The organism is Acinetobacter sp. YH12155, assembly GCF_013418255.1.
Lineage (GTDB): Bacteria > Pseudomonadota > Gammaproteobacteria > Pseudomonadales > Moraxellaceae > Acinetobacter > Acinetobacter indicus.
The window spans coordinates 57672-113467 of record NZ_VPCK01000007.1 but is presented as its reverse complement, the minus strand read 5'-3'; the positions used below and the strand labels follow the sequence as shown (position 1 = coordinate 113467).

Here is a 55796-nt window from a genome sequence, read left to right as displayed (position 1 = left end):
GAGAATATGATCTAAGTAACGAGCAGTTTGCTCACCTGGGCGAATACCAGGCACATAAGCTCCGCTGCGTTTCAAGTTCTCTGACACTTCTTTCGGACTAAAAACTAGCGCGGTATAGAAATAACAGAAAAAGATAATTAACGCACCAAAGAGCACCAAATACAATGGCTGTCCAGGCGACAATACGAGTGCCAGATCTTGCAAGCTACGCTTGATAATCCCTGCATCAGGATCCGCACTTCCTACCCATTGACCCAGACTGGCCGGGAACAACAGCAGAGAGCTGGCAAAAATTGCCGGAATCACACCTGCCATATTAATTTTTAATGGCAAATGGGTTTGCTGTGCAGTAAATACACGACGACCTTGCTGTTTTTGAGCATAGTTTACCGGAATACGACGTTGCGCTTTCTCGATAAACACAATGGCTGCCAGTACCGCCAGTGACAACAGACCAAAAATCACCAGACCAATCAGGCTGGTTTGACCATTATCGACTGAAGATAGCGATTGCAAAATCAGATTTGGCAATCCGGCAACGATACCGGCGAAGATGATCATGGAAATACCATTGCCCACCCCACGTTCGGTAATCTGTTCACCCAACCACATCAGGAACATTGTACCCGCCACCAGCGAGGTGACTGCCGGAACGTAAAACGCAAGACCTGACGTTAAGGTAATCCCTTGACTGATCAGACCTGCACACATCCCGATTGCCTGTACTAAGGCAAGGAACAAGGTACCTTGGCGCGTATATTGATTAATCTTACGCTTGCCCTGCTCGCCTTCTTTCTTTAAAGCTTCCAGCGAAGGAACCACGGTTGACATCAGCTGCACGATAATCGACGCAGAGATGTAGGGCATGATCCCGAGAGCAAGAATCGACATTCGCTCTAATGCACCACCCGAAAACATGTTAAACAAACCCAGGATAGTACCTGAGTTTGCATTAAAAAGATTTTCAAGTGCGGCATTATTAATGCCTGGTACTGGAATATGCGCTCCTAGTCGAAATACCAATAACGCACCAATGAGAAACATCATTCGGCGAATAATTTCACGATATTTCACGTGAAATGGTTGGCCTTTCATCATATGTACATGACCTGAAGAACTAGGAGACATAGACACTGGAGATTACTCCTCGACTTTACCGCCAGCAGCTTCAACAGCAGCTTTAGCGCCTTTAGTCAATGCAACACCTTGAACAGTGAAAGCACGAGTAATTTCACCAGAAAGTACGATACGCGCACGGATCATGTCTTTACGCACAACGTTCGCCGCTTTTAAAGTTTCTAGGCTAACGATGTCGCCTTCAACTTTAGCAAGCTCAGATAAACGTACTTCAGCAGTTTTTAAAGCGATTTGGCTAGTGAAACCGAATTTAGGTAAACGACGATATAACGCAGTTTGACCGCCTTCGAAACCTGGACGTACGCCACCGCTCTTACGTGATTTTTGACCTTTGACACCACGGCCACCAGTCTTACCTACGCCAGAACCGATACCACGGCCCAGACGACGGTTTTCACGTTTAGCACCTTCTGCAGGTGCAAGTTCATTTAAACGCAGAGTCATGGCTTATTCCTCTACACTAACCATATAGTAGACTTGGTTGATCATACCACGGTTAGAAGGCGTATCTTGCACTTCTACAGTATGACCAATACGACGCAGACCTAAACCTTTCAGGCAAAGCTTGTGATTTTTCAAGCGGTGCGATGCAGATTTAGTCTGGGTAACTTTAATCGTTTTCATGATTGATTACCCTTGAATTTGTTCTACAGTCAGACCACGTTTCGCAGCGACTTTCTCAGGAGAAGTCATATCACGCAGACCGTTGAAAGTCGCGTTTACTACGTTCGCAGCATTTGTAGAGCCATAACATTTTGTTAATACGTTACGCACGCCAACAGCCTCTAGAACTGCACGCATAGCGCCACCAGCAATTACACCAGTACCTTCAGAAGCAGGTTGCATGTAAACGCGGCTTGCACCGTGACGAGCATGAATAGGATGCTGAACAGTACCGTCAACAAGGTCAACAGTAATCATGTTGCGACGAGCAGCTTCAAGTGCTTTAGAAATAGCAGCTGGAACTTCACGCGCTTTACCACGACCAAAACCTACGCGACCATTACCGTCACCCACAACAGTTAATGCTGTGAAAGAGAAGATACGACCACCCTTAACAACTTTGGCAACACGATCAACGGCTACCAGCTTTTCAACAAGACCTTCGTTTTGTTCAACTTTAGCCATGATTAGAACTCCAAGCCGTTTTCACGAGCAGCATCAGCCAAGGCTTTGATACGACCATGATATTTAAAACCAGAACGGTCAAATGCAACTTTAGTTACACCAGCTGCTTTCGCACGTTCTGCGATTAAAGCACCAACTTTCTTGGCAGCTTCAACGTTACCAGTTGTACCAGCACGTAAAGTAGCATCTAAAGTAGAAGCTTGCGCTAAAACTTTGCCACCATCTGCTGAGATAACTTGAGCATAGATGTGACGCGGAGTGCGGTTTACACACAAACGAGTCGCACCCAATGCACGGATGTGCAAGCGTGTGCTTTTCGCACGACGCAAACGGGATTGTTTCTTTTCGTTCATAAGAACCTCGCGCCTTATTTCTTCTTAGCTTCTTTACGAAGTACAACTTCGTCAGAATAACGAACACCTTTACCTTTATATGGCTCTGGTGGACGGTAACCACGGATCTCAGCTGCTACCTGACCTAATAATTGCTTGTTAGCAGATTTCAGGATGATTTCAGTTGCAGTAGGAGTTTCTGCAGTTACACCTTCAGGAAGGCTGTAATCGATTGGATGAGAGAAACCAAGGTTAAGGTTAACAACAGTACCTTTAACCGCAGCTTTATAACCAACACCGATCAGTTGTAACTTACGTTCGAAACCTTCGTTCACACCTTTTACAAGGTTGTTTAATACAGCGCGAGCAGTACCAGCTTGCATCCAAGCGTCTTTCGACTCTTTTACTGGAGCAACTTGAAGAGTACCATCTTCCTGTTTTAGCTCGACCAGCGCATGCAGGTTGAAAGACAATGTACCTTTGCTGCCTTTCACTTCGACCTGCCGGCCGTTCTGAGTAACTGTTACACCGTTAGGTACAGTTACTGGGGCTTTAGCCACACGAGACATGAGGAATCACCTATTAAGAAACAAAAGCAATAACTTCACCACCAACGCCCGCAGCACGTGCAGCGCGATCAGTCATGATGCCTTTGCTTGTAGAAACAATTGCAATACCTAAACCTTGCTTAACGCTTGGAAGTGCATCTTTACCGCGATACTGACGTAGACCAGGACGGCTTACGCGTTTCACAGTTTCGATAACTGGTTTGCCTTCGAAATACTTTAATGTCAAAGTAAGAGTTGCTTTGCCTTCAACGTCAGCAACTTCTACATTGGCAATGTAACCTTCTTGTTGAAGTACGTTTGCAATCGCAACTTTCAACTTAGAGTTAGGCATAGAAACAGTTTGTTTCTTCGCCATTTGTGCGTTACGAACACGAGTTAACATGTCGGCAACGGTATCTTGCATACTCATTCTAGTCGCTCCTTACCAGCTTGCCTTAACAACGCCAGGTACATCACCTTGCATTACTGTGTCACGTAATTTGTTACGGCTTAAACCGAACTTACGGAAGTAACCATGAGGACGACCAGTTAAACCACAACGGTTACGAAGACGCACTGGAGACGCATTACGTGGTAATGCTTGTAACTTCATCATCGCTTCGAAACGCTCTTCGTCGCTTGCATTTACGTTTGCAATAACAGCTTTTAATTCAGCACGTTTTGCAGCGTATTTAGCAACAGTAGCTTCGCGTTTCAATTCGCGATTAATCATACTTTTCTTAGCCATATCGACCTCTTATTTGAACGGGAAGCCGAATGCACGCATAAGCGCACGGCCTTCGTCATCGGTGCGAGCAGTCGTAGTGATGGTAATATCCATACCACGAATACGATCAATCTTATCGAAATCGATTTCAGGGAAAACGATTTGTTCTTTAAGACCCATAGAGTAGTTACCACGACCATCAAATGATTTCGCAGAGAAACCACGGAAGTCACGGATACGAGGGATCGCGATAGAGATCAAACGGTCTAAGAATTCGTACATGCGTTCGCCGCGTAAAGTAACTTTACAACCAATCGGCCAACCATCACGGATTTTAAAACCTGCGATAGATTTACGAGCTAACGTAAGAACTGGTTTTTGACCAGCGATAGCTTGCATATCAGAAAGAGCACCATCAAGGAGTTTCTTGTCAGCTGCAGCTGCACCAACACCCATGTTGATAGTGATTTTAGTGATGCGAGGGATCTCCATCACATTCTTAATACCCAATTGTTCTTGTAATTGAGCTTTAAGTTCGTCGTTGTAACGTGTTTTAAGTCTGGCCATTGCCTATTTCAACCTATTACTTCGCTACCGCCACTGATTCACCATTTGATTTGTAAACGCGAGTTTTCACGCCGTCAATCGTTTGGTAACCAACACGGTCAGCCTTTTGGGTTGTAGCATTAAAAATTGCCACGTTTGAAATATGAAGCGAAGCTTCCTGAGTTACGATGCCGCCTTCAGCGCCAGTAACACGGTTCGGCTTTTGATGCTTCTTCACCAGGTTAAGGCCTTCAACCTTAACGCGGTCATTAGAAACTGACAAAACAGTACCCTGTTTGCCTTTTTCTTTACCTGCGATCACGATTACTTGATCGCCTTTTTTAATCTTAGCCATGATTGCCTCTTATAGAACTTCAGGAGCCAATGAAATAATTTTCATGAACTGTTCAGTACGAAGTTCACGAGTCACTGGTCCGAAAATACGAGTAGCAATCGGCGCTTTGTTGTTGTTCAAAATAACGGCTGCGTTATCGTCGAAACGAATCACAGAACCATCTGGACGACGGATACCGAATTTTGTACGTACAACTACAGCATTCATCACGTCACCTTTTTTAACACGTGCGCGTGGAATTGCTTCTTTTACAGTAACTTTAATAATGTCGCCAACAGAAGCATAACGACGATGTGAACCACCAAGTACTTTAATACATTGTACGCGGCGAGCACCACTGTTGTCTGCTACGTCGAGCATCGTTTCGGTTTGAATCATTGCCCTACTCCAAAACCGAGCATCACCGGTCACAATTTCGAAAGGCTCAAAGAGTACTCGAAATTGACCGATGATGCAACAAGAACGTTAATTACTCAGCAGCTGCTTCAACAACTTCAACTAGAGTCCAAGACTTAGTTTTAGACATTGGGCGGCTTTCTTTAATGGTTACAACATCACCAGCTTTCGCTGTGTTGTTCTCATCATGAGCATGTAATTTTGTTGAACGGCGGATTAATTTGCCATACAACGGGTGTTGAACTTGGCGTTCAATAAGCACAACAATAGACTTGTCCATTTTGTCGCTTACAACTTTGCCAGTTAACGTGCGGACTGTTTTATCACTCATTGTCCGTTCCCCTGTTTTTCGGTAAGGAGGGTCTTAATACGAGCAATAGTTTTACGAGCGACTTGCACTTCGTGCGATTTGCCCAATTGACCAGTTGCTTTCGCCATACGAAGACGGAATTGGTTAAGCTGTTGCTCATCAAGCAAAGCTTTCAACTCTTCTACCGACTTTTCACGTAGATCTTTAGTTTTCATTACATTACCGTCCGAGTCACGATAGTGGTTTTAAACGGAAGTTTAGCAGCAGCAAGCTTGAATGCTTCAGTTGCTAATTCATCGTTCACACCTTCCATTTCGTACAGGATCTTACCTGGTTTGATTTCGCAAACCCAGTATTCCACGTTACCTTTACCGTTACCCATACGAACTTCTAATGGTTTTTCAGTAATTGGTTTGTCCGGGAATACACGGATAAAGATCTTACCACCACGTTTAACACGACGGCTGATTGTACGACGCGCAGCTTCGATCTGACGCGCAGTCATACGACCACGTTCAGTCGCTTTAAGTGCGATAGAACCGAAAGATACAGTACTACCACGGTGCGCTAGACCAGTGTTACGGCCTTTTTGAACCTTACGGAACTTAGTACGTTTAGGTTGCAACATGGATTATTCTCCTTTTTCAGCAGAACGATCATTGCGACGACCACGACGCTCTTGACCTTCACCACGACCGCGACCGCGTTTAGCTGGACGTTCTTCAGCTGGAGCTGGGTTCATGACTTGTTTCATGCCGCCCAAGATCTCACCACGGAAGATCCAAACTTTAACACCAATCGTACCGTAAGTCGTTTCAGCACGCATAGTCGCGTAGTCGATGTCCGCACGAAGTGTATGTAGAGGTACACGACCTTCACGATACCATTCTGTACGAGCGATCTCAGCACCGCCTAAACGGCCAGAAACTTCAACTTTGATACCTTTGGCACCAGCACGCATAGTGTTTTGAACCGCACGCTTCATAGCACGACGGAACATTACACGCTTTTCTAATTGAGAAGCGATTGCTTCAGCAACCAGACGTGCGTCTAAGTCTGGACGATCGATTTCGTTGATGCTTACTTGCGCTGGAACACCCATAATGTTGGTAAGTTCGCGCTGTAATTTCTCAATGTCTTCGCCTTTTTTACCGATAACGATACCAGGACGAGCAGTGCTAATAGTTACTTTAGCAGCGCCTGTCGGACGTTCGATAAGAATATTGCTTACCATTGCGTTCTTAAGTTTTTTAGTTAAAAACTCACGAACTTGAAGGTCTTTAAGCAAGTATTCAGCGTATTGTTTCGGATTCGCATACCAGTTAGCGTTATGACGTTTCACAACACCTAGGCGGATACCGATTGGATGAACCTTCTGACCCATATCAAACCCCTACCTTAACGGTGATGTGACAAGTACGCTTAGTAATACGATCTGCACGGCCTTTAGCACGTGGCATAATACGTTTCAGGCTCATGCCTTCATCAACGTAGATCGTAGAAACTTTAAGGTCGTCTACATCTAAACTGTTATTGTGTTCAGCATTTGCAATTGCAGATTCCAACGCTTTTTTAACCAGTACAGCAGCTTTTTTGTTGCTGAAGTTCAGGATGTTAAGCGCATGCGCAACAGATTTGCCGCGAATAAGGTCTGCAACCAAACGTGCCTTTTGTGCCGAGATAGCGGCACCGCGTAATTTAGCAGTTACTTCCATCATAGCACCTATTAACGTTTAGACTTCTTGTCAACACCGTGACCACGATAGGTACGAGTTGGCGCGAATTCACCTAGTTTATGGCCAACCATGTGTTCAGTAACGATTACTGGAACGTGGTTACGACCATTGTGTACAGAAATTGTTAGACCAACAAAATCCGGAAGAATCATCGAACGACGCGACCAAGTTTTGATCGGCTTACGAGAGTTGCTCGCAACAGCCGCTTCAACCTTAGCGAACAAGTGCGCATCGACGAATGGGCCTTTTTTCAATGAACGAGGCATTAGTCAGATTCCTTTACTTGTTACTTAACGCGACGGTCGCGAATAATCATCTTAGTCGTACGCTTGTTGGTACGTGTCTTGTACCCTTTAGCTTTTTGACCCCATGGGCTTACAGGTTGAATACCTTTGTTACGCCCTTCACCACCACCGTGTGGGTGGTCAACCGGGTTCATCGCCATACCACGTACGGTAGGACGAACGCCACGCCAGCGTGAAGCACCTGCTTTACCAAGTGAACGCAAGTTGCTTTCTGAGTTAGAAACTTCACCCAATACAGCACGACATTCAACGTGTACTTTACGCATTTCACCAGAACGTAAACGAACGATAGCGTAAGAACCGTCACGACCCAACAACTGAACTGAAGTACCAGCTGAACGAGCTAACTGCGCGCCTTTACCGATTTTAAGTTCGATGTTATGAAGTGTAGAACCGATAGGCATGTTGCGAAGTGGCAAGCAGTTACCTGGACGAATTGGAGCATCGTTACCAGACTGTACTTTATCACCAGCACGTAAGCCTTTAGGCGCAATAATATAACGACGCTCACCGTCAGCATACTTCAGCAGTGCGATGTGCGCAGTACGGTTAGGATCGTATTCAATACGCTCAACTACAGCAGGAATGCCGTCTTTGTTACGTTTGAAGTCAACGATACGGTAGTGCTGTTTGTGGCCACCACCAACGTGACGAGTCGTAATGTGACCGTTGTTGTTACGACCACCAGTACGTTTTTTAGCTTCTACCAACGGAGCATATGGCGCGCCTTTGTGAAGGTGATCATGAACCACTTTCTCTACAAAGCGACGTCCTGGAGACGTTGGCTTACATTTTTGAATAGGCATAATTTTCGTCCTTATTCCGCTGCGGTTTCAGCGGTATCGCCCAAGTCAGCCATTTCAACATCTTGGCCAGCTTTCAGGGTGACGTATGCTTTTTTAACATCAGAACGACGTCCGATAGTTTTACCAAAGCGTTTAGTCTTACCTTTAGTGATAGTCGTGTTAACTTTAACAACTTCTACACCAAATAATTGTTCCACTGCTTTTTTGATTTCAAGCTTGTTTGCATTTAATGCAACCTTGAACACTTGAACACCAGCAGTTTCACCTAAAACTTGTGCTTTTTCTGAGAATACAGGTCCTTGTAGGACTTGATATAAACGTTCGTTGTTCATCCGAGTTCTACCTCAATTTTCTTAGCAGCAGCAACAGACATTACAACTTTATCGAACGCGATCAAGCTAACAGGATCGATTGCAGTAGCGTCAACCACATCAACGTGTGGAAGGTTGCGAGCTGCAAGGTATAGATTCTCATCTACAGCTTCAGTAACGATCAATGCGCGAGTTGCATTCAAGTCGTTCAGTTTTGCAAGCAATGCTTTAGTTTTAGGCGCTTCAACAGCAAACTCTTCAACTAATACAAGACGATCTTGGCGAACAAGTTCAGCTAAGATACATTGCATTGCACCGCGGTACATCTTACGGTTCACTTTTTGAGACCAGTCTTGTGGACGAGCAGCAAAAGTTTTACCACCGCCAACCCAGATTGGGCTACGAATAGAACCAGCACGAGCGCGGCCAGTACCTTTTTGACGGAATGGTTTTTTACCACCGCCAGAAACGTCTGCACGTGACTTCTGAGCTTTAGAACCTTGACGACCACCAGCTAAGTAAGCTGTAACAACTTGGTGTACAAGCGCTTCGTTAAATTCACGGCCGAAAGCTACTTCAGACAATTCAACAGCAGAGCCGGAAACAGTTTTTAAATTCACGTTATTTCCCCTCAGGCCTTGATAGTAGGACGAACAGTTACGTCGCCACCAGTAGCACCAGGAACCGCGCCTTTAACAACTAGAACTGAACGCTCTGTGTCGATTGCAACGATTTCAAGACCCTGTGTAGTTACGCGTTCAGCACCTAAATGGCCAGCCATTTTTTTGCCTTTGAATACGCGACCAGGAGTCTGGTTTTGACCTGTAGAACCTAGAACACGGTGAGAAACAGAGTTACCGTGAGTAGCGTCTTGAGTACGGAAGTTCCAACGCTTAACACCACCTTGGAAACCTTTACCTTTAGATGTGCCAGTTACGTCAACGATTTGACCAACTGTGAACAAATCTACAGTAAGCGTACCACCAACTTCACGACCTTCAAGCTCAGCTTCTGTAACGCGGAATTCTTGAACCAGACGACCAGCAGCAACACCCGCTTTCGCAAAGTGACCTTTCTGAGCGTTAGTTACGCGAGATTCGCGACGTTCACCAGTAGTGATTTGAATCGCTTGATAACCATCAGTTTCAAGCGTTTTGATTTGTGTGATGCGGTTAGGATCAACCTCAATCACTGTAACAGGTACAGAAACACCAGCATCTGTAAAGATACGGGTCATACCGCACTTGCGACCGACTAAACCAATAGCCATGTGCATAAACCTCTAAAAAAGCGGCTTAATTAACTTAGAGCGTTAATTAACCGAAAGCCTTAACCCAATGCGATCTGAACATCAACACCAGCTGCAAGATCTAATTTCATCAATGCATCTACAGTTTTGTCTGTAGGTTGAACGATATCGATCAAACGTTTGTAAGTGCGGATCTCATATTGGTCACGCGCATCTTTGTAAACGTGCGGTGATGTAAGAACGTTGAAGCGTTCGATGCGAGTAGGCATCGGGATTGGACCACACACTTGTGCGCCAGTACGCTTAGCGGTTTCTACGATCTCTTGAGCAGATTGATCAATTAAACGGTGATCAAAAGACTTAAGACGGATACGAATTCTCTGGTTAGACATACCAGTTAACTCCAAGCCAAAATATATAAAGAATCACTCTTGACGCATCTCACCCCACTAATAAAGGCAAGTGTCAAGAGCAGTGAAATATCACTAAGGTCGTGATCGATGCCACGACTGTAACGATAGTTAACCACTTTCTTCGCGGTTAACCCCCTTAATATCAAAGGGTCGCCCATTATAACGATTGTTTAATGCATAAGCAAATCCTTTTGTGGCTTTTTACATCATTTTTCAAATATTTCGACAAATCAATTGTTTAATAATTATACAGCCCGCCGCTGCGCTGCAGTTTGCTGTAACACATAATCTATCGCCTGATTTAATATCTGATTTCCTTGAATAAATTTATTTTTATTGGCGCGCTGCAGCTGCTCTACCGATTGCACATAAGGTCCCTGAAACAGGGCCAGCTCTTCTTCATCTTCCAGGAATAATTGCAGGCTTTCTGGCGTGGTTTCCGGGTGAAACTGAAAGCCCAGTACATTTTTGCCAATCTGATACATCTGATTGCGACAGGCATCATTTTCGGCCAGATGCACAGCCCCTTTGGGAATCTCGAAGCTTTCACTGTGCCACTGCATGACATTAAACTGCTCCGGCAACTGAAAATAGTCTGGTGGCACATGACTAACCTTGCGTACCTCGTGCCAGCCCAGCTCCTGTACAGGATTGCGACTGACGGCCGCGCCCAGCGCATTGGCGATCAGTTGCCCACCCAGACACAGACCAATGGCCGGTTTTCCCATGGCCAAATAACGCCTGAGCCAGCGTTTTTCCATTTTTAACCAGGGGAAATTGGCTTCATCATTAACGCTCATGGTGCCGCCCATGACAATTAACAAATCGACCTCCTCGATCTGCGGCAGCGCTTCAATATCCAGTGCTGAATCAACCGGCAAGGCAAAAAATTCTGTGGCACTGATCTCTGCATTTAACCGTTTTAAATGCGTATAACAACTTCCAAATCCTTCACCAGCAATATGCTGAAAATAATGTACTTTTAAATGCGACACCATGCGCTGAAACCTGTTGTTGTAGCTATGCTTTTAGGTTTTGCAAAAATGAAGCCAACTTTAGCGCCGAGTGTTCAAAGTCAAATAAATACAGCCAGATATGGCACAACTGATCCTTTTCTCTTAAGCTAAATTCAATTGATTGTCCTGATTTGAGCGAAGTCGTGAAAAAAAATCCGCAAACCGAACTGATTCATGCACCACGAAAAGCCCCTCAACTGATTTCTACGGTTCAACCTCCCCTCTATCGTGCATCGACGATTATTTTTAACAACACCGATGCACTGTTTAATCGCCACTGGACCGATGCCTATGACTATAGTTATGGCACGCATGGCACGCCGACGACCTTTACGTTAGGTGATCACATCGCGCAGATCGAAGGCGGTCTGTATCACCTGCTGGCGCCGAGCGGCCTCTCTGCGATTAATCTGGTCAATTCCTGCTTGTTAAGCCAGGGTGATGAGGTCTGGGTTCCGGACAATATTTATGGTCCGAATATGGAGCATCTGCGTAATCTGCAGCAGCGTTATGGCATTGCCGTCAAGGTCTATAACCCGTTGGAGGTAGAAAGCTTTAGCCCAAGCGATAAAGCCAAACTGTTATGGCTCGAAGCGGCTGGTTCGGTGACACTGGAGTTTCCGGACTTAATTGGTCTGGTAAAAAAAGCCCAAGCCCATAATATTTTGACTGCGCTGGACAATACCTGGGGCGCAGGACTGGCCTTTAATGCCTTTGATTTTGGCGAGGACCACTTAAGCGTAGATCTGACCGTGCATGCGCTAACCAAATATCCAAGCGGGGGTGGCGATATTTTAATGGGCTCGGTGGTGACGCGTGACCAGAAGCTCCATCATCAATTATTCCGGATGCATGCCATTCAGGGGATTTGTGTCAGCGGAGATGATACGGCGCAAATCCAGCGCAGTCTGGCCTCCATGCAGCTGCGTTACCAGCAACAGTCACAATCAGCACTGACCTTGCTGAACTGGCTAAAACAGCAAAAAGAGCTGGTTCAGGTCCTGCATCCGGCTGATCCGGACAGTGCCGGTCATGCATACTGGAAAGACATCTGCAAGGAGGGTCACAGCGCCGGACTGGTTAGTGTGATTTTTGATGCGCAATACAATTTAAACGATATTCGAGCATTCTGTGATGCATTAACCCTGTTCAAGCTGGGCTTTAGCTGGGGGGGACCGGTCAGCCTGGTCATGTTATATAACTTAAAAGAAATGCGTGTGCTGGAACATTTACATTTGAAAGATGGCCTGTTGGTGCGGTTCTGTATAGGACTGGAACATCCGGATGATTTAATTCAAGATATAGCGCAAGCACTACAACATTTAAAGCAGCATAAAAACGAATAACAACGAGGATCAGTACAGTATGGGTACACCAATTACCATTGCCAAAAAAACCCGTGATACCACACAAGCGATAGTCTTACATTCCCAGTTTGCCAACCGGCATGGCCTGATTGCCGGTGCAACCGGTACCGGTAAAACCGTGACCTTAAAAGTCCTGGCAGAAAGTTTTTCCCGCATTGGTGTCCCAGTCTTTCTGGCCGATGCCAAAGGCGATGTTTCCAGTCTGGCACAGGCTGGTTCCAGCAATCCCAAATTTGATGAACGGATTAAAAGCCTGGGTATTGACAGTATTCCCTTTGCTGCCTCGCCGGTGGTGTTCTGGGATTTATTTGGTGAACAGGGCCATCCAATTCGCACCACCATCTCCGAAATCGGACCGCTACTGCTAGCCCGGATGCTGAATTTAAATGACACTCAGGAAGGTGTATTGTCAGCGGTGTTTCGGATTGCCGATGATCAGGGCCTCCTGCTGATTGACTTTAAAGACCTGAAAGCTATGCTCAGCTATGTTAGCGAACATGCGGCAGAGTTAAAGGCCGACTATGGCAATTTATCTCCGGCCAGTCTGGGCGCGATTCAGCGCAATTTACTGGCACTGGCCGATCAGGGCGGTGATCTGTTTTTTGGCGAGCCCAGCCTGAATATTCTGGATTTCATGCAGACCGATGCTCAGGGACACGGCAACATCAACCTGCTGGCTGCAGACAAGTTGATGCACACCCCGAAACTGTATGCGACCTTTTTATTGTGGATGCTGTCAGAGCTGTTTGAACAGTTGCCGGAAGTTGGTGATATGGACAAACCCAAGCTGGTGTTCTTCTTTGATGAAGCGCATTTACTGTTTGACAATGCCAGCCCGGCCCTGCAGGAGAAAATTGAGCAGGTAGTCCGCCTGATTCGCTCCAAAGGCGTCGGAATTTATTTTGTCACCCAGAATCCACTGGATTTGCCTGAAAGTGTACTGGGACAGCTCGGCAACCGGGTGCAACACGCCTTGCGCGCCTTTACCCCGAAAGATCAGAAAGCGGTCAAAACCGCGGCTGCAACCTTCCGTGCCAATCCGGAATTTCAGGTGGAACAGGCCATTACCGAACTGGCCGTCGGTGAAGCTCTAATTAGCTGTCTGGATGAACAAGGCACGCCGCAGATTGTAGAGCGCGGCTGGGTGATGCCGCCCTACTCTTCGTTTAGCCCGATTAGCCCTGAACAGCGCAAGGCACTGATGAGCCAGAGTATTGTCGCCGGTGTATATGAGCAGAGTCTGGACCGGGACAGTGCCTATGAAATGCTGCAACAGAAAGTAGCGGAACGTCAGCAACAGGCTGAACAGGCCGCGCTCGAACAGCAACGCGCCAAGGAACAGGAAGCCCTAGCCAAGCAGCAAGCTAAAGAGCAGGCTGCTTTAGCCAAACAGCAAGCGCGTGAGCAGGAACGTCTGGCCCGCGAACAGCAAAAAGAAGCTGAACGCACTGCACGGCAGCGTGAAAAGCTGACTCAGGACATTGTCGGTACCTTTGCCAAGAGCGCGGCCCGCACCTTAGGCGGCAGCACCGGACAGAAAATTGTCCGCGGATTATTAGGCTCCCTGTTTGGCCGAAAATAATCAAAAAACCGATAGGAACCGCTTTCATTATGGGATATTTTTATATCCCATAATTTTTTTATGGTTTTTTAAAAACAGTGCTTGCACTGGCGTTTTATAAAATGTATTTTAAATACATCTTATAAATAACCAGCCATGAGAGATCAGCCATGACTCCACAGCAAATTGACCTTGTAAAAGCAACTGTTCCTGTTCTACGTGAAAATGGTGTGGCCCTGACCAGCTATTTCTATAACCGCATGTTGGGGAATAATCCGGACCTTAAAGAAACCTTTAACCTGGGTCATCAACGCAGTGGTGCGCAGGCGCAGGCACTGGCAGGTGCGGTACTGGCCTATGCAGAAAATATTGAAGATCCATCAGTACTGGCGCCAGTAATTGAACTGGTCGCACACAAGCATGTCAGTCTGAATATTCAAGCTCCGGACTATAATATTGTCGGTGAAAACCTGCTGCACTCCATCAGCGAAGTGCTGAATATTTCCATGGATGATCCACTGATTGATGCCTGGGCCGCCGCGTATGGCCAGCTTGCAGAAGTGTTTATTAATACCGAACGTGCCATTTACGAGCAGCATCAGCAAACTCAAGGCAGCTGGTTAGGCTGGCGTAATTTCAAAATCGCCAAGAAAGTGGTAGAAAGCGACGAAATTACCTCGTTCTACTTTGAACCGGTCGATGGTGGTGCCTTACCAAAATATGAAGCCGGCCAATACATTTCAGTACGTGTTTTTGTCCCTGAACTGGACCTGAAACAACCACGTCAATACACGCTGTCAACCAGCCCGCAGCAAGACTACTTACGTATTTCAGTGAAACGCGAACCGGGTAATGGCGCCGACAAGATTGCAGGCTGGGTATCTAATGCGCTGCATCAGCTGCCAGAAGGTGCAGAACTTGAAATTTCAGCGCCAACCGGAAACTTCTACCTGATCGACAGCAACAAACGTAATGTGTTCATTAGTGGTGGTGTTGGCTTAACCCCAATGATTGCGATGCTGAACCAGCTGGTGACTTTAGATGTGCCACAACCGGTGACCTTCATTCATGCCTGCCGCAGCAAACAGGTACATGCCATGAAACAGCATATTCAGGACATCAAGGCGAAGTATCCACGTATTCATACCTTTACAGCCTATGAATTCCCGAATACCGAAGATGTGTTAGGTCAGGATTATGATGTGGCCGGTCGTCTGGACCTGAGCACCATGGATGCTGCCTTATTACCGGAAAATGCTGATTACTACCTGTGTGGCCCAATGCCATTCATGGCCGAGCAGCAAAAAGCCTTACTGGCACGTGGTATTAAAGCCGAACAGATTCACAGTGAAGCGTTTGGTACGGGTGGTGTACGTCACTAAAACCCCACACGTGTAAAACATAGGAGGGCTAGTCTGCTTATGGTAGACTAGCCTTCTTGTATTTCAACTTTGAAAAAATATTTGTGCGATCATGCAATTAAATAAATTCACCGACTATGCATTACGTATTCTGCTGTATATCTCCCCACCGCGAGATCTGCCGTATACGATTGCGGAAATTGCGCAGGATTTGCATGTTTCCCAAAACCATCTGGTTAAAATTGTGCATTTCATGGGCAAACAGGAATGGCTGATTACCACCCGCGGTAAAGGGGGCGGCCTGCGTTTAAATCCGGATGCACGGGCACTGAAGCTGGGCCAGATCGTGCGTATTTTGCAACGTGAAACCCAGATTGTGGAATGTAATACCCCGCCGTGCGTGCTGCGCAGCCGCTGTGGCTTAAAAGGCATTTTAGATCAGGCGCTGGAACAGTTTTATCAGAGTCTGGACCAGTACACCCTGTCCGACGTGTTAGATACTCCTGCACCGGCACAGTGGAGCACACAATCGCCAATTCAGCTGATCAATCTCTGAGTTAGATAACTTTTGCACACGGCTACAGCAAAGTTCGCGTGTCTGCGCGAGTTGATCTATAATACCGCTTTGTAAAAGCAGTGATGAAGTTAAGTTATGCACCATAGCAGAGGAAAATCGAAAAACACTAAGGCCGCTAATGCGCCGAAGCAAAAGATTAGCTATGAGAAAAAGGCTGATCCTGCGATTACCGAATATGCCGTTCGTGCCCTGAACTGGCTACGTAAAGCCGAATTCCTGATGAGTGCGCCAAAGCTGAATCTCTGTGTAGAAGATAGCGGCTATGAGGTGGCCTTTGCCGGACGTTCCAATGCTGGCAAATCCAGTGCGATTAATGCCCTCACCAACCAGAAACAGCTGGCACGTGCCTCGAAAAAACCGGGCCGTACCCAGATGATCAACTTCTTTAGTCTGGGCAATCCAGAGCAGCGTCTGGTCGATTTACCGGGTTATGGCTATGCTGCGGTACCGGAATCGATGAAAATTGTCTGGCAAAAAGAGCTGGAAAATTACCTGATTCATCGCAAGAGCTTACAGGGTCTGGTGTTACTGATGGATATTCGCCATCCACTACAGCATTTTGATGTGATGATGCTGGAATGGGCTTATTCTCGTCATCTGTTTGTGCATGTTTTGCTGACCAAATCCGACAAGCTGAATCGTGGCCCGGCCAATAAAGTCCTGCTGGAAGTAAAACAGCAGCTGAAAAAGATGAAGCTGGATTTCTCGATTCAACTGTTCTCCTCACTCAATCGTCAGGGTCTGGAAGAACTGGCCAGTGTAATGGCCGGTCGTCTGAACTTTACCCTGGAACAATCGCAGCAGTTTGATCTGGCCAGCATTCCGGAAGCTACGGCAGATGAACTGGAAGCAGAAGAGCTACCAGATCCTGAAGCTGTTGAACAGCTGACTGAAACGGCCGCCAAAGAGCCATAAGCTTTACATCTGCTTAATCCTGTCCGACAATAATTTACATCTATTGATATTGGAATGTCCCCTATTGCTAGTTTCAATGGGGGATATTTTTTTCATACTCATGCTGAGCATAATTTGAACCGCATCACATTTTAGAGGTGCAATACAGCATGAAAAAACTCCTCGCACGTTTTCGCCGTGCTGCCCGTGGCTCATCCATTGGCTACTTTATTCAACCGCGTAAAGTCCGCTTTGAATGGCAGGACACCCCCATCGACTGGATTCCGCAGCAGCCTTTTGCCAGTTATTTTATTAACGAAATTAACATGATTCTGCCGGCCGGCGAGTTCTGGTTTTGCCGGCTGTACAACAAGGTTTTGCCGCAGATTCAGGATGAAAAACTAAAATAGGATGTGCAGGCCTTTATCCGTCAGGAAGCCATGCACGCCCAGGCGCACAACTCGGCCAACAAGGATTATTTAACTGAACGCCAGATTGATATTCAGCGCAATATCAGTCTGATGAACGGGCTGTTTAACCAGTTACTGGCTGATCGGCCTTTAGGTCTGCAATTGCCGCAGTGGAGCGAACGGCACTGGGATCTGTTCCGTTTAGGTATTGTTGCTACGGTAGAACACATGACCTGCGTGCTGGGTAAATATGCGCTGTATAACCACGAATGGCAGCGTCAGGGCGCCGACCCGGCCATGCTGGATCTGGTCAAATGGCACGGCGCAGAAGAAATCGAGCATCGCACCGTAGCCTTTGACCTGTACCGGCATTTGGGTGGCAGTTATCTGGCCCGTTATTATCTGAGCCTGCTGGTGATTGCCGGGGTAATTGGCCTCTGGATTGATGGCGCGGCGCATATTATGCGGCAGGACCCGCGTTATGCATCAATCCGGCCGGCCCTGTATAAACCGTGGATCTGGCGGGAATGGTACCGCACTGCACAGGCCAATAACGGCTTATTGCCCTCACCATTCTGGCTGGTATCACAACAGTTGGGTTATTTAATGCCGTGGTATGACCCGCTGCATGAAGCCAAAACCGAAGATGCGCTGGCCTATCTGCAAGCCTCCCCGGCGGCACAGCGCGCCCAACTTAAAGTCGCGTAAAGCGTCCACTTGGTGCAGAATTGCAGAGATACAATTGCCCGACACAGGCAGCACTGTGTCGAGCCAGATTTCCGCTAAGATAAAAATCAGACTTGAATGAAAAGGCAGGAACAATGCGCGCATCTTTGAGTGTGATCACGCTGGCTGTGCAGGATTTAGACGCAGCTTTGCGCTTTTATCAGCAAGGTTTGGGCTGGCAGAGTGAAGGTATCGTCGGGCAGGAATTTGAACAGGGCGCAGTGGCGTTTATCACGCTGGATTCAGGCCTGACACTGGCACTGTGGCCGCAGGCTGCCTTGGCGCAAGATTCAGGCCTGCCCCTGAGCCGTTTTTGCCCGACCCAAATCAGTCTGGGGCATAATGTGCATAGTCCGCTGGACGTAGATCAGGTGATGCAGCAGGCCGAGCGTGCCGGTGCCACCATTGTCAAACCGGCACAAGCCACCTTTTATGGCGGTTATGCCGGTTATTTTCAGGACCCCGATGGCCATCTCTGGGAAGTAGTCTGGAATCCGTGCTGGGAAGATACTCAGGATTGAGTTGCGATCTGATCGTCGCGGGTATAACGGTCAACCACCACACTAATCATCATATCACCCTGGACATTGACTACGGTACGTACGGTATCCAGCAAACGGTCAATCGGCAGTAAAATGGCAATTGCTTCTGCCGGCAGACCGACCGATTGCAGTACCATAATCATGGTGACCATGCCGGCACTTGGAATTCCCGGCGCGCCCAAGGAGGCAATCATGGCGGTGGCACAGACCACCAACTGCTGGCCCAAGGTCAAATCCAGTCCCATTAAATTGGCAATAAACAGCGCCGCAGCGGCTTCATATAAGGCCGTGCCATCCATATTCAGCTGTGTACCGAGCGGAATTACAAAGCCAGCTGTTTGCGGACGCACCTTCAGGTTTTCCTGGGCGCATTTCATCGAAAGTGGCATGGTGGCCGAACTGGAACTGGTGGCAAATGCAGTAATTAAAGCAGCGCGGGTTCCTTTAAAGAAGGTCACTGGATTCATTTTGCCAAATAGCCACAGCAACAGCGGCAGTACCACCAGCCCATGGAAAATCGTGGTACCCGTTACCACCACAGCAAACTCAGCCAGACGGCTGAGTACGGTCACATCTTCGGTAGCAATCAGCTTGGCCAGCAGGGCAAAAATCCCCAGCGGTGCCAGTTTCATTACCCAGCCAATCATCAGCATCATGATGTCAAAAAACTGATGGCTGAGCCGGCGCACGGTCCGGAACTGCTCACCGCCTTTGACCAGCGCCACCCCGACAAATAAGGCAAACACCACCACCGCCAGCACATTGCCCTCGGCAAAGGCCTTAAACGGATTAATCAGAGTGTTTTGAATAAAATTGGTGAAGAAAGACGACGGCGTTAAGGTATCTGGCGTCTGATGCTGGCTCATCGCGTCCTGGAATAAACGCACATCTACACCTTTGCCGACTTCAAACAGATGCGCACAGGCCAGACCTAAAATGAGTGCCAATGTGGTGGTGGTCACACAGCACAGCAAGGTAATTTTCCAGACCCGGCTCAGCTGGCCAGAAGCCTGCAGGTTGGATACCCCGACTACAATCGAACTGAAAATCAGGGGAATCAGCAGCATTTTCAGCAGGCCGATAAAAATACTGCTGGCAATACTCAGGCCATATAAGCTGCCGTCATAAAATGCGCTGCCCGGCAACAGGTTCAACAAAAACCCGAATAGAATCCCTAAAATTGCGGCCACCAGAATTTGTGTATTTAAGCTCATGGGTGCATATATTGTGATGTCATCTTGCTTGGCACTATGCCATGCGAGCTGCGCTGAATCGAGCATTATTTTGTCAAAAGCAAATCCAGCTCAGGAAAAAAGCCCGGTGCCAGAAAAACTGGCATAAGATGTGCTTTATCAGTGCATTACCTTGTTTTTAAGACTAAAAGAGTAACCTCATGAAAAAACTCGCCCTTATTCTTGCACTAATTTGTAGCACCTCTCAGGTTTTTGCCCATTCTTCGGGCAACAGCAAGGCACAAGGCTGCCATAAACATGCACCAAGCGATTTGCCGCATTGCCATTGAAGGTAGGATAAAAAAAGCCGAATCGACTGATTCGGCTTTTTTTATTGATATTGGTTTACTGAGTTTCAATTTCGCGTAGGCGAATTAAACCTTCCTGCATGGTGCTACAGACCAGCTCGCCGTTTTGCCACATACGGCCAAAGTTCAGGCCACGCGAACTGTTGCTGATGGTGGCTTCCATGTCATACAGCATCCAGTCATCGACCCGGAATGGCTTATGGAAATACATGGCATGGTCAATACTGGCACATTGCAGACTTGGCGACAGATAACTCAAGCCATGCGGACGTAGCGCGGTGGTCATCAGGGTAAAGTCTGAGTAAAAGGCAGCAATGGCCTGATGCAGGGCAATTTCATCCTGCTCCGCTGCAATCGGACTATGCGTACGGATATAGTGCGCATAAGACGGCGCTTCCGGCTGCGGCTGAAACGGATTACTTGGATTCACCGGACGGATTTCTACATGACGGTCACGGGTAAAGCTGGCGCGAACGTTTTCCGGAATAAACTCGACAATGCTCTGCACCAGTTCCGCTTCATTTTTTAACTGTTCCGGTGCCGGATATTCAGGCTCGGAAATCTGGTAATTCAGCCCTTCTTCTGGCGCAGCAAACGATACCATACACATAAAGATGGTCCGGCCATGCTGGATGGCTCGCACCTGACGGCTAACAAAGCTCTTGCCTTCACGAATCCGGTCCACTTCATAAATAATCGGTGCGTTGACATCGCCACCAAACAGGAAGTAGGCATGTAAGGAATGCGCCGGACGGTCGGTGGTATACGAGGCTGCACGCAGTGCCTGGCCCAGCACCTGTCCACCGAACACGCGCTTACCGACCAGATTGCGGCTGATGCCTCGGTAGATATTTTCTTCAAGTTTTTCCAGGCTAAGCAGTTCAACCAGTTCCTGAGTCAGTGCATTCATGCGGGGAAACCTATGTCGGGATATTTAAAAATCAAAACAAGCAAAATAGAAACAGCTCAATCTTGCCTATTTTGCCATATTTGTCGACTAAAACACTAAAGTTTAACTGACTGCCCTGTCACGGCTCCCGTATAATGCGCCGCACTAAAAATACGATTTTTAACGATAAAATTGAGCACTAAAGATAGAATTTGTCAGAAAATGTCAGGCTATTTTTCGCTACAATTAGATTCATTATTTTTCCCTCAGATAATCTGCGGTACTGGTCATTGATTTAGGAGTTGGTATGTCCAAGAGTGGTTTTGGTCAAATTTATCGTCAGCTTTCAAGCAAACTGCTTGATCTGGTGGTAACCCCGCATGTACTGGGCGAGGTTCCTGCCGAAGCAGCAGCGACAGACCATTCAGAACAGCCGACCCAGAAAATTGTCTGCTATGTGTTGCAGAACCATTCCCGCAGCAATGCCCTGGTCCTTGATGGTGAAACACGCCGCTTAAAGCTGCCGCCCGCATTAGACCCGATGCAGATTGGCCAGCACAAGGAAAAAGCTTCGATTCTGTTTCTACAGCACTATGATGAAAACAATCTGCTAAATCCGCCGCCGCACGCCTTTCCGCCGCGTTTGCTGCGTCTGATTGAGCTGCTGGAGCGGCACCCGGAACTGGATATTGAGCTGATTCCGGTCACGGTCCTCTGGGGCCGCGCGCCAGATAAAGAAGATTCCTGGCTCAAACTGCTCCTGACCGATACCTGGGCCACGCCGGGCACCGTCAAGCAGCTGGTCAATATTGGCCTGCATGGTCGCCAATCCTATCTGGAATTTCATGAGGCACAGTCTTTAAGAGCGATGGTGCAGACCGCCAAGATGCAGGCACCAAACCTGTCGCCGGCGACCTGTATTATTAATACCTTAAATAATTATTTAGACAGCCAGCGCGAAGTGGTATTAGGTCCCGATTTATCGGACCGCCGTAACGTCATGCACAGTCTGATTAAAGCGCCGGATGTACAAGAAGCCATTCGCCGCGAAAGCATCCGCAGTAAAATCAGCATGATTGAAGCCGAGCGCCGTGCCATTGGCTATTTAAATGAAATCGTGTCGGACTATTCCTATGCCGCCATCCGCTTTGCTGAAACGGCGCTAACCCGTTTATGGACCCAACTCTATGATGGCGTCGAGGTGCATAATTTCAGTACCGTGCGTGAGCTGGCCAAAGACTACGAAATTATTTATACCCCGTGCCATCGCAGTCATATCGACTATTTATTGCTGTCTTATGTGATTTATAAACGCGGCATGATGGTGCCGTATATTGCGGCTGGCGATAACCTGAACATGCCCTTTGTCGGTCAGTTATTACGCGGTGGCGGGGCTTTCTTTATTCGCCGGACTTTCCGTGGCAATGGCCTGTACACCACCGTATTTAAGGAATATCTGTACAGCATTCTGTCGCGCAACACGCCGCTGGAATACTTTATTGAAGGCGGCCGTTCGCGTACCGGCCGCTTGTTGCCACCAAAAACCGGTATGCTGGCCATGACCGTACATGGACATTTACGTGGCCGCGCCAAACCGATTGCCTTTGTGCCAACCTATATTGGCTATGAACGCCTGATGGAAGGTTCGACCTATGTCGGTGAAATGCAGGGTAAACCGAAAGAGGCCGAATCCATTGTCGGTATTCTGAAAACCTTGAGAAAAATCGAGCGTATTTTTGGCAAGGTGCATGTGAATTTTGGCGAGCCAGTGTTTTTAGATGACATGCTAAAACAGCATGACGCCGAACAGATCAGTATCGAAAAAAATGACGATCCGATTCCGCAAGAAGTCTCCGATGCGGTAAACAGCTCGGCCTATGCGATTCTGGAAAACATTAACCGCGCTGTGGTGATTAATCCGGTATCACTGTTATCGCTGATTTTGCTGGCCACGCCAAAACACACCCTGGATGAAGCGATCTGTATCAAGCAGCTGGATACCTATCGTGACCTGCTCACTGCCCTGCCTTACGATGAGCGCACCCACATCACCCCACTTTCAGGCAAGGAAATTATTGCCTACGGTCTAAAGCTGAAACTGATTAAACGTGTGCAGCACGTTCTGGGCGATATTATTGCCATTGAAGACAATCAGGCGGTGTTGCTGACCTACTTCCGCAACAATATTCTGCATGCCTTTGTCCTGCCATCTCTGGTAGCAGCACTGGTGGAGCACAATGGTTCAATCAAGCGTGGCGATTTAATTAATGTAATTCGCACGCTGTATCCGTTCCTGAAAGCCGAGCTGTTCCTGAAATGGAATGAAGCAGAACTGAAACAGCAAATCTGTGCCTATGCTGATGGGCTGATTCAGGCCAAACTGATCAGTGAAGATGCTGAAGGGAATCTGCTTTCTCCGGCACCGAACAGTGAAGACCATAACCAGCTGGTGGTGCTGGCTGCGCCGGTGATGCAAAGTCTGGAACGCTACTACATGACCCTGGCGCTGATTACCCAGCGTGGTTCGGGCAATATTTCCGCCCGTCAGGTTGAAGAACTGAGCCATCTGGTGGGTCAGCGTTTATCGGTGCTGTATGAGTTCAACTCACCGGAATTCTTCGATAAGGCCCTGTTCCAGAGCTTTATTAAAGTGCTGACCCAGCAAGGCTATATCAGCACCAACAGCGACAATGCTATTGTCTTTGATGAGAACTTTAGCAATGTGGCGCAGTATGCCAATCTGGTGCTGGATGATGTCACCCTGCAAATGCTGCAACACATCACCACCTTTAGCGATGAAGAACTAAAAGATGCGCTGGATGCCCTAGCTGCGCAGCAAGCCAAACGTCGCTTAAAACGTAAAAAGAAATAAAAAACCGTCCATAACCCGTATCTTTGCCTTCATGCAAAGGTGCGGGAAATATCAGCCATCCTCAATAAAATGAAAAACTCTTAGTTCACATCCGCTTGCTGTAACAGGGCCAGATAATCCTGAAAACAGTCGTCATGCTGTAACTTAAAACCACTGTCCTGCATCCGTTTCGGTAAAATCCGCTTGCCGGTTTCGTGCGGACTGGTCAGCGTTAATAACGGCAGATGCAGCTGCTGCTGAAACCATTGCACCACCTCATGCAGCAGTTGCGGCTGACCATTACTGACAATATAACTCTCCTGCAGATGTTCCACGTGAATCATCTGTGCCAGAAAACGCGCCAGATCATCAATATGAATCCGGTTAGACCAGTGCCGGTTTGGATATTCGGTGAGCGTGTGCGCCAGCTTGACCATCCTTGCGATTGAGCTGCCATAAATACCGCTGGGCCGGATAATGGTGCAACGCTCCGGATAAGCGCTTAAATAGGCCTGCTCCATCTTGAGCAGAATGTCTGCCTGTGCATCTGGCGGCTGAAGCAGTGTGGTATCCTCAATCCATTCCCCGGCATTTTGTCCATACACCCGGGTCGATGACACCACCACCATGCGCCGCACCGGATGCGCTGCCAGCGCCGTTACAATTGGTTGCACCGAATCCAGATAGGTCTGCTGATAGGCCTCCGGCGTACTCTGCCCCGGACTGAGCAGCACATAGACCCAGTCAATGGGCGCCAGCTGGCTTAAATCCAGCTGCTGCACATCCTGAATCAGATGCGTTGCATGCACATCACTTTTCCGGCTGCGGCTAATTGTGGTAATTTGGTGGCCGGCTTGAAATAGTTGTTTAGCCACACGTGCAGATGTTTTACCATAACCGATAAATAAAATATGCATAACCCACTTGCTCATTACCATTGTTGAGGGGACATGGCCGCAGTCCATCAATTACAAGGCGTTGGCGCTGCTGCTGCCGCGTTACTGGAAAAACTGAATATTTTCACCACAGATGACCTACTGTTTCATCTGCCGCGTGATTATGAAGATCGTAGCACGATCATTCCGATGAACCAATTGAACGTCGGCCGCAGCTATTTACTGGAAGGCATTGTCAAAGGGGTCGATTTCCCACCCGGCAAACGCAAGTCGATGGCAATTCTGCTGGATGATGACAGCGCCAAAGTCACCTTACGTTTTTATCATATTTATAAAGGCCTAACCGACCGTGCCAAAGTCGGCAACCGCCTGCGCGTGTTTGGTGAAGTCCGGGTCGGCGCACGTGGTCTGGAAATGTATCATCCGGAAATCCAGCTGATCAGCGAGCATACTCCGCTACCGAAAACCCAGCTCACGGCGATTTATCCAAGCACCGAAGGGCTGACCCAGTCCAAACTGCGCGACTATGTCAAACAGGCGCTGAAACAGCACAGTGATGATCTGCCGGAACTGTTGCCGGAAAAATTTACCAACGGCTATGCACTGAAACAGGCGCTAGAATATATCCATGAGCCGCCAACCAGTGCCAATATGCTGCAGCTTGGTCAGGGTTCGCATCCGGCCCAGCAGCGGCTGATTTTTGAAGAACTGGTGGCACATCAGGTCAGTTTATTGACCCGCCGCGCTTATATTCAGCAGATTGAAGCGCCAGCTTTTGCGCCCAGCCAACATCTGGCCAAGCAGTTACTGGCCGGCTTACCGTTTAGCATGACCGGCGCACAAAAACGAGTGTCCAAGGAAATTATCCAGGACCTGAAACAAAACAAGCCGATGCTGCGGCTGGTACAAGGTGATGTCGGCGCCGGCAAAACGCTGGTGGCGGCGGTGGCGGCCTGTCATGCGCTAGAAGAAGGCTGGCAGGTGGCGCTGATGGCACCGACTGAAATTCTGGCTGAGCAGCATTATTTAAACTTTAAACGCTGGTTTGAACCTTTGGGACTGACCGTATCCTGGCTATCCGGAAAACAGAAAGGCAAGGCCCGCGCCAGCGCCGAACAGATTATTCAGGATGGCAGCGCCCAGCTGGTGGTCGGTACCCATGCGCTGTTTCAGGACAATGTCGAATTTGCCAAGCTGGGACTGGTGATTATTGATGAGCAGCACCGCTTTGGGGTCGATCAGCGGCTGGCCTTAAGAAACAAGGGCCTGAATCACATGACTCCGCATCAGCTGGTGATGACCGCCACCCCAATTCCACGTACGCTGGCGATGTCCGCCTATGGCGATCTGGACACTTCCATTATTGATGAGCTGCCGCCGGGCCGTACCCCGATTCAGACCGTGACCATTCCACTGGACCGGCGCGAACAGGTACTACAGCGTATTGCCAGCAACTGTGCCGAAGGCAAACAGGCCTATTGGGTCTGCACCCTGGTCGAACAGTCAGAAACGTTGGATGCGCAAGCTGCCGAAGTGACTTTTGCTGAAATCAAGGAACGCTTTCCGGAACTGAATATTGGTCTGGTGCATGGCAAAATGAAGGCTGATGACAAACAGGCGGTGATGCAGCAGTTTAAAGACAACCAGCTACAATTGCTGATTGCCACCACCGTGATTGAAGTCGGCGTCGATGTCCCGAATGCTTCAATTATGGTGATTGAAAATGCCGAGCGTTTAGGGCTGTCGCAATTGCATCAGCTGCGTGGCCGGGTCGGTCGGGGCGCCAAAGCCAGTTTCTGTGCCCTGCTGTATAAGCATCCGCTGTCGCAAAACGGCCAGGAACGGCTGCGGATTTTAAGAGAAAGTAATGATGGCTTTGTGATTGCCGAAAAAGATCTGGAACTGCGCGGCCCCGGGGAGTTGCTGGGCACCAAACAAACCGGCGATATGGGCTTTCGGGTGGCCAAGCTGGAACGCGATGATCATCTGCTGAATCAGGCACATTATGTGGCCCAGCAGATGCTGAAAGATTATCCCGAGCAGGCCGAGGCCCTGCTCAAACGCTGGCTGCCGGAAGCACCACGTTATGCCTATGTTTAAGCTGCTGGCGCATAGCCGTACGCTATTGCAAAAATTACTGCCCTGCCAGCTCTGTGGCAGTGCGGCCCAGCAGAAGTACCGGGTCTGTGCAGATTGCTTGCAGCAACTGCCATGGTTAAAAGCAAACGTCTACCGGCAGGAAACCGAGATTCAGGTGGCCTGTCATTATCGTTATCCAGTCGACCGGATGATTCAGCAATTCAAATATGAGCAGCAATTGCATTATCAGCCTTTACTGGCGGGCAGCCTGTGTGAATTGGCCTATCCACGGGTACAGGCCATTGTCCCGATGCCGGTGGCAACCGAGCGACTGGCAGAGCGTGGCTATCATCATACCCTGCTGCTGGCTCAGGTGCTGGCACGCCATTTACAGCTACCAATCTGGCAACCGGTTGTACGGCGCCATCAACACAGTCAAAAAGGCTTAAGCCGGCTGGAACGACTGGAAAATCTGGACCAGCAATTCCAGCTGCGACCCGATGCCGGCCGGCCTTATCGCCGGGTATTAATTGTTGATGATGTGGTCACCACCGGCAGCTCAATTCGTGCGCTAAAACAGCAGCTGGAGCAACTTGGCTGTCACAAGGTCTATGCGGTGTGTATTGCCAGTGCCGACGGATAAATCATTTCAAAAAGACAGCCAGCCTTAAGCCGACTGTAACAGATGCTGTTTCACCCAGGGAATCACCACTTCTGTGGTTAACGGTGCCAGACGCATCGTCTCATCCTCCAGTTCAATCCATTTCATTTCCGCAATTTCTGCCTGAACCTGCGGGTCCTGATCGAGCTGCACATAATAGACATAACTGACCAGACGATGATCCGGCTCATTGGCTGTAGCGGTTTCAAAACGGCCAACAAACTGTTTAATCTGGGCCTGACAGCCAATTTCTTCCTCGATTTCCCGGCAGATGGTCTGCTCCGGTGGCTCATTGCTTTCCAGCTTGCCACCAACCTGCATAAAGCATTCAGTGTGCTGTTTGCGTACCAGCAGCAATTGCTGCTGCTCATTCAGAATAATGGCCGCAGCTACGGTAATGGTGTTCATATTTATTTCACCAAGGCTTGACGGTCAGCCATGCCCCATTTCGGTTCAGGTGCCTGAAAACGTTCAAATTGGCTTAAAATCTCATCCATAGAATCAGACACAATTAATGCCTCGGTAAAACGTGCATGGGTAAAGCCCTTGTCAGTGGTCATGCGAATAAAGCGCAGCAGATCATCATAAAAACCTTCAACATTTAAAAAGGCATTCGGTTTTAAATGAATTCCCAGCTGGGCCCAGGTCCACTGCTCAAAAATTTCTTCCAGCGTACCGGCACCGCCCGGCATGGCAATAAAGGCATCGGACAGTTCTGACATTTTGGTTTTACGCTCATGCATATTCTTCACCACATGCAGCTCGGTTAAACCGGGATGGGCCAGCTCGCGATCAACCAGTGGCTCCGGAATCACGCCAATTACGGCACCACCGGCCTGCAAGGCACTGTCTGCGACCACACCCATTAACCCGGAGCGACCACCACCATAGACCAGGGTTTTGCCCTGTTTTGCAATCGTTTGCCCGACCAGCTGCGCCGTGTCCACAAAAACCGCATCGGAACCTAAAGCCGAGCCACAGAAGACTGCAATTGAATTTGTCATTTTTTCACCATGTTCAGCGGCTATGATGCCGCAAATATACCCTTGAGCTGGTTTTTTAAATAAATTAGCACTTCAAACAGTGTTTTTAATCAAATCCTTGTCTAAAATACACCCATCAATAAAACCCATACTGCGCAAGGGAGAAAAGACTAATGCTTGAAGCCTTTTACGCCACAGAGCGCGGTAGTCTGGAAGACGCTACCATCAACGGCGGCTTCGACCTGCATCCAGAACTGGTCTGGATTGACCTGATCGCCCCTTCACAAGAAGAACAACAGTGGGTCATGGACGCCTACCGGCAGGATTTACCCACCTTAAAGTCTCTGGAAGACATTTCCTCATCTGCCCGATTTTACCGTGATGATGATGGGGTTTTACACATCAGCACCTATTTTTTAACGAAAAATAAAAACTATCAGGTCGATGATGAATCGGAAGAAAATTCCAGTATTCTCGCCACGGTACAAACCGTTGCCTTTATTTTAAACCGGGACCGTCTGCTAACCCTGCGCGGTGAAAAACTGGTGGCCTTTCGTGCTTTTCGGGCCCGTGCACGACGCAATGATTATGAAATTGATTATAAAGACCCGACCTGGGTGCTGCTCGGGCTGTTAGAAGCCAAGCTGGATGAGCTTGCGGATATCTTGGAAGATATCCACAAGGACCTGGAAAAATACTCCACCGAAGTGCTGAATAACCGCCACCGGGAAATGATTTTAGACCTTGATGACATGATTACCCGGCTGGCTCAACTGGAAGATATGCTTGGAAAAGCCCAGCTCTGTCTGATTGATTTACGCCGTGTGCTGACCTTTTTAGCGCGTCCACGTGCCTTGGGCAGTCATATTTATGATGCCGATATCCGTGAACTGAGTGAAGATGTACGCTCGCTGGTCGAACACGACGCCTTCCTGTTCCAGAAAGTACGCTTCCTGCTCGATACTACTTCGGGTTTCATTAACACCGAACAGAATGACACCATCCGTCGCTTCTCGATTTTACCAAGTATGCTGGCACCGCCAATGCTGGTGGCCAGTGTTTATGGCATGAACACCGACGTACTGCCTTTTGCCAAAGGCACCACCAGTTTTATTATTGTCAGTATTATCCTGATTGGCTTCTTTATCGGGCCGCTGATTTACTTCAGATGGAAGAAATGGATTTAATGCGACATGTCTCTCCCTAAGGGAGAGAGTTAGAGAGAGGGCTGGTTTCACTAATCCTTCATCCCTCCTCACCTCCCTTAGGTAAAGAGAGAAACTTAACGCCATAAAAAAGCACCTCGGTTGAGGTGCTTTTTGTTTAAGCGCTGAGCTGTAAATCATCCTGCAAATGACAGGATTGAATAATCTTCATCATTTTTTCCGGGACGGCTTTAAAGACCAGCCCTTGCGCATCCGGGGTCTGTCTTAACCAGCGCACCAGCACAGCCAAAGCCAGGGTACTGCCCTGCTCAAGTTCGGCCAGATTCACCACCACCGGGGCGGGCTGCTGTTGAATCAGCTGCAAGCCCTGCTGGTAATACTGCTCGGCATTGTTAAAGTCAATTTTCCCGGAAACCCGCAGTTCCTGATTTACATATTCAATCACAGCACGTCCTATTATTTTTTATCAACCGCAGCTTCTGCATCTGGTTTAAAGGTCGCAATCGCTTTATCAATATTGCCGCCATTACGTTTGACGTTGGCTGCAAACTGGTTACGGAACTGCAGACCTAAATCAATCCCGGATACGTTGATGTTACGGATTTTCCACTGATTGCCTTTATCGACCAGCTGGAACGATACCGGAATTTTCTCGCCTTTGTTGTTAAAGTCGATGGTCACTACCGGGTTCTTGCTGTTGCTGGCTTTATACGGACGTAAGGTATAAGTCTGGTTGCTGAATTTCGCAAAGGCTGAACCGTAGTTTTCAATCAGGGTTTCACGGAAATTCTTTTCAAACTGGGCACGCTGGGCAGCCGAACTGTACTGATTGGTCGCATAGGTTCCCATCACAATACGGGTAAAGGCTTGTGAATCGATATACGGATCAAGGTTCTGGCGCACAATGGTTTTCACCAAGGCCGGATTATTTTGCAGTTTGGCATGATCGGCTTTTAAACGCGAAATCAGGCCATCCGCCACTTTCTTGATAAATGCGGGAGGAGTTTCGGTTGGTGCAGCAAATGCACTACCTGCCACCAGCGTGGCCAAAACACTTGCGGTCAAGGTTTGTTTGAACAATGTCTTCACTAAAATTTCTCCTCTCAATTACTCAACAAATGACACTTCTGCATCTGTTGTTTCAGCGGATGTCTCATCTGCCGGGTTATCGGATGATGACTTGTTGCCTGCGCCACCGGTCACAAACTTGGTCACAAGGTCTTCAATTTCCATGGTGCTTTGGGTATTACTGATTTGATCACCACGTTTTAAATAATTCAGACCACCACCCGGTACAATCTTCAGGTACTTCTCACCCAAAAGACCATTGGTTGCTACCATTATGTAAGCATCTTCATCGATATTGGTGATGGAGGTCATGTTATCCAACAGTTGCTTTTCCATTGCTTTTTGTTGCGCAGGATCGGCTTCGCTGTATTCGCTGCTGTAACGCAACTCTTCCAGGGCATATTGTTGCACCTGTTGTAACTGTTCCTGATTAAAGGTGGTCAACTCACCATCCAGAATCATGGTCACAGTGGCCAGACGCGTCACCGGGTCTAAAGTAATGGATTCGACCTGCCCGACTTTAACCCCGCTTAAGGCCACTTTGGCACGCGGCTTGATCCCGTTAATATTGTCAAACGTTGCGGTCATGGAATAACTGTCCTGAATGGTGGTGCCCACCAGACCACTGACCCGCATCGCCAGGAAGAATAAAGCAATACCAAACAGAATGACAAAAACACCGACGGCCAGCTCACTAGTACGTGATTTCATTAAACACCTCCGAACATGACCGCAGTCAATACGAAATCAAAACCTAAAACACAAAGCGATGAATACACCACGGTACGCGTGGTAGATGTCGCGATACCTTCAGACGTAGGCTCGCAGGCATAGCCTTGGTAGACCGCAATCCAGGTACAAATTAATGCAAAAACAAAACTTTTAATAATGGTGCCGTTAAAGATATCTTTATAGAACTGTACGGTGCTTTCCATACCGCTCCAGTAAGAGCCTTCATCGGCGCCTAAAAAATCTACCCCAACGAATTTACCGCCCATAATGCCGACTGCAGCAAAAATCACGGATAGCATCGGCAAGCTGAAAATACCGGCCCATAAACGTGGCGAGATGACCCGCTTTAAAGGATCGACCCCGATCATTTCCATACTGGACAATTGTTCGGTGGCTTTCATCAGGCCAATTTCAGCAGTCAAGGCAGAACCGGCACGGCCAGCAAATAACAGGGCCGCAACCACCGGGGCCAGTTCACGCAGCAAGGTTAGGGCCACAGCGGTGCCCAGCATGGCTTCACTGCCAAAGGTCACCAAAATGCTGTACATTTGCAGGCCCAGCACCGCACCAATAAATAAGCCCGACACCACAATAATCAGCAGTGACATCACCCCGACGCGGTACATCTGGTAAATAAACAGTTTCACGCCAATCCAGGTTGGCATGGAAAATAAAATCTGGAGCAGCATTAATGTGGCAACGCCTATACCACGTACCCGCTCAATCACACGGCGTCCTAATGCAGCAATCGCATTCATGCTGAATGCACCTCATGACTTAAATAGGGTTGATGGCTAAACTGATAGTCGACCGGGCCTTCAACTGAACCGGTTAAGAACTGACGTACAAAAGGCGAGGCATGCTGTTTTAATTGTTCTGGGGTGCCTTCACCCTGCACTTTCCCTTCCGCCACCACATAAATATAGTCGGCAATGGATAGGGTTTCGGCCACATCATGCGACACAATAATGGTGGTTAAATCCAGTGCTTCACGCAATGAACGGATTAAACGGGTCAATACGCCCATCACAATCGGGTCCTGACCGGCAAAAGGTTCATCGTACATAATCAGTTCCGGGTCCAGCGCAATGGCACGCGCCAAAGCCACACGACGGTTCATCCCGCCAGACAGTTCAGACGGCATGAGCTGCTCGGCACCACGCAAACCCACCGATTCCAGCTTTAAAGCCACCAGTTCGGCAATAAGATGTTCGGGTAAACGGGTATGTGCACGAATCGGGAAGGCCACGTTTTCATAAACCGTCATATCGGTAAACAAGGCACCGCTTTGAAACAGCATGCCCATTCGCGCCCGTGCTGCAAACAGCTCCTGACGTGACATTTTCCCAATATTCTTACCATCGAGCAGCACTTCACCCTGATCCGGAGTGAGCTGCCCGCCAATTAAACGCAGCAAGGTGGTTTTACCCGTGCCTGACGGTCCCATAATTGCAGTAATCTGCCCACGTCGAATTTTTAAGCTGACATTGTCGTAAATGACCCGCTCCCCTCGTTTAAAGCTCAGGTGATTGACTTCAATCAGTGCTGGCGCCTGTAGAGGTGTCTGATTATTCATAGCTGAGGATTTTCCTGCATTTTTTCAGCATGCATACTATAAAGGATTGGAGAACAAATTGTTATCTATGAAATTCTTTTAAACTGTGTACAAGTTGTACAATTTTATTATGGTCTAATTTGAGTGTAGAAACAAAGAGATGCAGCTTAGGCAAAAGTTCTGTAAATAAAAAAGATGAGGTTACAGAGCAGCAAAACCAAAAAAATATATGGCATAAGCACCTCTTTCATAGATGACACACCGGGCAGTTTGTGCGAATGATAATGAGACATCGCTTAATATATTCTTAAATAAACTTGAACCAGTATACATTTTCCTCATCAAAATTCAAATTTTCTCGCATAAAAAAACCGGTGCAAGCACCGGTTTTCTGAATTCGCTCAGTTCAACTTAGTCGTTGAATTTACGACGACGGTCACCACCTTCACGGCGTGGACGGTCGCTGTTGAATTCGCGACGTGGACGATCTTCACCGAATGAACGCGCTGGACGGTCGCCAAAATCACGCTTAGGACGGTCACCGAAAGCACCTTCACGACGTGGTTTGTAGTCTACGCGGTTGCCACGGTTGTCATCATTGCTGTCAAAACGTGGACGCTCGTTGAAACCACCTTCGCGACGCGGACGGTCACTGTTGAATTCACGGCGTGGACGATCATCGAAAGAACGTTGTGGACGGTCACCAAAGCCACCTTCACGACGTGGACGGTCGCTGTTGAATTCGCGACGTGGACGGTCATCGAAAGAACGCTGTGGACGGTCGCCAAAGCCACCTTCACGACGCGGACGATCGCTGTTGAATTCACGACGTGGACGGTCTTCACCAAATGGACGCTCGCCACGTGGTTTGTCGTCGAAGCTGCGACGTGGACGGTCATCACCGCCTTCACGACGTTTGAAGTTGCTTTCGCCTTCAAAACGACGGCCACCGCCGAAACCACCACGGCCACCGCGACCACCGTCACGTTTACCACCACGACCGCCGTCACGACGTGGACGTGCTGGAGGTGGAGATGGCTCTAAACCTTCAATTTCAGATACTTCTAAACGTGCATCTAAGTAATCTTCAAGCGCACGAATTTTACCGCGTTCACGGTAAGTCGCCAAAGTAATCGCTTTACCAGTACGACCGGCACGACCAGTACGGCCAATACGGTGTACATAGTCTTCGTTCTTCATTGGCAGACCGAAGTTAATCACGTGAGAAATAGTCGGTACGTCCAGACCACGCGCTGCAACGTCAGTTGCAACTAAAATCTTGGCACGACCTTCACGAATGCTGCGTAAACGGCGGTTACGAACGGTTTGTGGCATTGCACCATGCAGCGCAACAACTGAGTGACCTGCTTCAGCCAGTTCTTCAGCCAGCATATCGGTATCTTCTTGGGTAGAAGCGAATACAACGGCCTGATCAAGATCCTGTTCGCTCAACCAGTGCGTCAACAGTTTTTTCTTGTGCTCGAAACCATCAGTCCAGTGCAGCGTTTGAGTGATGTCCGTATTAGTAGAGTGACCAGTTTCGATCGCAATACGTTCTGGCTCATTCATCATACGTTCAGCAAGCGTGATGATACGTGGTGCAAATGTCGCAGAGAACATTAAGGTCTGTTCGCGGTTTGCAGCCAAATCACTGATTGCTTCCAGGTCTTCAGAGAAACCCAGGTCCAGCATACGGTCAGCTTCGTCAACGATTAACGCATTAACTTTGTCGAGTTTGATTTGACGACGGTTCACAAGGTCAAGTAGACGACCTGGCGTCGCTACAACCACTTGTGCACCTTTTAACTGTTGAATTTGTTTACCAAAAGGCATACCACCCATGATCGCAGCAATACGAACACCTTTCATGTGACGTACAAATGCAATCGCGTCCTGGCTCACCTGTTGAGCAAGTTCACGTGTTGGGCAAAGTACCAGAATAGATGGCTGAGTAATGGCTTTCATACGTTCTTTAAACGGAACGAATGTGTCCTGGTTTGCAAGTGCGTTCAGCGTTGGGAGAAGGAACGCTGCAGTTTTACCCGAACCGGTTTGGCTTGATACAAGAAGATCTTTACCTTCTAATGCCGCAGGAATTGACTGTTCCTGTACAGGCGTAGGCGCAGTAAAGCCAAGAGCGTCTAACGCTTGTTGTAAAGTTTCGTGTAGAGGAAAATCAGCAAAAGTTTTGCTCATAGAGTATTTCACCCGAGAATTGGGTGCTCCATAATAATAAAGTCAAATGGACATCGGCAAAAAGCGGCACAGCATTGAACGCTGAAAATTTAAGAATTCAGCGGCGATCCGAGTAACGACGATGTTGATATAACGCACGCATGATTACGGCTTAACCTGAAGGAATCGCTTTAGCGATTGGGGCGCGAGATATCGTCCTCTCTTTGGACCGCACGCGCATACACAATGATTAGAAGAGAAATGTTCAGGTAATGAACGGAAATTAAGTGCGTGGGCGGATTATAGCAGGATTATTTTAAAAGTCATCTAATTTAATCAACTTTTGCGTTAATTTCTGTACCAGTCGTTAAACTTGAATTAAATCAAGCACAAATAACAGGCAAAAAAACAGCCCGACTGGGCGGGCTGTTTTTTAGGGCTTGGGAGCAAGCCTTGTCATTTCACTCAATGCGTCTATTATTTTGCCGCGTCGCCCCAGGCAGGTACTACTGCCTTCATTAAAGGCTTCAGCATTTTCATAGAACACGCAAGTACCTGACCATTGTCCATAGAATCGCTGCCACCACGTGCATCCACTACAGTACCACCAGCTTCTTTGACGATTAACTCACCCGCTGCGATATCCCACGGTTTTAGGCCCAGCTCGAAATAGCCATCTAAACGACCAGCTGCCACATAAGCCAGATCCAGCGCAGCAGAACCTGCACGGCGATATTGCGCACCGGCTTCAGTCACGTTCAATAATGATTCGAAATGGTTTTTGGCATACGACACCACTTCACCATTACGTTTGGCGCGGTAAGCATGGCCCACAGCCAGGAACGTATTCTCCAGGCTGTCTTTAACATTCACGCGGATACGGCGCTGATTAAGCATGGCACCACGACCACGGCTGGCAGAGAACAATTCGTCTTTGACTGGATCATAGATCACGCCGTGCTGAGTCACGCCTTTGTGCTGAACAGCAATAGAGATACAGAAATGCGGAAAACCGTTGATGAAGTTAAGCGTACCGTCTAAAGGATCGATCACCCAGCACCAATCGGCGTCATGACCTTTACCTTCTTGCAGACCGAACTCTTCACCCAAGAAACTGTGATTTTTATAGCTTTTACGTAGGGTATCGATGGTCAACTGTTCCAGGTAACGGTCAACACGCGTTACTGGACCATCAATTCCTTTTTCTTCGACTTGTAGATCGAGTTTATGACGATTCTGATGCGCTTTTAAAAGCTCTTGACCAACTGTTTGAGCCGCACGCGCAGCCATCACCACCATAGGTTCCATTGAACACCCACTACAAATTTGAAGATACTGATAAAGAATAATGCATAAAAGCCCCAACATTTTAGCAAATATTGGGGCTTTTGGGGAATAAATGTTTCTAAAATTTATTGCTTCAGGATGAAACGCTCTCGGTCAGCTTGTTCCAGGCCTGGGTCATGGCCTGCTCGATACCGGCGGCATCAAGACCGGCCTGCTGCAACATCTGGCTATGTGTGGCCTGTTGCATAAAGCTGTCATCCAGGCCTAAGTGAATAATAGGCTTGACCAGCTGAGCCTTGGCCAGATATTCACTGACGGCACTGCCCGCGCCGCCCATCACTGCATGTTCTTCTACGGTTACAAACAGCTGGGTGTTTTCAGCCAGGCGTTCAATCATGGCTTCATCCAGCGGTTTCACAAAACGCATGTTCACCACTTGCACGGCAATGTCATGCTGGGCTGCAAATGCCTGTGCTGCTTCAATGGCCGGATAGACCCGGCTACCAAAGGCCAAAATGGCAATCTGCTCATCCGACTGTTCATTAAAACGCGCCACAATTTCTGCCTGACCGATCTCCATCAGGTTCAATTGCTGCTGAATTTCGACTCCAACGCCATTACCACGTGGATAACGCACCGCTGCCGGCCCCGGATAATGATAAGCCGTGTGTAGCATCTGGCGGCATTCATTTTCATCTTTAGGCGCCATGATCACCATATTCGGTACGGTGCGCATGTAGGCATAGTCATAGGCTCCGGCATGGGTTGGACCATCTTCACCGACCAGACCGGCCCGGTCGATACCGAAGGTGACATCCAGATTTTGCAGCGCCACATCATGAATCAGCTGATCATAACCACGTTGCAGGAAAGTCGAATAAATCGCGACCACCGGTTTTAAACCTTCACAGGCCATTCCGGCCGCCAAGGTCACGGCATGCTGTTCAGCAATGGCTACGTCAAAGAAACGCTCCGGATATTGCTTGGCAAACTGCACCATGCCCGAACCTTCGCACATGGCCGGAGTAATCGCCAGCAGGCGTGAATCTTGTGCAGCTTCATCAGATAGCCATTGGCCAAAAACATCGGAATATTTAGGTGCCGCTGCTGCAGACGCGCTGCTGTTGATTTTACTAATTGCGTGATATTTAATCTGGTCCGCTTCTGCCGGGGCAAAGCCTTTGCCCTTTTTGGTATAAACGTGGATTAAACGCGGGCCTTTACGCTTTTTCAGCGCCTGGAATACATTGACCAGCTGATCAACATCATGGCCATCAAAAGGACCAAAATAATCAAAACCAATCGCTTTAAATAAATTATCAGCCGCATCGGTTGCAGCACAATGCAAACGTGAGGTGTAGTTCCACTCGGGATGTGGCTGGATATAGGCCTCGCCAGCAGCATCAATATGCACGCTTTCGCCGCGCTGCCACAGCGCCGCCAGATGTTTGGCAAAACCACCGGTGCTGCAGGAAATTGACATATCATTGTCGTTTAAAATGACCATTAAATCGGCCTGATGCGCCACCGCATCATTCATGGCTTCAAAGGCCATGCCGGCGGTCATGGCACCATCACCAATAATTGCCACCACTTCACGCTGCTGCTGCTGATAACGGCTAGCCAGCGCCATGCCCAAACCGGCAGAAATCGCGGTGGATGAATGTCCGACGCCAAAGGTATCAAATTCAGATTCTTCACGGGCCGGAAACGCGGCCAGACCATCTTTGGCACGAATAGTGGTCAGCTGTTCACGGCGTCCAGTTAAGGCTTTATGCGGATAAGCCTGATGACCGACATCCCAGATCAGACGGTCATGTGGCGTATTAAACGCATAATGCAAGGCCACAGTCAGTTCGATGACCCCTAAATTGGCACCGAAATGCCCGCCACTTTGCCCTGCTGCATACAAAATGAATTGACGTAACTCATCTGCCACTTGTGCTAACTGGCTTTGCGCGAGTAAACGTAATTGTTGTGGATGATCTATGCTATCCAGCAACGGTGTTACAGGGCGTTGAGTCGGTATTTCTGTATACAACATATGTGGCAAAGCCTTCTAAAGCCTGGCAAAACCTAAGCTAGGTCAAGGGGGAGTTACTCGATCATATAGTCGAATTGTACCATCTTCAATCAGCCACATTTCTAGCGATGTAGTTTTGAGCAATGATTTCAGTCGGGCAGTGTTTAGGTGGCGTAGATTATCCTGAATAACCTTGCTATTTATCAACTATTATCGTTCGCTTTCTACAAAAAAGAAAATCTTCTGCAGAAATTCAGCAATCCTATTCTACTAATGTCTGAGCATTAGGCTATACTTTAACGCATTCATGAACAATTTAACGGGTAAAACTGTGCCTATAGAATTTGTCGCAACGTCAAGACTACCAACCGCTTTTGGTGAATTTAAAATTACTGTATTTCAAGATCCGAAAACTGGCGAAGAGCATGTTGCACTGTCTAAAGGTCTGGAACAGGCCCCGACCGAACCGGTACTGGTTCGTGTCCATTCCGAGTGTTTAACCGGGGATGCCTTTGCTTCATTAAAATGTGACTGCGGCCCGCAATTACAGGCCACCCAACGCCTGATTAATGAAGCCGGACAAGGGGTGATTTTATATTTACGTCAGGAAGGACGCGGCATTGGCCTGACCAACAAGATTCGTGCCTATGCCCTGCAAGATCAGGGACATGACACGGTAGATGCCAATTTAATGCTGAATCTGCCTGCCGATGCCCGTCAATATGATATGTGCAGCATTATGCTGGATCATCTGCAAGTCAAAGCGGTGCGGTTAATTACCAATAACCCGCTAAAGATTGAAGCATTGCGTGAACAAGGAATTAATGTGGTTGATCGCGTGCCGTTAACGGTAGGTTTAAACCCGTTTAATGAGCAGTATTTAAAGACCAAACATGAGCGTATGGCGCATATGTACCAAAAAGATGACTTCTAAGTCATTTTAAGGTTTCCAAAAACAGCTTTCCCTCTTTTAAAGTCAAAACACCTTTTAATCAAATGACCGGCGACAGGAATGTCGCCTTTCCGCTTATCTCGATTAAATGGCTTCTTTTTAAACTATTTCAAATTGGCAGACTACCTGTATCAATAACATTTCATTCTGCATGAAGGCTTTTTCTTTGTTACTTTGACGGGGCAAAGTAACCAAACCCCTTTATTTCACTGATATGGCATCCCTGCCATACAGTGAAATGGCGACCTCCCTGTCGCCGGGTCATGTGATTGAATGCTGAATTGGATAAGATAAAAATTAAATCGTCATTGAGAAAATACGGGTACTCGGTACTTTACGTTTTAAACGCAAATCAAACGCCATACAGATATTACGTACAAACGGTTTGCCCTGCTCCGTAACCTGTAAATGATCCTCAAACAGCGTTAACAAGCCATCTTCCTGCATTTCTTCCAGCTGCTTGAGCACCTCAGGCAATTCCGGGAACTGCATCTCTGGCTCGGCCCATGAGGTCTGGAAACTGCACATCAAGTTCAGAATATGCCGGCGAATCATCAGGTCCTCAGCGGTCAATACATGCCCGCGAAATACCGGAATTTCATTCTGTTCCAGTCGCGCATAATAATCTTCCAGGGTCTTTTCATTTTGCGCAAAGCTGTACCAGCTATCACTGATGGAAGATAACCCAAGCCCAATCATCAGCTGGGTTTTGGAAGCGGTATAGCCCATAAAGTTACGGTGCAGACTGCCCTGCTGAAAAGCCTGATACATGGCATCGCTTTTCAGGGCAAAATGATCCATGCCAATTTCATGATAACCATGCGCCAGCAGTTTTTTCTTGCCCTCTTCATACAGGGTACGTTTCAGTTCATCTTTTGGCACATCATCATCTTTAAAACCGCGCTGGCCATTGCCTTTAATCCACGGCACATGCGCATAACTATAAAAGGCCAGACGGTCCGGATTTAACTGGGTGGTCTGCTGAATGGTATTTAGAACATCGTCCAGATTCTGAAAAGGCAGACCAAAAACCAGATCATGCGAAATTGACGTATAGCCAATGTCACGCGCCCATTCGGTCACACGCTGCACATGTTCATAAGGCTGAATCCGGTGGATGGCTTTCTGGACCTTTTCATTATAGTCCTGCACGCCATAGCTGACCCGGCGAAAGCCCAGATCATACAGCGCTTGCAAATGTTCACGAGTGGTATTGTTCGGATGGCCTTCAAAACTGAATTCATGCTCGGGCGCGACTGTGGCTTTGGCCAGAATGCCCTGAATCAGCTGCTGTAAATGGGCTACAGAAAAGAAAGTCGGCGTGCCGCCACCCAAATGGATTTCTTTAATCATCGGCCGGTCTGGCAGCAACTGGCAATATAAATCCCACTCTTTCAGCACCGCCTGAATATACGGTTGCTCCACTTCATGGCGTTTGGTCACGCGCTTATGGCAACCGCAAAAGGTACATAAACTTTCGCAGAAGGGCAGATGGATATACAGGCTGATGCCTTCGCTGGCATTGGATTCAGCAAACGCGCGTTGCAGACTTTGCTGCCAGGCCTCGCGAGAAAAACTGGCCTCTTCCCAATACGGTACGGTCGGATAACTGGTATAGCGGGGTCCTGGAACATTGTATTTTTGTACGAGAGAACTGGCCGGTTTCAACATCTACATTGCTCCACTGCAATTGACCCTATGAGGTGGGCACAAGGCCCGTATTCACTATTGTGCGGAGCTTAAAACAGGAATTCAACCTAGCCTTTTGGTCGGGAATCGGGAAGCTCATGCTGTTGCCTCTTCACTTAGATCAACCATGCGCAGCGTACAGCAGTCCTCCCCCTCTTAATTTTTTTACCAATCTGTGCTTTGATGTGCTTATTGTTTTTTATTCATGAGTGTCATCATGCAGCATCCAACCTCCGCTGATATTCAACGCGTACGTGAATTTCTCCTCGATTTACAGGCGCGCATCTGTGCCGCGTTAGAACAACAGGAACGGGCCGGCGGCGGTACGGCTGAATTTGTAATTGATGACTGGCAGCGCCCTGAAGGGGGCGGTGGCCGTTCCCGGGTCTTACAAAACGGCAGCGTGATTGAAAAAGGCGGGGTGATGTTCTCGCATATTAACATCTCCAAACTGCCTGCCTCGGCAACTGAACGTCATCCCGGTATTGCCGGTGCCAAAGCGCAGGCGATGGGTGTATCTCTGGTGATTCACCCGAAAAATCCAAATGTCCCGACCTCACATGCCAATGTGCGTTTATTTGTGGCCGAACCGGAAGGCCAGGACCCGATCTGGTGGTTTGGCGGCGGTTTTGACCTGACCCCGTTTTATCCAAATGATGAAGATGTCCTGTCCTGGCATCAGATTGCACATGATTTATGTGCACCCTTTGGCGAGCAGGTCTATGCCGAACACAAACAGTGGTGTGATGACTATTTCTATCTGAAACATCGCGATGAACAGCGCGGGGTGGGCGGTCTGTTTTTTGATGATTTAAACCAGTGGGATTTTGACACCTGCTTTGAATATATTCAGGCGGTGGGCAATGGCTATCTGGAAGCGATTTTGCCGATTTTTAAACGCAATCAGGATAAACCTTATACCGAAGCGCAGCGTGAATTCCAGCTCTATCGTCGTGGTCGCTATGTGGAATATAACCTGGTCTATGACCGTGGTACGCTGTTCGGCCTGCAAACTGGCGGCCGGATTGAATCCATTTTGGTCAGCTTGCCCAATCTGGCCGGCTGGAGTTATCGCCCGGAATGGGATGCCGATTCCGCAGAGAAAAAACTCACCGACTATTATTTAAAGCCACATGACTGGCTACGCGAACTACAATAAATGTCTAAAAAGCTACCGCAAATAGTGGTAGCTTTTTTCTTGCAACACACGCTTGCAAGGTGCATACATTTAAATATATTTGCATACACTTTTTCGCCAACTCTTCATAAGACTTTCATTTAAAGCGAGTAGACTCTATAGTCTTGGTTTAATGCGTCTGGCGAAAGATGGAATTAAGCCAGTATCGATTTAAGGAACGCTCCCATGCTGCAAAATTTTATTGCTCAACACAAAGGCCTGCTGTTCTGGCTGATTCTCAGTCTTCTAGTCTGCTCTCTCAGTATTACCTTTATTTTCGAACATCCTTTAAGTGACAGCCTGTCGATTGTGGCCAGTGTTTTTGCCCTGATTGCTCTGGTTTTTACTTCGGTCTTGCTGGTTTTAGATACCATCTTGGATATCTGTAATCCTTAAGCCGTCACAGGTTTACAGATCAGACTGTTTTTCATCTTTTTATTTTTCTCTATTCGATTTTCTCTCCTTTTACCTTATCCCTCTCTTCCCTGCCCGACACCCGATTGTGTCGTTTTGCTTATTGGATTTATTCCAATTGTTCATCATTTGCAGACTTTAGCCCCTGCCCGATTTGGCGTATATTGATGGGCATTTCAGCACATGGATCATGTGAAAATGCGCAAACAATTTGCCGTTGTGGGCAACCCGATTGAACAGTCCCGCTCTCCAGAACTGCATCATGCCTTTGCCGAAAAAACCGGGGTTGATCTGGTCTATCGCAAACGCCTGGCACCGCTGGATGGTTTTGAAGCCAATATTCGTGAATTCTTTGCCGAAGGTGGGGTGGGCATGAATGTCACCGTGCCGTTTAAAGAACAGGCCTTTGCCTTGTGTGATGTACTCAGCGAACGGGCCAAAACCGCCAAAGCTGTAAATACCTTGTGGATGCAAGATGGCCAGCTGCATGGGGACAATACCGATGGTCAAGGGCTGGTCGATGCCATTCGTGCGCTGAACTGGAATTTGGACAATACCGAAATTCTGATTATTGGTGCCGGCGGCGCCACCCGTGGCGTGATTTATCCGCTGGTTCAGGCCGGCGTCAAAAAAGTGGTGATTGCCAACCGTACTCTGGCGCGCGCCGAACAGCTGGTGGCTGATTTGCAGCAAGCCGTACCACAGGCCGAACTGTCTGCCATTAGTCTGGATGCCCTGGCTGGCGAGTTTGACATTGTCATTAACGCGACATCGGCCAGCTTGAGTGGCGATGCCTTAATCCTGCCGGATGCGCTGCAATTTCAACATGCTTATGAAATGGCTTATGGCAAGCCCTCCAGTTTTCTGGAACAGGCCAAGGCCCGTCAGATTCCAACCTCGGAAGGCTTTGGCATGCTGGTCGGACAGGCAATTGAATCGTTTTCAATCTGGAATGGGGTCAAACCCGATTTAAAAGATTTTCTTTAAAATCTGCGATTTTTCCCGGAAAAAGAACCGATCTTGCACGGTTCTTTTTTATGGCTGAGATTTAGGCTGCACAATTAACCCGCATTATGATTGGATTTAATGACACAAATATGGCAACCGTTTTGCCCAGATTTAAACACCTTGCCGGCCATTAGGCTTTGGTCCTAGATCATGCTCACTTATGTTTTATTTTGTTATAATTTAAATAAATAGAATACAAAAAACAGTGGTGACAAGGGCAGGATTTTCTCCTAAATTAGAACTGATCCCACGTCTATAAGATTCTATTGATTCGCTTTTCTGACATTTTTAACTGAATTCAACATCAATGTATTTTGATGCGCAGTGTGAATAATCAAACTATCCGATCAGATAATCCAAAACTATTTTTAAATCAGGATTAATGTTATGCCAGCATATAAAGCGCCTTTACACGACATTCGTTTCTTAATGAATGAAGTGTTTGACTATCCAGCACATTATCAAACTTTGTCTAACGGTGAAGCAGCAGATCCAGAAACAGTCGACATGATTCTCGAAGGGGCGGCTGATTTTTGTGAAAATGTCCTCTCTCCTTTGAACCAGACCGGCGACCAGGAAGGCTGTCATTTTGAAAATGGCGAAGTGAAAACGCCAAAAGGCTTTAAAGAAGCCTATGACCAGTTTGTGCAAAGCGGCTGGCAAGGTCTGTCTTATCCAGAACAGTACGGCGGTCAAAACCTGCCAATGTCGTTAAACCTGATCAAATCTGAAATGATGGGCACCGCCAACTGGTCATTTCAGATGTATCCGGGTTTAAGTGTGGGCTGTATCAACACCATTATCCAGTACGGTACAGACGAACAAAAAGATACCTATCTGCCGCATCTGGTGGCAGGCACCTGGTCAGGAACCATGTGTTTGACCGAGCCACAATGTGGTACTGACTTAGGTCAGGTGAAAACCAAAGCAGAACCGCAAGCCGACGGCACTTATGCCATTTCAGGCACCAAAATCTTTATTTCTGCCGGCGAACATGACCTGACCGAAAATATTGTCCATATTGTCTTGGCGCGTTTACCGGATGCTCCGGCCGGTACCAAAGGTATTTCCCTGTTTATCGTACCGAAATTCCTGCCATCTGCAGACGGTGGCGTGGGTGAGCGTAACCCAGTGACCTGTGGTTCAATTGAACACAAAATGGGGATTCGCGCGTCGGCAACCGCGGTGCTGAACTTTGACAATGCGGTGGGTTATTTAATTGGCGAACCAAACAAAGGCCTGCATGCCATGTTCACCTTTATGAATACTGCCCGTATTGGTACCGCGATTCAGGGGATCTGTCATGCGGAACTGGCCTTCCAGGGTGCTTTACCGTATGCCAAAGAACGGATGTCAATGCGTGCCCTGTCCGGTAAAAAAGATCCGGAAAAAGTGGCCGATGCCATTATTCACCATGCCGATGTGCGCCGTATGCTGCTGACGCAAAAAGCTATTGCTGAAGGTGGTCGTGCCATGATTTATCATGCCGCACAAATTGCCGACAAAATGACCGATGCACTGGAGCGTGGCGATACCGCTGCCTTTGAACAGCATGATGATCACCTCGGTTTCTATACTCCAATTCTAAAAGGCTTCCTGACTGAAATGGGCTATGAAGCCGCCAACCATGGCATGCAGGTTTATGGCGGTCATGGCTATATCAAAGAATGGGGCATGGAACAGATTGTACGTGACTCGCGTATCTCGACCCTGTATGAAGGCACCACCGGTGTACAGGCGCTTGACCTGATTGGCCGTAAAGTACTGCTGACCTCAAAAGGTAAAGTGATTCGTGACTATACCGCAGAAATTCTGAAATTCTGTGGTCAGCATGCCCGCAATAAATACATGCGCCGTTTTGCCTGGGACTTAACCAAGCTATGCGCGCAGTGGAATGCCCTGACGGTACGCATCATGCTGGCAGCACGTAAAGACCGCGACATCGTCTCAAGTGCCTCTGTCGACTTCCTGATGTTCTCGGGTTATGTGATGATGGCTTACTTCTGGGCACAGCAGGCGGCCGTTGCATCGGCCAAACTGGCATCGAATGATGGCGCAGAAACCCCAGAGTTCTACAAAGCGAAAATCAAAGTGGCAGATTTCTACTTTGAACGCTTATTGCCACGTACCCAAGGTCATGCCGAAGCGATGGTCAATCCATCTAAAACCATGACTGCATTAGCACCAGAACATTTTAGCTTCGACTACTAAGTCAAAGCCCCAAAAAGAAAAGACCGCGCAAGCGGTCTTTTTTATGGATGCTGTAAAAACAGTGAATATCCTAAGCGAAGGTTTTGGATTGTTATAAAAACTCTTCCAGCACCGAATTTAAAAACACATGCCCCTGTTCAGTACAGGCCAGCCGGCTGGCATCTTCCACCAGCAACTTGCGCTGACGTAGTGAGGTTAATACCGGTGCCAAATCATCCAGACTTAAACCGGTACGTTCTGCATAAAGTTTCGCATCGACGCCGGCATTCAGGCGCAGTGCATTCATCATAAACTCGAACGGCATCTCCTCAACGGTAATCCGTTTGAACTGTCCATGCTCGGCCGGCACCTTGGCCAGATAATCTTTTGGCAGACGGGTTTTCTGGAAACGGTATACCCCATCTGGTCGGGTGACTTTGCCATGTGCGCCAGCGCCAATCGCCAGATAATCGCCAAATTGCCAGTAATTCAAATTATGTGCCGAAGGTCGCTCTTTACGCCACGCCGACACTTCATAATTGATAAAACCATTGGCCTTTAAATAGGCCTCACCCTGTTCCTGAATCGTTTCCAGCACTTCATCGACCGGTAATACCGGCTGGGTGCGGAAAAACACGGTATTCGGTTCAATGGTCAGCTGATACCAGGAAATATGGGTTGCACCCTGCTCGACCGCCAGTTTTAAATCATTTAAGGCCTGTTCTAAAGTCTGCTCCGGCAAACCATGCATCAAATCGACATTAATGCGCTGAAAGCCGGCCTCACGCGCCAAGTGAATCGCTGAAAGCGCATCGCTCTGGCTATGAATCCGGCCCAGTTTTTTTAGATGATCGCTATTAAAACTTTGTACCCCAATTGACAGGCGGTTAATTCCCGCTGCCAGATAACCGGCAAAAGGATCATGTTCAATGGTGCCCGGATTGGCCTCTAAGGTAATTTCGCAATCGTCTTGAAACGGAAACAGCGCTTTAAGCTGTGTAAACAGCCATTGATAACCGACTGCTGAAATCAGCGATGGGGTCCCACCGCCAATAAACACACTGTGAATTTCACGGCCCTGGGCAAATTCCAGCTGCGTATTAAAATCGGCGACCAAGGCCTGTAAATATTGCTGTTCTAAATCCAGTGACAGTTTGCCATCCGGGACGGCATGCGAGTTAAAGTCACAATACGGACACTTGCGCACGCACCACGGCATGTGAATATAAAGGGACAAGGGAACAGACGCAGGATTCAATTCAGCCAAGGAACAAGCTCAAAAACAGCAAAGGAAGATGCTTATTTTAACATGACTGCATCAGGACACCGATAAAATCTCACAGCGAATACCGCTACACTAGAAAAAATTACAGAAGAATTAGCGTGTTAGAATGATGAAAATATCTTCGCAATTACTGCTTTTAATGCCACTGGCCATGGGGATCGGGATTGCCATGACCCTGCAAACCGCCATCAATACCCAGCTACGCGAATATTTATATTCTCCTTTGCAGGCTGCCCTTTTCTCGTTTTTGATTGGTACAATAGTGCTGGCTATTTTGGTGTTTTTTCAACAGGTTCCCAAACCCAATCTGCACGAGATCGTCCATTTGCCCTGGTATATGTGGCTGGGCGGCGTGTTAGGGGTCTATGCCATCAGTTTAAGTATTTATGCAGCACCGAAACTCGGCTATCTCACCCTGACCGGTTTAATCCTGTTTGGTCAGATTGCCATGTCGATGCTGGTCGATCATTTTGGTGTCCTGGGCACAGAAAAAGCACCCATCAACTGGCAACGTCTTCTGGGTGGCGTGGTGATTTTTATAGGTGTGCTTCTCACTTTACAACGCTAATCGCTCTGTTCTAAGCACATGATGAATATGGGTAATAACTGTGGCTACGCTTGGCAGCACACGTTTTGAATTAAAACAACTGTTCCGTTTAATGATTCCGATTCTGGTGACGCAATTTGCCCAGGCCGGTCTGGGGCTAATTGATACCATTATGGCCGGTCAGTTTTCACCGACCGATTTAGCCGCAATTGCAGTCGGTGTGGGGCTGTGGCTTCCGGTGATGCTGCTGTTTAGCGGCATCATGATTGCCACCACGCCGCTGGTGGCCGAGGCCAATGGTGCGCGTACACCGGAAAAAATTGCCACCATTGCCCGGCAATCGTTATGGGTGGCGTTTATTTTGGGCTGGATTGCCTGCCTGATTTTACAGCTGGCACCGCTGTTATTGCCGCTGCTTGGAGTACCAGAAAGCCTGCAACCCAAAGCCGGACTGTTTCTGCATGCCATTGGGTTTGGTATGCCGGCGGTGACCATGTATGCTGCGCTACGTGGCTATTCCGAGGCGCTGGGTTATCCACGGCCGGTAACGGTCATCAGTCTGCTGGCGCTGGTAGTACTGGTGCCGTTGAACCTGATCTTTATGTATGGTTTAGGGCCGCTGCCTGAACTGGGCAGTGCCGGCTGCGGCTTTGCCACGGCCATTTTACAGTGGCTGATGTTTATTACCCTGGCGCTGTACATTTCCAAAAGCAGCGCCTACCAAAGCACCCAGATTTTCACCCGCTGGGAACCCATCGACCGTTACTGGATGAAACGGATTTTAATGCTCGGCCTGCCGATTGGTTTGGCAATTTTCTTTGAAGTCAGTATTTTCAGTACCGCAGCCATCGTGATTAGCCCCTTAGGGGAAACGCTGGTAGCAGCACACCAGATTGCCATGTCGGTGACCTCACAGCTGTTTATGATTCCGATGTCTCTAGCCATTGCACTGACCATCCGCATTGGCACCTATTATGGTGAAAAAAACTGGGCTGCCATGCGCCGCGTGCAGTATTTGGGGCTGATTACCGCAACCCTGCTGGCCTTTATGACCATGAGTTTTATGTGGCTGTTCCGTCCGGAAATTATTTCGATTTATACCTCGGATGTCGATGTGGCACAGGTGGCGATGTATCTGCTGCTGTTTGCAATTGCCTACCAGCTAATGGATGCCTGGCAAATTAGTGCAGCCGGCTGTTTGCGCGGTATGCAGGACACCAAAGGCCCAATGTGGATTACCATGCTGGCCTACTGGGTCATTGCCTTTCCGGTCGGGGTATACTTTTCCCGCTTTGGCAGCATGGGCGCCGCCGGGGTCTGGGTCGGCCTGATTGTCGGCTTGAGCGTGGCCTGTGTACTGTTATTGATCCGGTTGTATATGAACAACCAGCGCCTGAGTCAAAGCAGCTAAGCGATTCGCCTCTCATCATCTTTAGCCGGCTATTACCGCCGGCTTTTGATGTGCAATATTTAGTGAATTTGCTTATTAACAATTTAAAGTAGGCTTTTCACCCAACTGCCGGTATGCTCAAGGCAGATAGTCAAGATGATCTTAAGGAACCTCGCATGGCAAAAACGGCTAGTACACCGGGTCGTCGCTTTATGAAACTGGCCAGTATGACCGCCAGTATCGCCACCAAAACTGTTTCCAATTCAATTAAAAACTTTTCTGCCGATGATGAGCAGAAAAATGCCGCACGCAGCAAACTGTTTCAGGATATTGGCATCCAGATTGCCGATACCTTGGGAGAAATGAAAGGCGCGGTCATGAAAGTGGGGCAAATTGCCTCGCAATATAAAGATATTTTCCCACCAGAAGTGGCGCGGGCCATCAGCAAATTACAACGTCAGGCACCACCCATGCCTTTTGCCGAAATTCAGGCACAAATCGAAAAAGAACTGGGCAAGCCCCTCGCGCAGATTTTCCAGCATTTTGATGAAACCCCATTTGCCGCCGCGTCCATTGGCCAGGTACATAAGGCAATTTTGCCGACGGGTGAACAGGTGGTAGTGAAAATCCAGTATCCGGGTGTCGATGAAGCCTGTGAAAGTGACCTGAAACAGGTGCGTCTGGCCTTGCGTTTAATGGGTGTGTTAAAAATTGACCGCAAATTGCAGGACAAACTGTTCCAGGAAATTCAGGACAGTCTGGACAATGAGCTGAACTACCAGATTGAAGCACAAAACCTGGAAGTGGCGCGTACCTTCCATCAGGCGCTGGACAGTAAAATTATTATTCCACAGGTCTTTAAGGACTATTCGACCCGGCATATTTTAACGTTAAGTCTGGAACAGGGTGACAGTATTGAAACCGCCAGCCAGTGGCCACTGGCGACCCGGAATGAACTGGGACGCCGGCTGTTTCGCGCTATTGGTCAGGAAATTTTCTATCTCAAGCGTTTCCACTGTGACCCGCATCCGGGTAACTTTGCCTTCCGTGAAGATGGCAGCGTGATTATTTATGATTACGGCGGTGTGAAGACCTTGTCCAATGACATTGTGCAGCATTTTAAAGCGCTGATTCAGGCCGGCCGTGCCCAGAATATTGCCTTAATGGAACAGGAACTGACTGCCCTGCACTCCCTGTCCGAGCAAGGCAAATTCCCGCCAGAACTGTATCAGGCCTGGCTGGAAGTGCTGATGCGCCCTTTGACCACCGATTATGATTTTGCCGAAAACTCGGCCCATCATGATGGTATGGAACTGATGAAACCCTCGTTAAAATATTGGGATGTATTCAAGCCATCACCCGATACCTTAATGGTCAACCGTACGGTATCGGGTCATTACTGGAATCTGATTCATTTAAAAGTGCATGACAATTTAAATGATCTGTTTGAAGAACTGGTTCCACCACACGCTTAAACCATATATTAAAAACCACGCTGAGCCCGAATGACCCATTCGGGCTGACTTTACTTTTTATTTGTTACGTTATAACATTACAATATTCAGCAAACATGAGGAATTGTTATGCGTCCAGAGATCCATCCCGAATATCAGGAAGTGCTGTTTCACGACACCAATGCCGATGCCTATTTTATTATTGGCAGCACCCTGAAGCCGCAGCAGACCAAGGAATATCAGGGCAAAATCTATCCCTATATGACTTTAGATATTTCCAGTGCTTCGCATCCGTTTTATACCGGTGAGCAACGTCAGGCCAGCAATGAAGGCCGTGTCGCCAGCTTCAATAAACGCTTTGCCCGCTTTAAACGCAGCAAGGACTAAGCCACGCAGTAGCAAAAAATTGGCATACACATCCTTTATGAAGTCTAGACCTTTATCTCCAGCTAGGCTTCATTTTTTTATTTTATGCAGTTGATTTTCCTGTTTTTTATTTCGTATTTAATAGCACCTGAAACAGATAAAAACCCACCGCCAGACAGAGCACACCCAAAATCACACTTGAGATCACATACATTAACGCCACGCTGGTGTGTCCCTGTTTCAGCAATTGAAAGGTTTCCAGCCCAAAACTGGAAAAGGTGGTAAAGCCGCCTAAAATACCCACCATTAGAAACAGTCGAAGCTCCTGTTGTAGTACCGGGAACTTTTGGCTGAAGGCAAAGAATATTCCGGCAGCAAAACAGCCGAGCAGATTCACCGACCAGGTCGGCCAGGGAAATAACACACTGGGCTTAAATAGCCACAAACTTAGGCCATAGCGCAGACTCGCCCCGATTGCTCCACCCAATGCCACCCAAAGCCAATTCATGTTGTGTTAATTCCCATGTGTATAACTGCCATTTTATCCACAAGTTGGGCCAAAGTGCAGATTTTTCATCTAATGGGTGCAAAAATTGAGGCCGAAATAAGCTAAACCCCTGCGAAAAAACATGCTATTGTCGCAGGGCTTTTACCAATTTTTCTATGGATTGAGAACATGATGGCTCAAGATTTATTGGCCCAGCTGCATGCAGGCAAAGCGAACTTTGCCGATGTGATTGCCTATATTGATGCACGTTATACCCACACGCCAACTGCGTTTAGCAATGGCCAGCAACACAATGCCGCCACCGAAAACCAGGGCAGTGCCAAAGTACTGAGTTTTGCCAAATTAAATGGCTTAGACCACGCGCAAACCTTAAGCTTGTTTGCTGAACACTATGCGGCGGTACTGGCCACGCCTGAAGCCACCGATCACCAGAATATCCGCCAGTTTATGCAGCAAGGTTGGGCTGGTGTACAGTTTGAAGGCGAAGCGTTGACAGCCAAATAAGCCGTAAAAAAACAAAAACCTCTAAAACAGAGGTTTTTTTATGCCTGATGTTCAGGTTTTAAGCCACGCGCACCCGGCATTTCCATTCTGCCAAGGGAAGCGGTTCTCCCGCCCTGGCCTGTTTTAAATGAATCAGTCCTTCGCCCACCTGAAGCGCGTGAAAACGAAAGGTTTTTTCTCCAGCCGCATTTAACTGCGCAGAGTCATGCTGAGCATTTTCTGCATCCGCGTGTAGATACAAGGTTTCCAGCTTAAAGATGGACGGATGTTGCATCACCGACCAGTGATAGCCGGTGGCTGGATTTTCTGCCAGACGCAATTCCAGAGTTTCCCCGATCTTTAAATTTAACAGTGCCGGACATTGCTGATCGGCATGATAAACATGAGTACCATCGACCGGGGTACTGACACTGCCACAACCGCTGAGGGTCAACAGCCCCAGCCAGCTACAGAGAATGAGCGTCTTGCTATGATTCATCCACCTATGATTCATCGACATTCCCCTGCCGCTACATTTTACCCATCAGGCCACATTAACTGCGTTTTACTTTTTCAATCCACTGGATTGAACTGACCCGAAACACTTCACAGGCACCATCGCCGGTATCGGTCGGGGTGAGTGATGACGTCCAGACCATATCTTTGTCTTTAACTTCCACCAGTTCCCCGCTTAAACGCACCAGATCACCACGTTTGACCTGCTTGATCTGTTTGGCAATGTTCGGATTGGCTGGAATGATGTGCATATTGGAAACCATCTGCATGGCCTGCTCTGCCGGCACCGGTAAACGATCCATTTTCCAGTTTAAATAGCGGTCGTACTGATTTACCGTAATATGCCGGGCAATTTCCGGCTCTGCAAACAGGCCCCAGCTCACGGCATAATCAATCGGAGAAAACTTGGCCTGCTCATCATCGGTATAGGTTTTTGAACCTAAAATCCGGAAATCGCCACGAAAGGACTGCAAGACCGAAATCGACTGATCGGCAGATGCCGGCGCTAACCCTTTGGCAATATTATAGTCGACCGATGCCATGGCACTGGTCTGTAACAGGGCGGCCGTCATAAGCGAAATAAGTCCAAAACGCAGCTTCATGAGATTCTTAGATCCTTCAGTCAGAACAGATATATCTTTGATGTTAATCGATGTTGATCAGCAGAAAATAAAGAAATGGTAAGAAAATGGTTATCTTTGGTCTCATTTTTGTCTTTGCCTGCGCGGCTCAGTTAAAATAAACATAGATTAAATAAAAATATGTGATTTCAATGCTTTATAAATTCTATCAACAGCATATTTTCCCACACCTGCTGAATCAGGTGATGCAGATGCCGAGCCTGATGGATTTACGCCGTGAATTGCTGCTGCCAATTGAGGGTGAGGTACTGGAGATTGGCTTTGGCACCGGGCTGAATTTACCCTTTTACCAAAATGTCGATGTGGTCTATGCGCTGGAGCCAAACCTGGAGATTTTCCAGCTGGCCGAAACACGGATTCGTGACAGTGCTATTCTGGTGGAGCATCTGGCTGGCAAAGCTGAGCAGCTGGATTTTGCCGATAATCGTCTGGAGCATGTAGTATCAACCTGGACCTTATGCAGCGTGCAACAGATTGAACAGTGTCTGGCCGAAATTTATCGGGTACTGAAACCGGGTGGTTGCCTGCATCTGGTCGAGCATGTACTGCATCCTGAAAATTTATATATTCAACGCTTGCAGCATCTACTCACGCCGCTACAAAAACGGCTGGCGGATGGCTGTCATCTCAACCGCGATCTGGCGCTGCTGTTACAGCAGGCCGGTTTTGAATTTCAGGAAAAATACGAGATAGATGCGGCCGGTATTCCGAAAATTGGCCAGCGGATGCTGCTGGCCCGTGTGCGTAAACCGGCTTAAACGCGGTTAATCCAGTACTTGAAGCTGCTGCACCCATACTATCCGGCAATTGTTCGCTGGTAGCGGGTAATGGTTGATCTGAAAATACTGCCCCGTGCTGACTGAACGCACCTTGACCCACTCGCCGCGCAGCACTATACGCTGCCCGGCTTTAACACGGCGCAGGCGCTGAGCAATCTGTTCGCTGGCAGCAATGGCGCTGATATTGAGCGTGTTGGCAATCACCTGTTGTGCTGCAAGCGGGCTAGTGGACGCCAACTGAAACTGATAGCAGCGCTGGGTCTGTTCAAAATCAACTGTTTTGGCCTGTTCTGATGAACTAAACACGTCTTTGGCCAGCAGCAGATCAATATTGCTGACATAGGCCAGATCATTAAAATGTCCCACCACCGGTGCAGCCGGATGAATCACCCGCCGGTCCGGACTGTAGTAGCGTTTTGCCACGACCTGATACTGCCCGGAAAAATCCCCTTCAGTTTCCAGCGCAAAGTTCTTTAACACCCCCGACTGCTGTAGATGCGGGATGGCACGAAAATATTCCGACCACAGCCAGATCATCAGAGCTAGTCCCGTCAGGCTGAGCAGTATTTTATTCACGAGAAAGTTCAGTCATCAAAAAAGGTTAATCCTCGAAATCAATACGGATGGTTTCAAAGCGCAGTCGCCCCTGCTGAATGGCTTCGGCAATGGCCTGCTGGCCTTTGGTCAGACGTGCGCCGCCACTTTTAATATCAATTAACACCACCTGAATATCCTCAGCCCGACCATCGCCATCCCGAAAGTCGGTATAGCCATCAAATACGATATAATCGACCGGATCGCCCAGAAATTTGGCATCGCTGGGCAAGTATTCAAATTGCGGCATAATCGGTGCCATCTGCTCGGCCATTTTCCCTTTGAGCACCGCGCGGCTGGTATTGACGCTGCGCTTTTGGGCCTGCGCCAGTGCCTGCTGATGTTCCAGCTCCAGCTCGGCAATATACTGTTCATATTCGGCCTTAATCCGGCCATTGCGGCTATGACTTAAAATGATGGTGGTCAGCACCACTCCTATTGCAGCGCCTATAAGCATTGCCATCCATATCGACATGGGGTTTTCCTGATTTTTTAAAATTTGCAAGCAGCGCTACGACTTTTGTCAACGGTCATCTCCAGCACATCAAACAATGATATGCTAGGGATGAGCAGAATAAAATCTTTAGTAGGGTCATGAAAACAATCTTAGTCGCCAATCAAAAAGGTGGATGTGGAAAAACCATTACCGCCATCAGTTTAGCTTCCGCCTTAGCCCAAAAAGGATATAAAGTCGCCCTGGCCGATGCCGATAACCAGAAATCTGCACGACAATGGTTAAAACAGCGTCCAGAAAGCGCCGCTCCCATTCAGAGTCTGGACTGGCGTCATGAAAAATCGGTCGGTGATGCGCCTAAAAATATCGAATACCTGATTATTGATGCGCCGGGGGCATTATCTGGTGATCAGGCCGAGCAGCTGATTAGTGAAGCGCATGCGATTATTACCCCGCTGCAGCCTTCCTTCTTCGATATTGATTCAACCCGCCGCTTTTTAAAGCATTTGCAGGAAATTAAACGGATTCGTAAAGGCAAGGTTCAGATTTTACTGCTAGCCAACCGGATCAAGGCCAACAGTGCCAGCTCCAAAGAAATTCGTGATTTCTTTGAAAAAATTGAACAGGAACCGGTGGCCTGGATTTCTGAACGTGCTGCCTATGGTCAACTGGCGATGCAGGGTTTAAGCGT

Annotated in this window: 66 protein-coding genes and 1 pseudogene (2 of these 67 cut by a window edge); 24 read left to right on the top strand and 43 right to left on the bottom strand. The window is 48.1% G+C overall.

Features of this window, described 5'->3' with window-relative positions; translation table 11 throughout:
• The 23 genes from secY to FTU86_RS06960 form a co-directional block, all read right to left on the bottom strand.
• Positions 1-1095 carry the 5' portion of a preprotein translocase subunit SecY gene (secY, locus tag FTU86_RS07070; protein WP_171065119.1) on the bottom strand. 225 nt of this gene lie to the left of the window's left edge, so the window shows 1095 of its 1320 coding nt (coding positions 1-1095); the start codon lies at positions 1093-1095; the stop codon falls past the left edge of the window.
• Between the two features lie 45 nt (positions 1096-1140).
• Positions 1141-1581, bottom strand: a complete 441-nt coding sequence (gene rplO / locus FTU86_RS07065) for a 50S ribosomal protein L15 (protein ID WP_005180254.1) — start codon at positions 1579-1581, stop codon at positions 1141-1143.
• A 3-nt stretch (positions 1582-1584) separates the two neighbouring features.
• Positions 1585-1761: a 50S ribosomal protein L30 gene (gene rpmD / locus FTU86_RS07060; protein WP_005180256.1), complete on the bottom strand. Its 177-nt coding sequence runs from the start codon at positions 1759-1761 to the stop codon at positions 1585-1587.
• Between the two features lie 6 nt (positions 1762-1767).
• Entirely contained in the window at positions 1768-2265 is a 498-nt protein-coding gene (gene rpsE, locus FTU86_RS07055) for a 30S ribosomal protein S5 (RefSeq protein WP_005180258.1), read from the bottom strand.
• A gap of 2 nt (positions 2266-2267) precedes the next feature.
• Positions 2268-2618: a 50S ribosomal protein L18 gene (gene rplR / locus FTU86_RS07050; protein WP_005180260.1), complete on the bottom strand. Its 351-nt coding sequence runs from the start codon at positions 2616-2618 to the stop codon at positions 2268-2270.
• Positions 2619-2632: 14 nt separating this feature from the next.
• A complete protein-coding gene (gene rplF, locus FTU86_RS07045; protein ID WP_005180261.1) occupies positions 2633-3166 on the bottom strand; it encodes a 50S ribosomal protein L6 in 534 nt (177 codons plus the stop codon).
• A gap of 13 nt (positions 3167-3179) precedes the next feature.
• Positions 3180-3575: a 30S ribosomal protein S8 gene (rpsH, locus tag FTU86_RS07040; protein ID WP_005180264.1), complete on the bottom strand. Its 396-nt coding sequence runs from the start codon at positions 3573-3575 to the stop codon at positions 3180-3182.
• A 12-nt stretch (positions 3576-3587) separates the two neighbouring features.
• On the bottom strand, positions 3588-3893 hold the full coding sequence (gene rpsN, locus FTU86_RS07035; RefSeq protein ID WP_005180266.1) for a 30S ribosomal protein S14: 306 nt from the start codon (positions 3891-3893) through the stop codon (positions 3588-3590).
• 9 nt (positions 3894-3902) lie between these two features.
• On the bottom strand, positions 3903-4439 hold the full coding sequence (gene rplE, locus FTU86_RS07030; RefSeq protein WP_005180272.1) for a 50S ribosomal protein L5: 537 nt from the start codon (positions 4437-4439) through the stop codon (positions 3903-3905).
• Positions 4440-4455: 16 nt separating this feature from the next.
• Positions 4456-4773: a 50S ribosomal protein L24 gene (gene rplX / locus FTU86_RS07025; RefSeq protein WP_005180274.1), complete on the bottom strand. Its 318-nt coding sequence runs from the start codon at positions 4771-4773 to the stop codon at positions 4456-4458.
• Between the two features lie 9 nt (positions 4774-4782).
• Positions 4783-5151 (bottom strand): 50S ribosomal protein L14, encoded by a 369-nt coding sequence (rplN, locus tag FTU86_RS07020; protein WP_001982634.1) that lies wholly within the window; start codon positions 5149-5151, stop codon positions 4783-4785.
• 91 nt (positions 5152-5242) lie between these two features.
• A complete protein-coding gene (gene rpsQ, locus FTU86_RS07015) occupies positions 5243-5500 on the bottom strand; it encodes a 30S ribosomal protein S17 (RefSeq protein ID WP_127799333.1) in 258 nt (85 codons plus the stop codon).
• On the bottom strand, positions 5497-5694 hold the full coding sequence (gene rpmC / locus FTU86_RS07010) for a 50S ribosomal protein L29 (RefSeq protein WP_000849928.1): 198 nt from the start codon (positions 5692-5694) through the stop codon (positions 5497-5499). The genes rpsQ and rpmC overlap by 4 nt, the downstream gene beginning before the upstream one ends.
• Complete coding sequence (gene rplP / locus FTU86_RS07005; RefSeq protein ID WP_005180280.1) at positions 5694-6107, bottom strand: 50S ribosomal protein L16; 414 nt, start codon at positions 6105-6107, stop codon at positions 5694-5696. Before rplP ends, rpmC begins: the two co-directional genes overlap by 1 nt.
• 3 nt (positions 6108-6110) lie before the next feature.
• Positions 6111-6863: a 30S ribosomal protein S3 gene (rpsC, locus tag FTU86_RS07000; protein WP_005180281.1), complete on the bottom strand. Its 753-nt coding sequence runs from the start codon at positions 6861-6863 to the stop codon at positions 6111-6113.
• Position 6864: 1 nt separating this feature from the next.
• Positions 6865-7194: a 50S ribosomal protein L22 gene (gene rplV, locus FTU86_RS06995; RefSeq protein ID WP_001982638.1), complete on the bottom strand. Its 330-nt coding sequence runs from the start codon at positions 7192-7194 to the stop codon at positions 6865-6867.
• A gap of 11 nt (positions 7195-7205) precedes the next feature.
• On the bottom strand, positions 7206-7481 hold the full coding sequence (gene rpsS / locus FTU86_RS06990; RefSeq protein WP_001138119.1) for a 30S ribosomal protein S19: 276 nt from the start codon (positions 7479-7481) through the stop codon (positions 7206-7208).
• A gap of 20 nt (positions 7482-7501) precedes the next feature.
• A complete protein-coding gene (gene rplB, locus FTU86_RS06985) occupies positions 7502-8326 on the bottom strand; it encodes a 50S ribosomal protein L2 (protein WP_005180283.1) in 825 nt (274 codons plus the stop codon).
• A gap of 11 nt (positions 8327-8337) precedes the next feature.
• Positions 8338-8658, bottom strand: a complete 321-nt coding sequence (gene rplW / locus FTU86_RS06980) for a 50S ribosomal protein L23 (protein ID WP_005180285.1) — start codon at positions 8656-8658, stop codon at positions 8338-8340.
• On the bottom strand, positions 8655-9257 hold the full coding sequence (gene rplD, locus FTU86_RS06975) for a 50S ribosomal protein L4 (protein ID WP_005180287.1): 603 nt from the start codon (positions 9255-9257) through the stop codon (positions 8655-8657). Before rplD ends, rplW begins: the two co-directional genes overlap by 4 nt.
• A gap of 11 nt (positions 9258-9268) precedes the next feature.
• Positions 9269-9907 carry a 50S ribosomal protein L3 gene (gene rplC / locus FTU86_RS06970; protein WP_005180289.1) on the bottom strand — a complete coding sequence of 213 codons (639 nt, stop codon included), beginning with the start codon at positions 9905-9907 and terminating at the stop codon, positions 9269-9271.
• A gap of 59 nt (positions 9908-9966) precedes the next feature.
• Entirely contained in the window at positions 9967-10278 is a 312-nt protein-coding gene (gene rpsJ, locus FTU86_RS06965) for a 30S ribosomal protein S10 (RefSeq protein WP_005180291.1), read from the bottom strand.
• A gap of 266 nt (positions 10279-10544) precedes the next feature.
• Positions 10545-11297, bottom strand: a complete 753-nt coding sequence (locus FTU86_RS06960) for a type 1 glutamine amidotransferase (RefSeq protein WP_180036543.1) — start codon at positions 11295-11297, stop codon at positions 10545-10547.
• 161 nt (positions 11298-11458) lie between these two features.
• On the opposite strand from FTU86_RS06960, the gene FTU86_RS06955 reads away from it, so the two are divergent.
• The 7 genes and pseudogenes from FTU86_RS06955 to FTU86_RS06925 all read left to right on the top strand — a co-directional run bounded on the left by FTU86_RS06955 (position 11459) and on the right by FTU86_RS06925 (position 18732).
• The gene (locus FTU86_RS06955) at positions 11459-12661 is read left to right on the top strand and encodes a PLP-dependent transferase (RefSeq protein ID WP_168417095.1); all 1203 of its coding nucleotides are present in this window, start codon (positions 11459-11461) and stop codon (positions 12659-12661) included.
• 19 nt (positions 12662-12680) lie between these two features.
• Positions 12681-14264: a helicase HerA-like domain-containing protein gene (locus FTU86_RS06950; protein ID WP_168384193.1), complete on the top strand. Its 1584-nt coding sequence runs from the start codon at positions 12681-12683 to the stop codon at positions 14262-14264.
• Between the two features lie 149 nt (positions 14265-14413).
• Positions 14414-15625 carry an NO-inducible flavohemoprotein gene (hmpA, locus tag FTU86_RS06945; RefSeq protein ID WP_005180299.1) on the top strand — a complete coding sequence of 404 codons (1212 nt, stop codon included), beginning with the start codon at positions 14414-14416 and terminating at the stop codon, positions 15623-15625.
• A 91-nt stretch (positions 15626-15716) separates the two neighbouring features.
• Positions 15717-16160: an Rrf2 family transcriptional regulator gene (locus tag FTU86_RS06940; protein WP_160240938.1), complete on the top strand. Its 444-nt coding sequence runs from the start codon at positions 15717-15719 to the stop codon at positions 16158-16160.
• Positions 16161-16256: 96 nt separating this feature from the next.
• Positions 16257-17096 carry a ribosome biogenesis GTP-binding protein YihA/YsxC gene (gene yihA, locus FTU86_RS06935; RefSeq protein ID WP_075167396.1) on the top strand — a complete coding sequence of 280 codons (840 nt, stop codon included), beginning with the start codon at positions 16257-16259 and terminating at the stop codon, positions 17094-17096.
• Between the two features lie 149 nt (positions 17097-17245).
• Positions 17246-18193, top strand: a pseudogene (locus FTU86_RS06930) (metal-dependent hydrolase).
• A gap of 113 nt (positions 18194-18306) precedes the next feature.
• Positions 18307-18732 carry a VOC family protein gene (locus FTU86_RS06925; protein ID WP_127799321.1) on the top strand — a complete coding sequence of 142 codons (426 nt, stop codon included), beginning with the start codon at positions 18307-18309 and terminating at the stop codon, positions 18730-18732.
• On the opposite strand, the gene FTU86_RS06920 is transcribed toward FTU86_RS06925, so the two are convergent.
• Positions 18723-19967 carry a dicarboxylate/amino acid:cation symporter gene (locus tag FTU86_RS06920; protein ID WP_218945233.1) on the bottom strand — a complete coding sequence of 415 codons (1245 nt, stop codon included), beginning with the start codon at positions 19965-19967 and terminating at the stop codon, positions 18723-18725. The two genes, FTU86_RS06925 and FTU86_RS06920, sit on opposite strands and share 10 nt — an antisense overlap.
• Positions 19968-20146: 179 nt before the next feature.
• Between FTU86_RS06920 and FTU86_RS13825 the strand changes: the two genes are divergently transcribed.
• Complete coding sequence (locus tag FTU86_RS13825) at positions 20147-20275, top strand: YHYH domain-containing protein (protein ID WP_194088134.1); 129 nt, start codon at positions 20147-20149, stop codon at positions 20273-20275.
• 55 nt (positions 20276-20330) lie between these two features.
• Here FTU86_RS13825 and FTU86_RS06915 read toward each other — a convergent pair whose 3' ends face one another.
• Positions 20331-21203: an acyl-CoA thioesterase II gene (locus FTU86_RS06915; RefSeq protein WP_180036545.1), complete on the bottom strand. Its 873-nt coding sequence runs from the start codon at positions 21201-21203 to the stop codon at positions 20331-20333.
• A 286-nt stretch (positions 21204-21489) separates the two neighbouring features.
• On the opposite strand from FTU86_RS06915, the gene plsB reads away from it, so the two are divergent.
• On the top strand, positions 21490-24054 hold the full coding sequence (gene plsB / locus FTU86_RS06910; protein WP_180036546.1) for a glycerol-3-phosphate 1-O-acyltransferase PlsB: 2565 nt from the start codon (positions 21490-21492) through the stop codon (positions 24052-24054).
• A gap of 80 nt (positions 24055-24134) precedes the next feature.
• On the opposite strand, the gene FTU86_RS06905 is transcribed toward plsB, so the two are convergent.
• Complete coding sequence (locus tag FTU86_RS06905) at positions 24135-24950, bottom strand: NAD(P)H-binding protein (RefSeq protein WP_180036547.1); 816 nt, start codon at positions 24948-24950, stop codon at positions 24135-24137.
• A 33-nt stretch (positions 24951-24983) separates the two neighbouring features.
• Here FTU86_RS06905 and recG point away from each other — a divergent pair, with 33 nt between their 5' ends.
• A complete protein-coding gene (gene recG, locus FTU86_RS06900) occupies positions 24984-27029 on the top strand; it encodes an ATP-dependent DNA helicase RecG (RefSeq protein WP_180036548.1) in 2046 nt (681 codons plus the stop codon).
• The gene (locus tag FTU86_RS06895) at positions 27016-27651 is read left to right on the top strand and encodes a ComF family protein (RefSeq protein WP_180036549.1); all 636 of its coding nucleotides are present in this window, start codon (positions 27016-27018) and stop codon (positions 27649-27651) included. The genes recG and FTU86_RS06895 overlap by 14 nt, the downstream gene beginning before the upstream one ends.
• Positions 27652-27675: 24 nt before the next feature.
• Here FTU86_RS06895 and FTU86_RS06890 read toward each other — a convergent pair whose 3' ends face one another.
• Both FTU86_RS06890 and FTU86_RS06885 read right to left on the bottom strand, forming a co-directional pair.
• Entirely contained in the window at positions 27676-28077 is a 402-nt protein-coding gene (locus FTU86_RS06890; RefSeq protein WP_180036550.1) for an NUDIX domain-containing protein, read from the bottom strand.
• Positions 28078-28079: 2 nt separating this feature from the next.
• Positions 28080-28673, bottom strand: a complete 594-nt coding sequence (locus FTU86_RS06885; RefSeq protein WP_005180318.1) for a TIGR00730 family Rossman fold protein — start codon at positions 28671-28673, stop codon at positions 28080-28082.
• A 152-nt stretch (positions 28674-28825) separates the two neighbouring features.
• Here FTU86_RS06885 and FTU86_RS06880 point away from each other — a divergent pair, with 152 nt between their 5' ends.
• A complete protein-coding gene (locus FTU86_RS06880; RefSeq protein WP_005180320.1) occupies positions 28826-29839 on the top strand; it encodes a CorA family divalent cation transporter in 1014 nt (337 codons plus the stop codon).
• A gap of 136 nt (positions 29840-29975) precedes the next feature.
• Here FTU86_RS06880 and FTU86_RS06875 read toward each other — a convergent pair whose 3' ends face one another.
• The 8 genes from FTU86_RS06875 to dxs form a co-directional block, all read right to left on the bottom strand.
• Positions 29976-30263 (bottom strand): STAS domain-containing protein, encoded by a 288-nt coding sequence (locus FTU86_RS06875; protein ID WP_045795311.1) that lies wholly within the window; start codon positions 30261-30263, stop codon positions 29976-29978.
• An 11-nt stretch (positions 30264-30274) separates the two neighbouring features.
• Complete coding sequence (locus FTU86_RS06870; protein WP_005180322.1) at positions 30275-30907, bottom strand: phospholipid-binding protein MlaC; 633 nt, start codon at positions 30905-30907, stop codon at positions 30275-30277.
• A gap of 18 nt (positions 30908-30925) precedes the next feature.
• Complete coding sequence (locus tag FTU86_RS06865) at positions 30926-31597, bottom strand: outer membrane lipid asymmetry maintenance protein MlaD (protein ID WP_075168244.1); 672 nt, start codon at positions 31595-31597, stop codon at positions 30926-30928.
• Entirely contained in the window at positions 31597-32376 is a 780-nt protein-coding gene (mlaE, locus tag FTU86_RS06860; RefSeq protein WP_005180328.1) for a lipid asymmetry maintenance ABC transporter permease subunit MlaE, read from the bottom strand. Before mlaE ends, FTU86_RS06865 begins: the two co-directional genes overlap by 1 nt.
• Complete coding sequence (locus FTU86_RS06855) at positions 32373-33194, bottom strand: ABC transporter ATP-binding protein (RefSeq protein ID WP_005180329.1); 822 nt, start codon at positions 33192-33194, stop codon at positions 32373-32375. The genes mlaE and FTU86_RS06855 overlap by 4 nt, the downstream gene beginning before the upstream one ends.
• A gap of 390 nt (positions 33195-33584) precedes the next feature.
• Positions 33585-35369, bottom strand: coding sequence for a DEAD/DEAH box helicase (locus FTU86_RS06850; protein ID WP_005180331.1), 1785 nt, complete (start codon positions 35367-35369; stop codon positions 33585-33587).
• A 456-nt stretch (positions 35370-35825) separates the two neighbouring features.
• Positions 35826-36656 carry an inositol monophosphatase family protein gene (locus FTU86_RS06845; RefSeq protein ID WP_034597976.1) on the bottom strand — a complete coding sequence of 277 codons (831 nt, stop codon included), beginning with the start codon at positions 36654-36656 and terminating at the stop codon, positions 35826-35828.
• A gap of 112 nt (positions 36657-36768) precedes the next feature.
• Positions 36769-38679 carry a 1-deoxy-D-xylulose-5-phosphate synthase gene (gene dxs / locus FTU86_RS06840; RefSeq protein WP_180036551.1) on the bottom strand — a complete coding sequence of 637 codons (1911 nt, stop codon included), beginning with the start codon at positions 38677-38679 and terminating at the stop codon, positions 36769-36771.
• A 310-nt stretch (positions 38680-38989) separates the two neighbouring features.
• Here dxs and ribA point away from each other — a divergent pair, with 310 nt between their 5' ends.
• The gene (ribA, locus tag FTU86_RS06835; protein ID WP_034598236.1) at positions 38990-39592 is read left to right on the top strand and encodes a GTP cyclohydrolase II; all 603 of its coding nucleotides are present in this window, start codon (positions 38990-38992) and stop codon (positions 39590-39592) included.
• Positions 39593-39907: 315 nt separating this feature from the next.
• Here ribA and hemN read toward each other — a convergent pair whose 3' ends face one another.
• The gene (gene hemN, locus FTU86_RS06830; protein WP_180036552.1) at positions 39908-41281 is read right to left on the bottom strand and encodes an oxygen-independent coproporphyrinogen III oxidase; all 1374 of its coding nucleotides are present in this window, start codon (positions 41279-41281) and stop codon (positions 39908-39910) included.
• A 235-nt stretch (positions 41282-41516) separates the two neighbouring features.
• Between hemN and hemF the strand changes: the two genes are divergently transcribed.
• The 4 genes from hemF to FTU86_RS06810 all read left to right on the top strand — a co-directional run bounded on the left by hemF (position 41517) and on the right by FTU86_RS06810 (position 46109).
• Complete coding sequence (gene hemF, locus FTU86_RS06825) at positions 41517-42458, top strand: oxygen-dependent coproporphyrinogen oxidase (protein WP_005180340.1); 942 nt, start codon at positions 41517-41519, stop codon at positions 42456-42458.
• Between the two features lie 204 nt (positions 42459-42662).
• Positions 42663-42872, top strand: a complete 210-nt coding sequence (locus tag FTU86_RS06820; RefSeq protein WP_016658513.1) for a hypothetical protein — start codon at positions 42663-42665, stop codon at positions 42870-42872.
• 216 nt (positions 42873-43088) lie between these two features.
• On the top strand, positions 43089-43877 hold the full coding sequence (gene aroE, locus FTU86_RS06815; RefSeq protein ID WP_180036553.1) for a shikimate dehydrogenase: 789 nt from the start codon (positions 43089-43091) through the stop codon (positions 43875-43877).
• 408 nt (positions 43878-44285) lie between these two features.
• Entirely contained in the window at positions 44286-46109 is a 1824-nt protein-coding gene (locus tag FTU86_RS06810) for an acyl-CoA dehydrogenase C-terminal domain-containing protein (RefSeq protein ID WP_016658512.1), read from the top strand.
• Between the two features lie 91 nt (positions 46110-46200).
• Here FTU86_RS06810 and hemW read toward each other — a convergent pair whose 3' ends face one another.
• Positions 46201-47355, bottom strand: coding sequence for a radical SAM family heme chaperone HemW (hemW, locus tag FTU86_RS06805; protein ID WP_180036554.1), 1155 nt, complete (start codon positions 47353-47355; stop codon positions 46201-46203).
• A 127-nt stretch (positions 47356-47482) separates the two neighbouring features.
• Between hemW and FTU86_RS06800 the strand changes: the two genes are divergently transcribed.
• The 4 genes from FTU86_RS06800 to FTU86_RS06785 all read left to right on the top strand — a co-directional run bounded on the left by FTU86_RS06800 (position 47483) and on the right by FTU86_RS06785 (position 51151).
• Positions 47483-47941, top strand: a complete 459-nt coding sequence (locus tag FTU86_RS06800) for a DMT family transporter (protein WP_034598237.1) — start codon at positions 47483-47485, stop codon at positions 47939-47941.
• A 91-nt stretch (positions 47942-48032) separates the two neighbouring features.
• The gene (locus FTU86_RS06795; protein WP_075168245.1) at positions 48033-49331 is read left to right on the top strand and encodes an MATE family efflux transporter; all 1299 of its coding nucleotides are present in this window, start codon (positions 48033-48035) and stop codon (positions 49329-49331) included.
• A gap of 155 nt (positions 49332-49486) precedes the next feature.
• The gene (locus tag FTU86_RS06790) at positions 49487-50785 is read left to right on the top strand and encodes an AarF/ABC1/UbiB kinase family protein (RefSeq protein WP_016658508.1); all 1299 of its coding nucleotides are present in this window, start codon (positions 49487-49489) and stop codon (positions 50783-50785) included.
• Between the two features lie 108 nt (positions 50786-50893).
• Entirely contained in the window at positions 50894-51151 is a 258-nt protein-coding gene (locus FTU86_RS06785; RefSeq protein WP_016658507.1) for a type B 50S ribosomal protein L31, read from the top strand.
• Positions 51152-51257: 106 nt separating this feature from the next.
• On the opposite strand, the gene crcB is transcribed toward FTU86_RS06785, so the two are convergent.
• Positions 51258-51638, bottom strand: a complete 381-nt coding sequence (gene crcB / locus FTU86_RS06780) for a fluoride efflux transporter CrcB (RefSeq protein ID WP_127799299.1) — start codon at positions 51636-51638, stop codon at positions 51258-51260.
• Between the two features lie 171 nt (positions 51639-51809).
• Between crcB and FTU86_RS06775 the strand changes: the two genes are divergently transcribed.
• Positions 51810-52142 carry a HopJ type III effector protein gene (locus tag FTU86_RS06775; protein ID WP_035363454.1) on the top strand — a complete coding sequence of 111 codons (333 nt, stop codon included), beginning with the start codon at positions 51810-51812 and terminating at the stop codon, positions 52140-52142.
• A 58-nt stretch (positions 52143-52200) separates the two neighbouring features.
• On the opposite strand, the gene FTU86_RS06770 is transcribed toward FTU86_RS06775, so the two are convergent.
• A complete protein-coding gene (locus tag FTU86_RS06770) occupies positions 52201-52620 on the bottom strand; it encodes a protease inhibitor I42 family protein (RefSeq protein ID WP_257224390.1) in 420 nt (139 codons plus the stop codon).
• A gap of 55 nt (positions 52621-52675) precedes the next feature.
• Positions 52676-53209, bottom strand: a complete 534-nt coding sequence (locus tag FTU86_RS06765) for a hypothetical protein (RefSeq protein WP_370459245.1) — start codon at positions 53207-53209, stop codon at positions 52676-52678.
• Positions 53210-53409: 200 nt separating this feature from the next.
• Here FTU86_RS06765 and FTU86_RS06760 point away from each other — a divergent pair, with 200 nt between their 5' ends.
• The gene (locus tag FTU86_RS06760; protein ID WP_180048353.1) at positions 53410-54036 is read left to right on the top strand and encodes a class I SAM-dependent methyltransferase; all 627 of its coding nucleotides are present in this window, start codon (positions 53410-53412) and stop codon (positions 54034-54036) included.
• A gap of 6 nt (positions 54037-54042) precedes the next feature.
• Here the strand turns inward: FTU86_RS06760 and FTU86_RS06755 are convergent, their stop codons facing one another.
• A complete protein-coding gene (locus FTU86_RS06755; protein WP_373684793.1) occupies positions 54043-54633 on the bottom strand; it encodes a hypothetical protein in 591 nt (196 codons plus the stop codon).
• 25 nt (positions 54634-54658) lie between these two features.
• Positions 54659-55126 carry a Holliday junction resolvase-like protein gene (locus tag FTU86_RS06750; RefSeq protein WP_005180383.1) on the bottom strand — a complete coding sequence of 156 codons (468 nt, stop codon included), beginning with the start codon at positions 55124-55126 and terminating at the stop codon, positions 54659-54661.
• Positions 55127-55245: 119 nt separating this feature from the next.
• Between FTU86_RS06750 and FTU86_RS06745 the strand changes: the two genes are divergently transcribed.
• Positions 55246-55796, top strand: the 5' portion of a protein-coding gene (locus FTU86_RS06745) for a ParA family protein (RefSeq protein ID WP_180048354.1). It continues 94 nt past the right edge of the window; only the first 551 of its 645 coding nucleotides appear in the window; the start codon lies at positions 55246-55248; its stop codon lies off the right edge, out of view.

Bases quoted from the DNA above. Each gene is read 5' to 3' on its own strand.
- rplO (WP_005180254.1), bottom strand. From the start codon at position 1,581: ATGACTCTGCGTTTAAATGAACTTGCACCTGCAGAAGGTGCTAAACGT.
- rpmD (WP_005180256.1), bottom strand. From the start codon at position 1,761: ATGAAAACGATTAAAGTTACCCAGACTAAATCTGCATCGCACCGCTTG.
- rpsE (WP_005180258.1), bottom strand. From the start codon at position 2,265: ATGGCTAAAGTTGAACAAAACGAAGGTCTTGTTGAAAAGCTGGTAGCC.
- rplR (WP_005180260.1), bottom strand. From the start codon at position 2,618: ATGAACGAAAAGAAACAATCCCGTTTGCGTCGTGCGAAAAGCACACGC.
- rplF (WP_005180261.1), bottom strand. From the start codon at position 3,166: ATGTCTCGTGTGGCTAAAGCCCCAGTAACTGTACCTAACGGTGTAACA.
- rpsH (WP_005180264.1), bottom strand. From the start codon at position 3,575: ATGAGTATGCAAGATACCGTTGCCGACATGTTAACTCGTGTTCGTAAC.
- rpsN (WP_005180266.1), bottom strand. From the start codon at position 3,893: ATGGCTAAGAAAAGTATGATTAATCGCGAATTGAAACGCGAAGCTACT.
- rplE (WP_005180272.1), bottom strand. From the start codon at position 4,439: ATGGCCAGACTTAAAACACGTTACAACGACGAACTTAAAGCTCAATTA.
- rplX (WP_005180274.1), bottom strand. From the start codon at position 4,773: ATGGCTAAGATTAAAAAAGGCGATCAAGTAATCGTGATCGCAGGTAAA.
- rplN (WP_001982634.1), bottom strand. From the start codon at position 5,151: ATGATTCAAACCGAAACGATGCTCGACGTAGCAGACAACAGTGGTGCT.
- rpsQ (WP_127799333.1), bottom strand. From the start codon at position 5,500: ATGAGTGATAAAACAGTCCGCACGTTAACTGGCAAAGTTGTAAGCGAC.
- rpmC (WP_000849928.1), bottom strand. From the start codon at position 5,694: ATGAAAACTAAAGATCTACGTGAAAAGTCGGTAGAAGAGTTGAAAGCT.
- rplP (WP_005180280.1), bottom strand. From the start codon at position 6,107: ATGTTGCAACCTAAACGTACTAAGTTCCGTAAGGTTCAAAAAGGCCGT.
- rpsC (WP_005180281.1), bottom strand. From the start codon at position 6,863: ATGGGTCAGAAGGTTCATCCAATCGGTATCCGCCTAGGTGTTGTGAAA.
- rplV (WP_001982638.1), bottom strand. From the start codon at position 7,194: ATGGAAGTAACTGCTAAATTACGCGGTGCCGCTATCTCGGCACAAAAG.
- rpsS (WP_001138119.1), bottom strand. From the start codon at position 7,481: ATGCCTCGTTCATTGAAAAAAGGCCCATTCGTCGATGCGCACTTGTTC.
- rplB (WP_005180283.1), bottom strand. From the start codon at position 8,326: ATGCCTATTCAAAAATGTAAGCCAACGTCTCCAGGACGTCGCTTTGTA.
- rplW (WP_005180285.1), bottom strand. From the start codon at position 8,658: ATGAACAACGAACGTTTATATCAAGTCCTACAAGGACCTGTATTCTCA.
- rplC (WP_005180289.1), bottom strand. From the start codon at position 9,907: ATGGCTATTGGTTTAGTCGGTCGCAAGTGCGGTATGACCCGTATCTTT.
- rpsJ (WP_005180291.1), bottom strand. From the start codon at position 10,278: ATGTCTAACCAGAGAATTCGTATCCGTCTTAAGTCTTTTGATCACCGT.
- FTU86_RS06960 (WP_180036543.1), bottom strand. From the start codon at position 11,297: ATGGTGTCGCATTTAAAAGTACATTATTTTCAGCATATTGCTGGTGAA.
- FTU86_RS06950 (WP_168384193.1), top strand. From the start codon at position 12,681: ATGGGTACACCAATTACCATTGCCAAAAAAACCCGTGATACCACACAA.
- hmpA (WP_005180299.1), top strand. From the start codon at position 14,414: ATGACTCCACAGCAAATTGACCTTGTAAAAGCAACTGTTCCTGTTCTA.
- FTU86_RS06940 (WP_160240938.1), top strand. From the start codon at position 15,717: ATGCAATTAAATAAATTCACCGACTATGCATTACGTATTCTGCTGTAT.
- yihA (WP_075167396.1), top strand. From the start codon at position 16,257: ATGCACCATAGCAGAGGAAAATCGAAAAACACTAAGGCCGCTAATGCG.
- FTU86_RS06925 (WP_127799321.1), top strand. From the start codon at position 18,307: ATGCGCGCATCTTTGAGTGTGATCACGCTGGCTGTGCAGGATTTAGAC.
- FTU86_RS06920 (WP_218945233.1), bottom strand. From the start codon at position 19,967: ATGAGCTTAAATACACAAATTCTGGTGGCCGCAATTTTAGGGATTCTA.
- FTU86_RS13825 (WP_194088134.1), top strand. From the start codon at position 20,147: ATGAAAAAACTCGCCCTTATTCTTGCACTAATTTGTAGCACCTCTCAG.
- FTU86_RS06915 (WP_180036545.1), bottom strand. From the start codon at position 21,203: ATGAATGCACTGACTCAGGAACTGGTTGAACTGCTTAGCCTGGAAAAA.
- plsB (WP_180036546.1), top strand. From the start codon at position 21,490: ATGTCCAAGAGTGGTTTTGGTCAAATTTATCGTCAGCTTTCAAGCAAA.
- FTU86_RS06905 (WP_180036547.1), bottom strand. From the start codon at position 24,950: ATGCATATTTTATTTATCGGTTATGGTAAAACATCTGCACGTGTGGCT.
- recG (WP_180036548.1), top strand. From the start codon at position 24,984: ATGGCCGCAGTCCATCAATTACAAGGCGTTGGCGCTGCTGCTGCCGCG.
- FTU86_RS06895 (WP_180036549.1), top strand. From the start codon at position 27,016: ATGCCTATGTTTAAGCTGCTGGCGCATAGCCGTACGCTATTGCAAAAA.
- FTU86_RS06890 (WP_180036550.1), bottom strand. From the start codon at position 28,077: ATGAACACCATTACCGTAGCTGCGGCCATTATTCTGAATGAGCAGCAG.
- FTU86_RS06885 (WP_005180318.1), bottom strand. From the start codon at position 28,673: ATGACAAATTCAATTGCAGTCTTCTGTGGCTCGGCTTTAGGTTCCGAT.
- FTU86_RS06880 (WP_005180320.1), top strand. From the start codon at position 28,826: ATGCTTGAAGCCTTTTACGCCACAGAGCGCGGTAGTCTGGAAGACGCT.
- FTU86_RS06865 (WP_075168244.1), bottom strand. From the start codon at position 31,597: ATGAAATCACGTACTAGTGAGCTGGCCGTCGGTGTTTTTGTCATTCTG.
- mlaE (WP_005180328.1), bottom strand. From the start codon at position 32,376: ATGAATGCGATTGCTGCATTAGGACGCCGTGTGATTGAGCGGGTACGT.
- FTU86_RS06855 (WP_005180329.1), bottom strand. From the start codon at position 33,194: ATGAATAATCAGACACCTCTACAGGCGCCAGCACTGATTGAAGTCAAT.
- FTU86_RS06850 (WP_005180331.1), bottom strand. From the start codon at position 35,369: ATGAGCAAAACTTTTGCTGATTTTCCTCTACACGAAACTTTACAACAA.
- FTU86_RS06845 (WP_034597976.1), bottom strand. From the start codon at position 36,656: ATGGAACCTATGGTGGTGATGGCTGCGCGTGCGGCTCAAACAGTTGGT.
- dxs (WP_180036551.1), bottom strand. From the start codon at position 38,679: ATGTTGTATACAGAAATACCGACTCAACGCCCTGTAACACCGTTGCTG.
- hemN (WP_180036552.1), bottom strand. From the start codon at position 41,281: ATGTTGAAACCGGCCAGTTCTCTCGTACAAAAATACAATGTTCCAGGA.
- hemF (WP_005180340.1), top strand. From the start codon at position 41,517: ATGCAGCATCCAACCTCCGCTGATATTCAACGCGTACGTGAATTTCTC.
- FTU86_RS06820 (WP_016658513.1), top strand. From the start codon at position 42,663: ATGCTGCAAAATTTTATTGCTCAACACAAAGGCCTGCTGTTCTGGCTG.
- aroE (WP_180036553.1), top strand. From the start codon at position 43,089: ATGCGCAAACAATTTGCCGTTGTGGGCAACCCGATTGAACAGTCCCGC.
- FTU86_RS06810 (WP_016658512.1), top strand. From the start codon at position 44,286: ATGCCAGCATATAAAGCGCCTTTACACGACATTCGTTTCTTAATGAAT.
- FTU86_RS06800 (WP_034598237.1), top strand. From the start codon at position 47,483: ATGAAAATATCTTCGCAATTACTGCTTTTAATGCCACTGGCCATGGGG.
- FTU86_RS06795 (WP_075168245.1), top strand. From the start codon at position 48,033: ATGATTCCGATTCTGGTGACGCAATTTGCCCAGGCCGGTCTGGGGCTA.
- FTU86_RS06790 (WP_016658508.1), top strand. From the start codon at position 49,487: ATGGCAAAAACGGCTAGTACACCGGGTCGTCGCTTTATGAAACTGGCC.
- FTU86_RS06785 (WP_016658507.1), top strand. From the start codon at position 50,894: ATGCGTCCAGAGATCCATCCCGAATATCAGGAAGTGCTGTTTCACGAC.
- crcB (WP_127799299.1), bottom strand. From the start codon at position 51,638: ATGAATTGGCTTTGGGTGGCATTGGGTGGAGCAATCGGGGCGAGTCTG.
- FTU86_RS06775 (WP_035363454.1), top strand. From the start codon at position 51,810: ATGGCTCAAGATTTATTGGCCCAGCTGCATGCAGGCAAAGCGAACTTT.
- FTU86_RS06770 (WP_257224390.1), bottom strand. From the start codon at position 52,620: ATGAATCATAGCAAGACGCTCATTCTCTGTAGCTGGCTGGGGCTGTTG.
- FTU86_RS06765 (WP_370459245.1), bottom strand. From the start codon at position 53,209: ATGACGGCCGCCCTGTTACAGACCAGTGCCATGGCATCGGTCGACTAT.
- FTU86_RS06760 (WP_180048353.1), top strand. From the start codon at position 53,410: ATGCTTTATAAATTCTATCAACAGCATATTTTCCCACACCTGCTGAAT.
- FTU86_RS06750 (WP_005180383.1), bottom strand. From the start codon at position 55,126: ATGTCGATATGGATGGCAATGCTTATAGGCGCTGCAATAGGAGTGGTG.